Below are 55,244 nucleotides of genomic sequence, written 5' to 3'. Positions count from 1 at the left end.
CTCAAAAGTAACCAACCGGCTACCTCTCGGCGACTTCGATAAAGTTACACCCAACCCCGAAAAACACACAAATCCCCTGGTAAACACGCAAAACGCGATTACCAAGGGATCAGTCAACAGCTAAGGTGACGCTCTTAGGAAGGATCCACGACCCGTGCCCCGGCGAAGCGCTTCTTGCCCTTACGCAGCACCAGCCACGAACCGTGCAGCAGATCGTTGGAATTCGGCGACCACTCGATGTCCTCGATGCGCTGGTTATTCACGTAGGCGCCACCCTCGCCCACGGTGCGGCGCGCAGCACCCTTTGATTTTTCCAGTCCCGCCTCAACCAACAGATCCAGAATCGTGGCCGCTGGGTCGACCTCGGCAATCTCGGTTTCCTGCAATGCGGAAGACAACGTGGCCTCGTCCAAATCCTGCAGCTCTGCCTTACCAAACAACGCCTGGGAAGCCAGCTCCACTGCTTCGGTGGCCTGCTCGCCGTGCACCAAGGTGGTCATCTCCCGCGCCAATACGCGTTGCGCCTCACGTTTGTGGGGTTCCTCCTCTACCTTGCGCGCCAGCTCTGCGATCTCCTCCTGGGTGAGGAAGGTAAACCAACGCAGGTAATCGATAACCACCGCGTCGCCAGCATTGATGAAGTACTGGTACCAGGAGTACGGGCTGGTCAGCTGAGGATCCAGCCACAGTTTGCCGCCGCCGGTGGACTTGCCAAACTTATTGCCCTCGGCATCTGTCACCAACGGCACCGTCAGGCCATGGACCTTCGCACCATTCACGCGACGGTTCAGATCGACGCCGGAAACGATGTTTCCCCACTGGTCGCCACCGCCAATTTGCAGCACACAATCGTACTCTTTGTGCAGGTGCACAAAGTCGTTTGCCTGCAGCAGCATGTAGGAAAACTCGGTGTAGGAAATGCCGTCGGATTCCAGGCGGCGCTTGACCGTATCGCGGTCCAGCATGGTATTCAGCGAGAAGTTCTTACCGATATCGCGTAGGTACTCGATGACGTTGATCTGGCTAGTCCAGTCCGCATTGTTCACCATCACTGCTGGGATTGCGGACTCGCCCGCCTCAGTGAAGTCGACGAAGGCCTCAAGTTGGTCCTTGATTGCCTGCATATTCTCTGCGATCTGCTCTTCCGAGAGCATGGATCGCTCTCCGACATCGCGTGGGTCACCGATCATTCCCGTCGCGCCACCGGCCAGCGCGATGGGACGGTGACCGAATTGTTGGAAGCGCTTCAGCATAATCAGCGGCACGAGGTGGCCAGCGTGCAGCGAGCTTCCCGTCGGGTCGAAACCGCAGTACAAGCTGATCGGGCTCTCTGCGGCTTCCTTCAATGCCTCTAGATCTGTCGACTGGTTTATCAGCCCGCGCCATTGCAGTTCATCGATGATGTTCGTGGTGTTGCTCATACGTAGGTGTTCCCTTGTTGCCTATTACGTGTTTTCTTTCCAGAGCGCGTCGCTCTACTTAATGGGCCAGTCCTTGGCTTCGTCGACCAGCATGACCGGAATACCATCCTGCACCGGATAGGCCTTGTTCAGCCTTGGGTTCACCAAATAGTCGCCGTGATCCTCCAGCGGCTGCTTGTCGATGGGGCACACGAGGATCTCTAGGAGCTTCTGATCGATCATGCTGCTTAGTCTAACCCGTACCCCAGACAACCTATTTAGTGACTCCCTGATGTTGCTTGCCGATGTCCCCTCGGTCAATCCCCTAGCCCATATCTTCACCCTCGCGTGCTGTGCGTTACAGTGGAAGGCGCAACCGAACACGGGCGCTCGAGGTATCGAGCTGAGATCGCGCTGTACACCTGCGCGAGTACCGCTAGAACCTGCCTGGTTAGAACCAGCGAAGGAAGAATGAGGAGAGTCAACTATGACGGATACGTCTGCCCAGCACACCCGTACCACCATCCCGAACGACGAGTACGGTGCGGAAATCCACCCGAAGCACAGCTTCGCCCCCATCGAAAAGCAGGTGGAGTCCTTCGGCAAGACCTTCACCCTTGAGGTGCCGGAGACCGAGGTTCAGCTGGACGATTCCCCGACCGGACCGAACGCGCCGCAGAAGCTCTACCGCACCCGTGGCCCGTGGGCCGAGCCGACCGAGGGGCTAGAGGCACTGCGCAGCGAGTGGATCGAAGCTCGCGGCGATGTGGAGGCCTACGAGGGGCGTCGACGCAACCTGTTGGACGACGGTAACCGCGCCCTCAAGCGTGGCGAGGCCAGCGACGAGTGGAAGGGCATAAGCCGCGAGACGCTGCGGGCCAAAGACGGCAAGCGCGTAACCCAGATGCACTACGCACGCCAGGGTATTATCACCCCGGAAATGGAATACGTCGCACTGCGCGAACACTGCGATGTAGAAAAGGTGCGGGAGCAAGTTGCTTCCGGCAAGGCGATCATCCCGAATAACATCAACCACCCGGAATCCGAGCCGATGATCATCGGCAATGCCTTCAACACGAAAATCAACGCCAACATCGGTAACTCCGCCGTGACCTCCTCCATCCGCGAAGAGGTAGACAAGCTGCGCTGGGCTACGCGCTGGGGCGCAGATACCGTAATGGATCTATCCACGGGCAACGACATTCACACCACCCGCGAGTGGATCATGCGTAACTCTCCGGTGCCGATCGGTACCGTGCCGATCTACCAGGCCCTCGAGAAGGTCGACGGCGTGGCCGAGGATCTGACCTGGGAAATCTTCCGCGATACCGTGATCGAGCAATGCGAGCAGGGCGTGGATTACATGACGATCCACGCCGGCGTGCGCCTGCCCTTCGTGCCGCTGACCACCAAGCGCGTGACCGGCATTGTCTCCCGCGGCGGTTCCATCATGGCCGGCTGGTGCCTGGCCCACCACAAGGAATCCTTCCTGTACGAGAACTTCGACGAGCTGTGCGAGATCTTCGCCAAGTACGATGTCGCGTTCTCGCTTGGCGATGGCCTGCGCCCCGGCTCGATCGCCGATGCCAACGACGCAGCCCAGTTCGCAGAGCTAAAGACCATCGGCGAGCTGACCCACCGCGCCTGGGAGTACGACGTTCAGGTCATGGTCGAAGGCCCGGGCCACGTGCCACTGAACATGGTGCAGGTCAACAACGAAAAGGAGCAGGAATGGTGCGGCGGCGCTCCGTTCTACACCCTGGGGCCGCTGGTTACCGACATTGCCCCCGGCTACGACCACATCACCTCCGCCATCGGTGCAGCCAACATCGCCATGGGCGGTACCGCAATGCTGTGCTACGTCACCCCGAAGGAGCACCTGGGTCTGCCGAACAAGGATGACGTGAAGACCGGCGTGATCACGTACAAGGTCTCCGCGCACGCGGCGGACGTCGCCAAGGGCCACCCTGGCGCCCACGAGTGGGACGATGCGATGAGCAAGGCGCGCTTCGAATTCCGTTGGCACGACCAGTTCGCCCTGTCCCTGGACCCGGATACCGCCCAGTCCTACCACGACGAAACCCTGCCCGCGGAGCCGGCGAAGACCGCCCACTTCTGCTCGATGTGCGGACCGAAGTTCTGCTCCATGCGCATCAGCCAGGATATCCGCGACGCGTTCGGCGAGAAGATCGACGAGGCTCTGGCCACCGACCAAAAGCAATCGCTAGTCAAGGACCTCGGCTTGCCGGGCTTCGGCCGCCAGAGTGTGGACGAAGAGCACTTCACTAATGCCGAGGGCGAAGAAGAAATGGCCGAGGAGTTCCGTCGTGCAGGATCCAAGCTCTACCTAAACCGGGACGAGGCCAAGGAAGTTTCTGAGGACCTGCAGAAGGAAGCAGCGGCGTACAGTGAGCGCTAACCAGCTGGACCTGCGGTGCTACCACGTGACGGGCGCACCGCAGGAGAAGGTCGTACAGGTTGCCGCAGCGGCAGCAGCCGGTGGCGCGGGCGTGATTCAAGTTCGCAGTAAGCCCATTAGCGTGCGCGATCTGACCGCGCTTGCTATCGACGTGGCGGCGGCGGTCGAAGAGGCCAATTCAGCAACGCGGGTGCTTATCGATGACCGAGTCGACGTGGCCGCCGCGCTAATGTGTAAGCACAATATCCACGGCGTACACATCGGCCAGGACGACCTGGATCCGCGCCTGGCACGGCAGATTCTTGGCGAGGATGCGATCATCGGGTTGACCACCGGCACCCTCGAGCTCGTGCAGGGTGCTAACGAGTACGCCGATGTGATCGACTACATCGGTGCGGGTCCGTTCCGCCCCACGCCCACGAAATCCTCTGGTCGAGCCCCGCTGGGATTGGAAGGCTATCCCCCGCTCGTCGCGGCTTCGGCCGTTCCGGTGGTGGCGATTGGTGATGTGCAAGCCACCGACGCCGAAGCGCTGGCGGAAACCGGTGTGGCTGGTGTCGCGATTGTGCGCGCATTTATGGACTCCGACGATCCGGCGGCGCTGGCGACCACGGTTGTCCGAGCTTTCGACCGCGCGAATGCAGCCACAGGTTCACATGAATAATGCCGAGCACGCCATCATTGGCGCGGGAATCATCGGGCTTAGCACCGCATTCGAGCTGGTGGATGCGGGTGTCGACCCACGGGAAATCGTGGTGATCGATCCCCACCCCATTAGCGGAGCCACGTTCGTGGCCGGCGGCATGCTGGCTCCGGTGGCGGAGGTGCAATACCGGCAAGAGCCGTTGTACCCGCTGATGGTTGCTTCAGGCGAGATGTTCCCGGATTTGCTAACCAGGTTGAGTGCGAAAACGACCGCTCCGACGGGGCATCGCCGTGAATCCACCCTGGTGGTGGGCGCCGACCGCGCCGATGGCGTGCACATCCGCGAACTGCTGGCGCTACAGCAGAAACACGGCATGGATGCCCACGCGCTGCCACTTCGGCAGGCCCGAAAGCTAGAGCCTGGGCTCAGCCCCCAGCTGGCCGCCGCAGTGGAAATCCCGGGCGATCACCAGATCAACCCGCGCATGTTCAGCGCGTGCCTGTTGGAATACCTGCAGCACGCCGGGGTTCGCTTCGTGGCTACGGCGGCAACGCGCATCGACGGGCACACTGTGCTGCTTGCCGATGCCCAGCTGGTCACCGCCGACATGATCTACCTCTGCAACGGTCTGGGCGCCAAAGACGTGGATGGCTGGTTCGAGGGCGCCAATCCCCTAGCGCTACGGCCGGTGTTGGGTGACATGCTAAGGCTGCGGGTACCAGAAGAGCTAGCGCCAATCACCCGAGTGGTGCGCGCATTCGTGGAGGATCGGCCGGTGTATGTTATCCCCCGCACCGACAGCACCATCGCTATCGGTGCCACCAGCCGCGAGGACAACCGCAAGGGCCCGTCCGTGGACGGTGTGCACACGCTCCTTCGCGATGCTATCCGCGTGGTGCCGGGGCTGGAGGACTGCGAGTTCATCGAGGCTATCGTTGGAGCCCGGCCTGGCACCCCCGATGATTTGCCCTACCTGGGCAAAGTACGCGACGGGCTAGTGGTTTCCACCGGCTACTTCCGCCACGGAATCCTCCTGTCCGCCCTGGGAGCTAAGGTGGGTGCCCAGTTGGGAATGGGCACGTCCCCGAGGATGGACATCTCGGCCTGCGATCCGCTACGCCACGCCCGATAGCCTCACAAGAATAGCCTCACAAGAAAGGAATAAGCACCATGGACTACACACTTAATGGCGAGCCCCGCCACAGCGATGGGCCGATCACCGTGAGCGCCATCGTAGAAGCAGAGACTGGCGATGCCTCGCCAAAGGGCGTGGCCGTGGCCATTAATGGCGATGTGATCCCCGCCAGCAACTGGTCTCATGAGGTTACCGACGGCGACCAATTGGATGTCCTCATCGCGGTACAGGGCGGGTAGGAATCTCCTATGCTTACTATTGCAGACAAACAATTCGATTCGCACCTAGTAATAGGAACCGGCGGGGCCAGCAGCCAGGACATGCTGGAGCAATCCCTGGTTGCCAGCGGTACGCAGCTCACCACCGTCGCCATGCGTCGGCACAGCGCTAAGAGTCCCGGTGGCGAGTCCATCTTCGAGCTCTTACAGCGGTTAAACATTGACGTGCTGCCCAACACTGCGGGATGCCGCACCGCCCGCGATGCCGTAACCACCGCCAAGTTAGCCCGCGAGGCGCTGGGCACCAATTGGGTGAAGGTAGAGGTGATCGCTGATGACCGTACGCTTTTGCCCGACGTGGTGGAGCTCGTGGATGCTTGCGAGATGCTGGTTGCTGAAGGATTCGTGGTGCTGGCATACACGAGTGACGATCCGGTCATCGCCAAGCGGCTAGAAGACGTGGGCGTGGATGCGGTGATGCCTTTGGGCTCGCCGATTGGTACAGGTCTGGGCATCCTGAACCCGCACAATATTGAGCTGATTTGTTCGCGCGCCCAGGTTCCCGTGCTGCTGGATGCCGGTGTGGGCACGGCCTCCGATGCGGCGCTGGCCATGGAGCTGGGCTGCGATGGGGTACTTTTAGCCAGTGCCATTAACCGCTGCCAGGATCCCCTGGCGATGGCCTCTGCAATGAAATACGCCGTGGAAGGCGGCCGGTTGGCCCGCCAAGCTAGTCGCATTCCGAAAAGGCAGCACGCCGTGGCCTCGTCCTCGTTTGAAGGTTTGGCTAGCTGGGAAGATAAGGTCCTGTAATGAGCCAACTGCCCCACGATGAGCTGCATAGAGTGGCCCGTCAAACCCTGCTGCCCGGCTTTGGCATCGCCCAGCAGGAAGCGCTGCACGGCACCCACGTATTCGTCATCGGCGCTGGCGGATTGGGATGTCCCCTGATGCAGCAACTGGCTGCCGCCGGTGTGGGCGAGATTTCTGTTATCGACGGCGACACGGTGGATCTCACCAATATCCACCGCCAGATCCTGTTCGGCGCCGAGGATGTGGGTAGATCCAAGGTGGAGATCGCCGCCGAAAAGCTCGAACAGCTACAGCCAGGCATCGTCGTGCATGCGATTCGCGACCGGCTCACCGCGGACAATGCGTTGGACTACCTCCGTGGAGTGGACATCCTGGTGGATGGTTCCGATACGTTTGCCACCAAGTTCCTAGCCGCCGATGCTGCGGAGATCACCGGCACCCCGCTGGTATGGGGTTCGGTGCTGCGATTTCGCGGTGACTGCGCAGTGTGGTGGTCTGGACCCGGTGCCGAATCGGGCGTGGGCATGCGCGATCTCTATCCTCTGCAACCCGATCCCGATTCCGTGCCGGATTGCGCCACCGCCGGCGTGCTGGGCGTAACCACCAGCGTGGTCGCGGGCCTGATGTCCACCGAGCTGATTCAGTTCGCCACCGGCATGAACCGCGACCGGGTAGGTTTGTTGAGCATCTACGATGCCCTGAGTTCCTCCATCACTCACTTCCGCGTGCCCCACGACCCAGCACGTGAGCTAACCACACAGCTGCAAAAAGACTACGGTGACGCTGCCTGTACCGTGCTGGGGGCCGAAGTTGCCGCCGCGATGTTCGACGATCTGCGCGAAGGCGCCGCGGCTATCGACGTACGCGAAGCCGGGGAAGCTGCCATCGATGATTTCTTTTTTGACGCCACCGCGAAGCATTACCACTTACCAACGTCCGAGTGGCAGGAAGATCCAGGGATAGTGCGCTCCCTGCTCGATTCCCTGCAGTCCGAGGGGCTTAGCGACGCCTGGGTATACTGCGCCTCCGGCAAGCGATCTGCCACTTTCATCTCGGCCTTCGCCGAGGAAGCCGAACAGCGTGACATTAAGCTGCACAACGTTGCAGGCGGCATAAAGAGCCAGCCCGCAACGTCTCATGGAATCCCTTCCTCTCATTGATGAGGGCATTTTTATCTTCCAGATGAGCCAAAGGACCCCTATCGGTCGCCCTTCTAGTTCTGCGTGCGCACCGGTTCGGTAGCCCACTTGCGCGCTGCGGCGGCATGTTCGCGGACGGTTTCGCGCTGTTCAGCAACGCGGACCCCGGCGGTTCCGCCCTTAGTTGTGCGGGAAGCGACCGCACCGTCAATGGTGAGGACCTCATGCACCTCTGGGGTCAGCCGCTTGTCGACGCCCATGAGTTCCTCATCAGTGAGATCCACCAGGTCCACTCCCCGCTCTTCGGCGATGCGTACGCACGCGCCGGAAGCTTCGTGTGCTTCGCGGAAGGGCACGCCTTGGCGCACCATCCACTCGGCCAAGTCGGTGGCCAAGGTGAATCCGCGTGGCGCCAACTCGCGCATCCTGTCTTCATTAAAGGACAAGGTGGACACGAGCCCGGTCATCGATGGCAACAATAGGTTGAGCTGTGCCACCGAGTCCACGATGGGTTCTTTGTCCTCTTGCAGGTCGCGGTTATAAGCCAGCGGCTGTGCCTTGAGCGTGGACAACAACCCGGTGAGATTGCCAATCAGGCGCCCAGTCTTGCCGCGGGTAAGTTCCGGGATATCCGGGTTCTTCTTCTGCGGCATGATGGATGAGCCCGTGGACCATGCATCGTCCAAGGTGACGTAGCCGTATTCCGGGGTGCACCAGTAAATGATCTCTTCTGCCAGCCGGGACATGTCAACGGCGATCTGTGCCAAGACAAAGGCCGTCTCCGAAGCGAAATCGCGAGAAGCGGTGCCATCCAAGGAGTTCTCCGCGGCTGAATCAAAGCCGAGTTCCGCGGCGATGGCCTCTGGATCGAGCTGCAGGGAGGAACCTGCGAGTGCACCCGAACCATATGGAGATACGGCTAGCCGCTTATCCAAGTCCTGCAGTCGCTGAATATCGCGCAACAGCGGCTGAGCGTGGCCCAGCAGCTCGTGCGCAAGCAAGATGGGCTGCGCGGCTTGGGAGTGCGTTTTACCCGGCATGATGGCCTCGGGGTGCGCGGCGGCTTGATCCGCTAGGGCATCGACAAGCTCGGAGACCTGCACTGCCGTATCGCGGATGGCATCGCGCACCCACATGCGAAAGAGCGTGGCGACCTGGTCATTGCGGGAACGTCCCGCGCGCAGGCGGCCGCCCACCTCGGGACCGACGATGTCGATAAGGCCGCGCTCCATGGCGCCGTGCACGTCTTCATCGGTGGGTGCTGGGACAAATTCGCCCGAAGCTACCCTCTCCCCGAGCTCGGTGAGCCCGGAAAGCATGGTGTCGAGGTTGGCATCGGAAAGCAGCCCTGCCTTGTGCAGCACCTTGGCATGCGCCTTCGAGGCAAACACGTCGTAAGGGGCAAGCACCCAGTCAAAATGGGTGGAAACCGAGAGGGCGAACATCGCCTCGGAAGGGCCGCCGGAGAATCGGCCGCCCCAGAGCGCGCCTTCGTTAGTCTTGTGTGGTTCCATCGGTGCCTATTTCTCTGCGCTGGTGGGGAAACCACCCTCGCGGTCACGCTGGTTGGAAATCTGGGTGGACAAGCCGTGCAACTGGACAAAGCCCTTTGCAGCGGTCTGGTCGAAGGCATCGCCGGTGTCGTAGGTAGCCAAATCGAAGGAGTACAGCGACTGGCCAGAGCGGCGGCCGGTCACGGTCGCGGTACCTGCGTGCAGGCTCAGGCGGATATCGCCAGTGACATTCTCCTGGGACTCCTCGATGAAGGCGTCCAGGGAGCGCTTGAGCGGCGAGTGCCACAGGCCGTCGTAGACCTCTTCGGACCACCGTGCATCCGTCAGGCGCTTGTAGCGCGCGAGCTCGCGCTCCACGGTGACATCCTCCAGCGCCTCGTGGGCCTGGATGAGCACCATGGCACCCGGTGCCTCGTAGACCTCGCGGGACTTAATGCCCACCAACCGGTCCTCTACCATGTCTAGGCGGCCGATGCCCTGGGCGCCGGCGCGGCGGTTGACCTCTTCGATGACCTGCAGCGGGGTCAGCTTCTTGCCATCGACAGCAACCGGAACACCCTTCTCAAAGGAAATGATGATCTCATCCGGAGCATTGCCCAGGCCCGGATCTTCCGTATATGCGTAGAGATCCTTTGTCGGTGGGTTCCACAGATCCTCAAGGAAGCCGGTTTCTACCGCACGGCCCCACAGGTTCTGGTCGATGGAAAATGGCGAGGCCGCCGACTGCTCAATGGGCAGGTTAATCTCTTCTGCAAAATCGATGGCCTTATCGCGAGTCCATGCATAATCGCGTGCTGGGGCCACAATCTCTAGCGATGGATCCTGGGCGCGGAAAGAAACCTCAAAGCGCACCTGGTCATTGCCCTTACCGGTACAACCGTGGGAGACGTGCGTCCCGCCGTGCTCCTGCGCGGCCTTCACGAGGTGCTTGGTAATAAGCGGGCGGGAAATGGCAGATACCAGCGGGTACTGCTTCATATACATGCCATTCGCCTTGATGGTGGGCACGCAGTATTGCTCCGCAAACTCATCTTTGGCATCGATAACGATGGACTCCACCGCGCCGCAATCGAGTGCGCGCTGGCGTACGGACTCCATGTCCTCGCCGCCCTGGCCCAAGTCAAGGGAGACGGCAACGACATCGCCGCCGGTCATTTTTGCCAGGTATGGAATGGCTACCGAGGTATCGAGGCCACCGGAATAGGCCAAGACTACGCGTGCAGACATGCTAAGACTCCTTAATTAATTGAAAACAATTCGGTTAGTTACATAATATACGATCGGTTGCGAGAATGCCACCATTTATTAAATCCTCTGCGAGGTCAGCGTCTCCGCCAATTCTGCGCCGGTAACTCCCTCGCGCGCCAGCACAAAAATGGTGTCATCACCAGCGATGCACCCCACCACGTCGTGCAGACCCACGCGGTCGATAAAGCTGGCGAGGTATTGCGCCGCGCCCGCTGGCGTGCGCAGCATTGCAATATTCATCGAGGAATCGTGAGAGACCACCAATTCATCCAACATGCGCCGCAGCTTCTCGCGCGGTCCGCCAACCTGGTCTTCGAATTGCTCCAGCTCGCCGGCGACCATATAGTACGAGCGCCCACCGTCTCGCTTGACCTTCTTCGCTCCCAGCTCATCAAGATCCCGCGACAGCGTGGCCTGCGTAATATCGATGCCTTCTGCCAACAAAAGCTCCGATAATTGCACCTGGCTCGTGACGCGATTGCGGTCCAGGATTTCCAAAATCTTTGCCTGCCGGGCAGTTCGAGTGCTCGGAGTGCTCATGACCTAGTTGTTCTCCTTATTGATATCAAGCAACCACACCAATAGTGCCTTTTGGGCGTGCAGGCGGTTTTCCGCCTCATCAAAAACCCGGGACTGCGGTCCGTCGATAACCTCTTCGGTCACCTCATTCCCACGATAGGCCGGCAGGCAGTGCAAGAAAATCGCGTCTTGCTTTGCCTTAGCCATCACGTCTTTAGAGACCTGATATGGCAAGAACGGGGTGCGCCTGTCCTGGCCATCGTTTTCCTGTCCCATAGATACCCAGGTATCCGTTATTACCACATCAGCGCCGGAAACTTCTTCCACATCATCGGTCACCGTCACATTGCCGCGCCGCCGTGCTCGCTCGACAAATTCGGGACGGGGCTGGAACCCTTCCGGCGACACGATGGAAATATCCATGCCTGCGGTAGCAAAGCCAATCATATAAGAATTGGCCATATTATTATTGCCATCCCCAAGATAGACCGCCTTGCGGCCAGCAAGATCGCCAAAGTTCTCCCGGCAGGTTAGAAGATCAGCCAGGATTTGGCAGGGATGCAGGTCATCGGAAAGCGCATTGACCAGCGGAACCGTCGATGTCTCCGCCATCTGTTCCAGGTTGTCGTGGGCATAGGTACGCCAGACGATGGCCTCCACGTAACGGGACAGGACCGCGGCCGTATCCTGGTAGGACTCGCCCTTGCCCATCTGCGTGCCCGAAGAGTCAACGGTAATGGCGCTGCCGCCCATGTGCGCGATTCCAGTTTCAAAAGAAAAGCGGGTGCGCGTAGACGTCTTATCAAAAAGGACGGCTACCGTCTTTGGGCCTTCCAACGGGCGACGCGCGAACGGATCGGCCTTGAGTTTAACCGCGAGATCGAGGACTTCTTTTTGTTCCTCTGGGCTAAGGTCATCATCGGCTAAGAAATGGCGCAAGCTCATACTAATTCCTCCACAACGGTGCGTAGCTTTTCCAAGGCAGTATCGATTTCCTGCTGGGAAATGACCAGTGGCGGGGTAAGGCGCAGGATCTTCTCGCTCGGGGCATTGAGGATAATCCCCTGCTCAAATCCACGCTTGACGGCCTCGCGAGCCACCGGTGCATTTAATACAACACCTAGCATAAGACCGCGGCCGCGCACATTGCTGACCCCGGAAATCTTTTTGACTTGCTGCGTTAAATACTCGCCCTTTGCGGAGACATCATTCAAAAACTTCTCATCGAGGGCATCGAGTACAACATTGGCCGCCGCACACGCCACGGGGTTTCCGCCAAAGGTGGTCCCATGGGAACCTGGCTGGAATAAGTCCTTGGCGCGACCGCGGGTGATGGTGGCGCCGATGGGCAATCCGGCACCCAACCCCTTGGCCATGGTGATGACATCGGGGGAAATATCTTCGAGCTCGTGGGCAAAGAATTGCCCCGTGCGCCCAGCTCCGGCCTGAACCTCATCGACGATGAGCAAAATACCGTGTTCATCGCATAAATCAGAAACGGCGCGCATAAAACCGGCGGGAGCTGGGATGACCCCGGTCTCGCCCTGAATTGGCTCGAAGATTATGGCGGCGGTATCCGCGGCATCTTGCTCCACCAACTGGCGCAGGTAGTCGATATCGCCGTAGGGGTAAAATTCCACGCCACTAGGCAGTGGGCGGAATGCCTTTTGTTTATCGGGCTGCCCAGTCATGGCCAAAGAGCCCATCGTGCGGCCGTGAAAACCATGGTGTGCAGCAAGGATGCGCCGCTTACCGGTCAGCCGTGCGAGTTTGAATGCCGCCTCGTTTGCCTCCGATCCGGAGTTGCAGAAAAATACGCGCGCCTCGCTATCGCCCACCCGTTCAATCAGCTTTGCCCCGGCGTCTAGCACGGGTTGGGTGGCAAAAAGATTGGAGGTATGCACAAGGGCGCGGCTTTGCTTGGCAACAGCATCTGCTACCTCCGCATTGCCATAACCCAAGGAAGTAACGGCGATACCCGCCAGCAGGTCAATGTAGGTTTTCCCGTTTTCATCAGTAAGGGTGGCGCCCTCCCCGGACACCAAGCCTAGCGGTGGCTGGCCATAGGTATTGGCCAGCGTTTCTGACCACCGGCCGGTTAGTGTTTCTTGCATGCTCATGCGATATCGTCCTTCCTAAACACTGTGCCTTCGGGATAATCATGTTTTTCGTAATCATCGGGCAGGACCATCGTTCCAATGCCGCCCGGGGTTAAAAGCTCAAGGAGCACGGAATGGCCTATTCGTCCATCGATGACGTGCGCCGCGGAAACCCCGCCCTGCACGGCGTTGAGGCAGGATTCCATCTTGGGAATCATGCCGGAGCTCAGGCCGGGAAGCAGTCCGGTAAGTTCATCGCTTTCGATTTTGGACACTAGGGAATCTTTATTTGGCCAGTCGGTATAAAGGCCTTCCACGTTGGTCAAAATGACCAGGCGTTCTGCTCCCAGTGCACTCGCTAGCGCACCCGCGGCGCTATCGGCGTTGATGTTATACACCTCGCCATCAGATCCTGGCGCGATGGTAGAGACCACCGGGATGCGGCCGGCCTCGATGATGTCATTGACGGCTGCCGGGTTGACCTCCACGATATCGCCCACCATGCCGATATCGGTTGCCTCTCCTTCTACGTCCACAAAGCGCTTGGTGGCGCGGAAGAGACCTGCGTCTTCACCGCTTGTGCCCACGGCGTATGGCCCGTGCGAGTTGATGAGGTTCACCAGTCCGCGGCCGACTTGACCAAAAAGGACCATGCGCACCACGTCCATGATTTCGGGTGAGGTGACGCGGAAACCGCCCTTAAATTCTCCTTCTATGCCGAGCTTATCCAGCATGGAATTGATCTGCGGGCCACCACCGTGGACGACGACGGGCTTTGCCCCGATGGTGCGCAGAAACACCATATCCGCCGCAAAGGCTTCCTTGAGTTCCTCATCCACCATGGCGTTGCCGCCATACTTGACGACGACGATTTTATCGCGGAAGTGCTGCAGCCATGGCAGGGCTTCAGCCAGCACCGTAGCGCGTTCCTGATTATTTAATCCGGGAAACATTTCTCCTCCTAGGAGCTATACGCCGAGTTGATCTCAACGTAGGAGTAGGACAGGTCCGTAGTGTAGACGAACGCCGTTCCCTCACCGCCGGTGCCGAGATCCACGCGGACATCGATATCCGCCCCGCTCAAGTCCACATCGCGGGCTCCGGGCGCGCCCGTCGAGTGCACGCATACCGGCTGGTCATTGAAGTAGACGGAGATATTGTCCGGATCCATGTCCGCATCCGCCATGCCGACGGCGGCCAGTACCCTGCCCCAGTTGGGATCGGAACCGAACATGGCGCACTTGAATAAGTTATCCCGCCCCAGGGTGCGAGCGGCATTAAGCGCCTGCTCATCAGAGCCCGTGCCTTCGACGGTGATCTTTACGCGCTTTGTCACTCCCTCAGCATCGGCCTGGAGCTGATCCGCAATATCCGCGCAGACCTCAAGGATTGCCTGATCCAACTCCTCTTCGCTGGGCTGGACGCCGGAGGCCCCGGAAGACATGACGATCACGGTGTCATTGGTAGAGGTCGAACCGTCCACATCCAAGGTATTAAACGTCTGTGCGCAGGCCTTCTCCAGCGAGCTTTGCAGGACCGCTGCGTCAGCGACGGCATCGGTAGTAATGCAGACCAACATCGTGGCAAGCGACGGCGCCATCATGCCAACGCCCTTGCCCATAGCGCCCACGGACCAACCATCACCCGTATAAACAGATTCCTTAGGAACGGTATCCGTGGTCATAATCGCAGTGGCGGCGTCATTGCCGTGCTGTGGGGTCGTGCCCACGTGATTGACTACGTCCGCGATGCCCGCAAGCGCATTGTCCATAGGCAGCGGCTCGCCGATGAGCCCGGTAGAACAAATGGCAATATCCTTCACGGCGATATCCGTGCCATGGGATACGGCATCGACCATTGCGCGTGCATCGACGTCGCCTTGCGCGCCGTTGCACGCATTGGCATTGCCGGAGTTGATGACTACGGCGCGCAGCTGGCCATCCGCTACGGCCTCGCGGGAGACCTTAACGGGGGACGCCACCACGCGATTGCGCGTGAACACTGCCGCGGCGTCCGAGCGCGGGCCTTCATTGATAATCAATGCCAAGTCCGACTTGCCAGAGGGCTTGATTCCGGCCTTCACGGCGCCGGCGCTAAATCCGGCGGGCCCGGTTATTCCAGGTGTAGTCATAAAATTCTCCTCTAATTAGTGCGCAGCCCTACGGGGCGACTGCGGCTTGGGGCAATCCCAAAGTTTCTGTCCATCCCAGCGCAAGGTTCATGCATTGCACGGCGGCACCGGCAGTACCCTTGCATAAATTGTCGAGCGCCGCGGTGATGATGAGGCGGTGGGAATTGTCATCGACATGGGCTTGGATATGCACCATGTTCGTGCCCACCACGTTCTGGGTTTCCGGTTGTTGGCCTTCTGGCAGCACGAGGCAGAAAGGCTCATCTGCATAAAATTCTTCGAAGGCGGTGCGCACCTGCTGCTTGCCGATGCCCCCTTTCAGCTCCGCCGTAATCGTCGCCAGAATCCCTCGGGGCATGGGTGCGAGCACCGGGGTGAAACTCACGGATACCTGGTCGCGAGAAAATGGTTGCAGGTTTTGTACGATTTCCGGGGTATGGCGGTGGGTGCCGCCTGGTTTATAGGCCTTGACGTTTCCCATGGTCTCCGCGCCCAATTGCGCGACGGATGCCTTCTTTCCCGCTCCGGAGACGCCGGTAATAGCGATGACGGACAGGGCGGGCTCCACGAGCTCGCGGGCAATGGCGGGCAACGCCCCCAAGGTAATGGCCGTGGGGAAACAACCAGGCACGGCGACCCGGTTTGTACCTTTAAGGTTCGACCTATTGCCCGGGATTTCCGGGATACCGTACGGCCACTGCCCCGCATAGTCCCCGCCGTAGTAGGCTGCCCAATCGCTCTCCTCGCGCAGCCGAAAGTCGGCGGCGCAATCGATGATGGTGACCTCATCGCCTAATTGCTCCGCGAGCCGCGCCGAGTGCCCGTGCGGCAAGCCCAAGAAGACGACGTCGTGTCCGGCTAACTCTTCGGGCGTGGTGTCAGCAATGACGCGATCTGCCAGCTGCGGCAGATGCGGCATGATTTCTGCGACGCGCTGGCCCACTTGGGAATTTCCCGTCAAGGAACCGATGCGCAGGTCACCGGAGTGATAGGCAGGGTGGGATAGCAGCAGGCGCAGTGTCTCACCGCCGGCGTATCCTGTGGCCCCTGCCACTGCTACTGAAATCGTCATACGAGGAACTATAGCAAGAAATACGTTCCGCTGTATGTTATTCAGTGAATTGGGTTACTTTCCCCAGTTCAGGCGGCATGAAAATAATTAACATGTTGCATGAAAACGCAAAACGGCGAAGACCCAAGACCCGAGTGGTTTATGTTCCACCAAAGTCTGGTTCTTCGCCGTTTAATGCAAAAGGCTGGGCTTCTGGCCCGTCCTATGCTCGCATTTCTGCGCCGAATCGCTGCTTGGCCAATTCGGCGGCCGTCGTGCGGTGCTCGTTGACTTCCTCATCGGTCAAGGTACGGTCCGCAGCGCGGAATTGCAGCTGGAAGGCCAAGGACTTCTTGCCCTCACCCAATTGCTCACCGCGGAAGATATCAAACAAGTCGACCGACTCGATGAGGTCTCCCGCACCCTCTTCCACCGTGGCGCGCACCTTTTCCGCTGGGATATCCTCATCCACTACCAACGCGATGTCCTGGTGCAAGGCTGGGAATGCCGACAGTACCGGCGCTGGGAAGCGCTCGGTCAGCGGCAGCGCGGTGATATCAAGCTCCATCGCGCACGTGCGCGGTGGCAGGTTGAGGGCCTCAAGCACCTGCGGGTGCAATTCGCCGGCATAGCCCACGATGTCATCGGCTCCTGCCACCTTGATGGCGGCGCACCGGCCTGGGTGCCACGGCAGGTGGTCCGCGGCTTCGACCTCGATATCCAGGCCAGCGGCGCGGGCCACCAAACGCGCGGATTCAATCGCGTCCGCGTAAGTGTAATCGCGGCCTTCGCCCCACGGCCCCTCGTGCTCCATCTTGCCGGTTGCAACGGTTGCCACGTGCAAGGGCTGTTCAGGAAGCGTGCGCAGGAGTTCTTCTACCACTTCATCGCCAGGACGCTGCGCAACAGACGGCATGGGCGAAGATTCTGCGCGCTTGAAGGCTACTTGCTGCAGGCCATAGAGGGCTAGATCCTTGCGTCCGCGAGCTACGTTGCGACCCAAAGCCTCAAGCGTTGCGGGGAGCAAGGTCGTGGCCAAGATGGCCTTGTCAGATTCCAAGGGGTTCTGCACGGCGACGGTATTGCGGCGAGCATCGTCAGCCGCAAGGCCCCACAAATCAAAGGTGTCGTTTGCGATAAACGGCGTGGGCAAAACCTCTGCATAGCCCGCATAAGCCAAACCGTGGCCAATGGCGCGGCGGCGCTTTTGCGTTGGGGTCAAACCGCGACCGCCAGCCGGCGTGGGCAGAACGGTGGGGATATCCTCTAGGCCTTCCAGGCGCAGGACCTCCTCAATGAGGTCAACGTCCATGGAAATATCGGTACGCCACGTCGCGGGCGTAACCTGCAGAACCGAATCCGATCCTTCCTCGACCGTGCAGCCCACCTCTTTAAGGCGGGAGATAACGGTCTCGCGGGAGTATTCGACGCCGGCGTATTCGCTCGGTTTTTCGGCACGCAAGCGAATGGCTTGGGGCTCGGCTATCTCTCCGACGAGGGTACGCCCCTTTTCGACCGTTCCGCCCGCAATGGAGTGCAATAGCGCGCACGCAATATCAAGGGCCACCTCAACGAGGGCAGGATCGACGCCGCGCTCAAATCGGCGGGATGCCTCAGAGGACAGCTTGTGGCGGCGAGAGGTACGGGCCACGGTAATGGGATCCCAGATAGCGGATTCGAAGTAGACATCCGTGGTCTGATCAGAAATCTCTGAGTGCGTGCCGCCCATAACACCGGCTAACGATTGGATGCCGTTGTCATCACAGATGACCACGTCTTCACCAGAGAGCTCGCGCGTGACGTGATCGAGGGTCTCAAACTTCTCGCCCTCTTGTGCATTGCGCACCGTGAGATCGCCCGCGATTTCATTGGCATCAAAGGCATGCATCGGGGTGCCCAAAAGCAACATGACGTAGTTGGTCACGTCCGTTGCCACATTGACGCTGCGTTGGCCGCACAGCATGAGTTCGCGCTCCATCCAAAATGGCGTGCGCGCCTGCGGATCGATGCCGCTTACCTTGCGCACGCCAAATCGCTGCGCCTTTGTCTCCTCGCGTAGATCGATGTTGATAAGCGAGCCTTCTGCCTCTGGCACCGCAGAGGTATCGATTCCGGCCACCGCTGGATCATCGGCGACGTCCTTAAACTGCAGATCGAAGGAAGAGGCGATTTCGCGGCTGAGACCACGGGCGGATAGCGCGTATCCGCGGTCTGGGGTGATGTTGACGTCAAAGTCGGTATCGGACAGGCCGATAGCTGGGCGAGCATCTTCGCCAACCATATCCGCGACTTCCTCACCCAGGACGATGATGCCGTTTGCCTGCGTGCCAAGGCCCAGCTCAGCAGCGGAGCACATCATGCCATTGGAGATGTGATCGTAGGTTTCGCGCGCCGCGATTTTGAACCCACCAGGCAGCTCTGCGCCGGGCAGGGAGACTACGACGTAATCGTGCAAGCGGAAGTTACGCGCACCGCAGATAATGCCCTGCAATTCACCGGTGCCATTTGCCTGGCCAACGTTGACCTGGCAGTACCGGATGGGCTTTTTGAACTGCGTGAGCTCTTCGATTTCTACGACCTGGCCAATAACCAATGGGCCAGTAGTCTCGGGGATCGGCTCATATCCTTCGGTTTCAAAGCCCACGCGGACGAAACCGGAGTCCATATCTGCAGCGGACACGCTCCAATTCGGATTGGAGGCGCCAAGGATACGGGTAACCCAGTCTTGGGAAATAAGCATGATGTATCTATCCTTTCTGGGTTTTAAGCCTGTACGCCAAAGGGCAGGGTGAAGCGGACATCGCCTTCAACCATGTCGCGCATATCGGTTAGTCCATTGCGGAATTGCAGGGTGCGCTCAAGGCCCATGCCGAACGCGAAGCCCGTGTACTCTTCCGGGTCAACGCCTACCGCGCGCAGCACGTTGGGGTTGACCATTCCGCAACCGCCCCATTCAATCCAGCCGGCGCCGCCCTTTTTATTGGGGAACCAGACGTCCACCTCGGCGGAAGGCTCCGTGAACGGGAAGTAATTCACGCGCATGCGCGTCGTGGTTTCGGAACCGAAGAGCACCTTGGCTAGGTGCTCGAGCGTTCCGCGCAGGTGAGCCATGGTAAGTCCCTTATCCACGGCAAGGCCCTCCATCTGGTGGAAGACCGGGGTGTGGGTGGCGTCCAGTTCGTCCGTACGGAAAACGCGCCCTGGGCAGGCGATGTACAAGGGCACATCGCGCTCGAGCATCGTGCGCACCTGCACAGGCGAGGTGTGCGTGCGCAGGACCTGCTTGGAGCCTTCCTTGCCCACGTGGAACGTATCCTGCAGGGTGCGCGCTGGGTGATCCGGCTTAAAGTTCAGGGCATCGAAGTTAAAGTACTCGGCCTCAATCTCTGGGCCATCGGCGATTTCCCATCCCATGCCAACGAAAATATCGGCAATGCGCTCCGATAAGGACGTAATGGGGTGCAGCGCACCCGTTTGCGCTCGGGTCGTAGGAATGGTCACATCGACGGTTTCGGCCTTGAGCTGGGCCTCGCGGGCCTGCTGCTCCAATTCCTCCTTGACCTGCGCAAACCGCTTTTCCATCTTGCCGCGGGCCATGTTGACGGCCTTACCGGCGGCTTTGCGTTGATCCTTAGGTATTTGGCCGAGGGATTGGCGGGCTTGCGGGATATACCCGTTATCGCCTAAGTGCTCGCGGCGGGCAGCGGCGAGATCCTCTAGGGTCTCTGCTGCTTCGAAGGCTGCGATAGCCTTATCGGCCGCGGCCCCGAGGGCCTGTTCGGTCAATTCGATCTGCGGTGTATCGGACACGTACTTCGTACCTTCTTCTCGCGCGAAAACTAACGCGTGCAATCTTACTCTGTCACTAGGACACGGACAGCCCCAGGGACCCCCTTTTCATTCGCTACCGCGGAGCAACGCGATTGCGGCCTAGTTCTGGTCCTGCGCCTTGGCGGATTCGTACAAGCAGATGCTGGCCGCGGTGGCAAGGTTGAGTGACTCCGCGCTCCCCCGCAGTGGGATGCGTACCCGCATATCGGCCTCTTCAAGCAGCTCGCCCAGCCCGTGAGCCTCATTGCCGAAGAGCCAGGCGGTGGGTTGGGAGAGGTCGGCATCAGCAAGCTCTACTTCCCCATCCGCGGCTGTGGCAACGATTTGCATGCCAGACTTGCGCAGCTGACCCAATACGTCCTTGATATTTGGATCGCGCGCGACAGGGACGTGGAATAAGGAGCCGGCTGAAGCGCGGACAACCTTGCTGCCTAAGGGATCCACGGTCTCGCCTGCAAAGATCACGCCATCGGCGCCCATCGCATCCGAAGTCCTAATCAACGTACCCGCGTTTCCGGGCTCAGAGGTAAGCACCGGCACCGAAATCAACTTCGGCTTCCCATTAAGAATCTTTCCCGCAGACCACAAGACGGAAGAACTGCACAAGGCAAAAATTCCCGTCGTCGTCGCGGTATCGGCCAAGTGCTTCGCGGCCTTATCTGTAATGGGGTGAACATAAACGTCCATATACCCGCAAGCCGTAACGATGTCCGCGAAGCGCTCTGCAGCCTTTTCCGTCACGAATACATCCGTCGCCGCCCCCGTGGATACTGCGGCGTCGACAGCATTTTCGCCCTCGATGATGAACTGTTTCGCCTTCTTACGGCTAGCAGCCCGGTGCAATTTCGCCGCGTTGACGATGCGCGGAGTGCGTTCAGTAAAGGCCGAGTCAAAGTCTAAATTCATAGGCCCTACCCTACCTTGGGCACGTTTGCGCACGTTCCGAACCTTAGGTATAACAAAGCCCTGCCAGAAATCCGGCAGGCCATGGGAAAAGTATTATTTCTTTAGCGGAACTCCGCGTGCGTCTTTGTCGTAATCGCCCACGCCAAGGAGAATCATGAAGAACTCAATAAACACCCAGATTCCTAGAACGGTCCAGAAAAGGAAGCCCAACAGGAACCAGAAGGTAAACCAGCCGAGGATATTCAGCGACAACTGCACGATGGCATAAGTTGTACGGCCAGTGTAGAAGTTATGCGCTCCAACACTGCCCAAGAAGAAGCACAGAAGCAACGCAGCTACCCAGGACTTTTGGTTACCAGTCGCCGCATATTGTTGCTGAGGATAGCCCTGCTGCGGATAGCCACCAGAGTGGAATTCCTGGGAGTAATACGGCCGATCCTGGCCGGAAAATTGACTTGAACCAGGGTTGCCTTCTGGTTGCTCGCAGTTATATGGGCTCGTCATGCCGCGCCGGTCTTCTTGCAAATGCTGGTTTTATCGACTCATCAATTTAGCACATACAGCGAACAGATTATTAGCAGGCTTGAGACAGTGAGATAGAACAAAACCCACCCCTCACCGCGTCGAGCGGCGTGGAGTGGGCGAGCAGCTATGTAGCTGGAAAGGCTTACGCAGCCTTTGGTGCGTTGACGTCCTCAGGCAGGGCGGCCTTAGCGGTCTCGCACAGTGCGGAGAAAGCCTCGAAGTCGTTGACGGCAAGCTCGGCGAGGATCTTGCGGTCTACCTCGATCTCGGCCAAGCGCAGCCCGTGGATGAGGCGGTTGTAGGTGATGTCATTCATGCGGGCAGCAGCGTTGATGCGCTGGATCCACAGCTTGCGGAACTCGGACTTACGCGCGCGGCGGTCGCGGTAAGCGTAAGTCATAGAGTGCAGCCACTGCTCCTTAGCCTTACGGTACAGGCGGGAACGCTGACCGCGGTAACCCTTGGCGGACTTCAGGATCGCGCGACGCTTCTTCTTTGCGTTAACTGAGCGCTTTACTCGTGCCACAGTAATACTTCCTTAAATTCTGGTTGAGATGGTGGATGTGGGTTGATTGGGCGCTATTAAGCGCGACCGAGCAGGCGCTTGACGCGCTTGGTGTCTGGCTGGGAGACGGACTCGGTGCCCTTGAGGCGACGGGTACGCTTGGAAGGCTTGCCCTCCAGCAAGTGGCGGCGGTTTGCCTGCTCGCGGCGCAGCTTGCCGGAACCGGTCACCTTGATGCGCTTTGCGGTGCCCTTGTGGGTCTTCTGCTTCATGAGTATAAGTCCTTAAATCCTACGTGGAATATGGTTTACTTTTTGCCCTTACGAACCGGACCCAAAACCATGGTCATGTTGCGACCATCCTGCTTGGGGCGGGACTCAACTACGCCAACCTCAGCGACGTCATCGGCCAACCGCTCCAAAAGCCGGAAACCTAGCTCCGGTCGCGATTGCTCGCGGCCGCGGAACATGATGGTCACCTTAACCTTGGATCCCTTTTCCAGGAAGCGAACTACGTTACTCTTCTTGGTCTCATAATCGTGATCGTCGATCTTCGGACGGAACTTCTGTTCCTTCACCACGGTCTGCTGCTGGTTCTTACGAGATTCGCGAGCCTTTTGGGCCTGCTCATACTTGAACTTGCCGTAGTCCATGATTTTGGCAACTGGGGGCTTAGCCTTTGGAGCAACCTCGACCAAATCCAGGTCAGCTTCATAGGCAAGCTTGCGGGCATCATCGGTGCGGACGATACCCACCTGTTCACCACCGGGGCCGACAAGACGGACCTCGGGTACTCGGATACGCTCATTAATGCGAGCTTCAGCGCTGATTGTGGTTCTCCTCGATTAGGGGTTTTGGGTAATGAGTTCACCTACCGTGGACCACAAACGAATCTAACCCGGTCTGCCAAAGGCAGCCGGGAGATCTCACAGAGCCAGACGTAAATGTCTGGTTACCTTTACCGTTATCCAACGAACCTGAAGTTCGCGGCATCGGGTGGGAGAATCTCCGCTTGTGACCCAGGTTCCTAGAAAAGGTACCTTGGGCGGTAGTGGATACGACACTAGCAGCCGCTACCATTTAAGGCAAACCGCAGAATACTAGGCATCCTCGCAGGTGGAATCGGGCTCTAGTTTTTCATCCGCAATGGCTTTATCAATGGACTTGAGGACATCATCGGCAAGGTCATCGATCGCGGCGGAGCCATTTTCATAATCCTCGCCCTCGACGATGACGCTCAAGGCCACGCCTACCCTTTTACCGTCCTTTTCATGGACACCGAATTGCCGGAAGGTGTAGTCATCGCTATTTTCATCGAGCCCCCACCCGCTTTTTGCCCGGGTGCTTGTGTGTTTGGAGAGGCCAACGTTTTGCCATTCCACGATGTCATTTAATACCTCATGGACATATTCGGCTTCTTTGATGCAGGGCAATTGCGCCCCGAAATTTGCTTGCTCCTGCAATGGCCAGATGGAGTACCCAAAAGCATCGTCCTCAATGGAGGCATTCGAGCCGTGCTCGCGCAAGAGCTTTTCCACCGCCTCCGAGGCCACACCTTCTTCCCACTGCACTTGCGACCACAATGCGTAGGCGGCATCATTATCGGATTCCTTGATGGCCAAATCCACCAAGGATGGATCGGCGCCGTCCTGCAGGGCCGTAATCGCGATGGGCACTTTGATGGTGGACCATGCTGGGCCTTCGCCTTTGTCGCCCGCAGAAATTTTTTCTTCGCCGACGGAGATGGCCACGCCGACCTTAGCGTCATAGTCCTTGGACACTGCCGCAATGGCGCGGTCTAGATCTTTGGCGATTGCGGCATCGGCATTATCGCTAGCGCTTGCCGATGCCCCTTCCCCCGCCGTATCCGGCGCCTGTTCCGGCGACGAGCACGCCGCCACGGCAGCAAGCGATACCGTCGCCAGTATCGCTCCCATTCTCCGCCGCAGATTCATTCCTCACAGACTAGCCCATCTTTTAGAAAGGGGACAATTTTTCACAGAAACTATCGACTTTAGTTTTTAAGGAAGCAGTTCCTTGAGGTAGCCGCCGGTATAGGAGCCTTCCACTTGTGCAACCTTTTCCGGCGTACCCTGCGCAACCACGGTGCCGCCGCCGGCACCGCCTTCAGGGCCCATATCCACAATCCAGTCCGCTGCCTTGATGACATCGAGGTTGTGCTCAATGATGAGCACGGAATTGCCCTTATCTACCAAGCCTTGAATCACCAGCATCAACCGGCGAATATCCTCAAAGTGCAGACCGGTCGTCGGCTCATCCAAGATATAGATGGTGCGGCCATTGGTGCGCTTTTGCAGCTCCGAGGCGAGCTTCACGCGCTGAGCCTCACCGCCGGACAACGTGGTGGCGGCTTGGCCGAGGCGGACGTAGCCCAGGCCGACATCGACAAGCGTGGCCAAGTAGCGGTGGATGGAGGTAATGGGCTCGAAAAAGTCCGCGGCTTCAGAAATCGGCATGTCCAGCACTTCCGCGATGTTTTTGCCCTTGTAGTGGACCTCCAGGGTCTCGCGGTTATAGCGCGCGCCCTCGCAGACCTCACACGGGACATAAACATCCGGCAAGAAGTTCATCTCAATCTTGATGGTGCCATCGCCCTGGCAAGCCTCGCAGCGCCCGCCTTTGACGTTGAAGGAAAAGCGGCCGGCCTTGTAACCGCGCACCTTTGCTTCTTGGGTCTCCGCAAAAAGGTTGCGAATCTTATCAAAGACGCCGGTGTAGGTCGCCGGGTTGGAACGCGGGGTGCGGCCAATCGGGCTCTGATCCACCTGCACCAATTTATCCAGGTGCTCAATGCCCTCCACGCGCTTGGCGCGCCCAGGAACCTGCCGGGCGCGGTTCAAGTTATTGGCCAAGGTCTTGGCGAGGATTTCATTGACCACGGTGGACTTGCCGGAGCCGGATACGCCGGTAATGCACACCAGAACGCCGAGCGGAATCTCAACGTTGATTCCCTTGAGGTTATTTTCCCGGGCACCAACCACCTTCAGGGTGCGGTCCTTATCGATCTCGCGGCGGTGATCCGGAACGGCCAGGACCTTGGAACCGGATAGGTACTGCCCCGTTAGAGACTCCTTTACCTTCTCCACGCCGGCGGGCTCGCCTTGGTAGACCACTTCGCCGCCGTATTCGCCGGCGCGCGGGCCCACATCCACGAGCCAATCGGACGAGCGAATGGTGTCTTCATCGTGTTCGACCACGATGAGCGTATTGCCGATATCGCGCAGACGCTGCAAGGTCGAAATCAGGCGGTGATTATCGCGCTGGTGCAAACCGATGGACGGCTCGTCCAACACGTAGAGCACACCGGCAAGCCCGGATCCAATCTGCGTGGCCAGGCGGATGCGCTGGGCCTCCCCGCCAGACAGGGTCGAGGCGCCGCGGTCCAGGGTGAGGTAGTTAAGGCCCACGTCCAATAAGAAGCGCAGGCGGGCTTGGGTCTCCTTCAACACCGCCCCAGCGATGATTTCCTCGCGGTGACCCAAGACCAGCGAATCCAAAAACTCCGAGGCATCCTCGATGGACAGGGCGCTAAGCCCCGCGATGGACTGTTCGCCATGCGTGGTCGACGCCAGGCGCACGGCGAGGATTTCCGGCTTCAGGCGCGTTCCCTTACACGTGCTACACGGCACCCGGCGGGTGTATTGCAGCAGCCGATCCTTTTGGGACTGCGAATCCGTGGTATCCAATTTGCGGTGCAGGAATCCGACGGCACCCTCAAAGGGCGCGGTCCAATTGCGCTGGCGGCCATAGCGGTTCTTATAGCGCACCCGCACCTCGGTTTCGGTGCCATAAATCAACGCATCGCGCTGCTCCTTGGTCAGCTCGCTGACAGGGGTCTGCGGGTCAAAGCCCAGGGCCTTGCCCAAACCTTCCACGAGTTTGACGAAGTACCGGGAATTCGGGCTGGAATGCCACGGCTGCACGGCATCGACAGCCGGGGCATCCGGATCCGGGATGAGCAGGTCTACATCCACTTCGAGCTTCGTGCCCAAGCCATCGCAGACCGGGCAGGAGCCAAAGGGCGCGTTAAAGGAAAACGCGCGTGGCTCGTACTCCTCGATGGTGAGGGTATGGCCGTTGGGGCAGGCCGCCTTCTCGGAATAGGTATGCGTGAGTTCCTCTTTATCAACAAACTCGATGGTGACGAGGCCATCGGCAAGCCGCAAAGCCGTTTCCACGGAATCGGTGAGGCGCTGCTTCTGCGATGCCTTGACCTGCAGCCGGTCCACCACCACCTCGATGGTGTGTTTGACCTGCTTCTTTAGCTTCGGCGGATCGCTTAATTGGTGGGTCTCACCATCCACGCGCACGCGGGAGTAGCCCTGCGCCGAAAGGTCCTGGAAGAGGTCGACAAACTCACCCTTGCGCTTGCGGGCCACCGGGGCAAGCACCTGGAACTTCAGCTTTTCTTCCTGCTCCAGGACGGCATCAACGATCTGCTGCGGCGTCTGGCGCTCGATGACGGCATCGCACTTGGGGCAGTGCGGGGTGCCGGCGCGCGAGAAGAGCAAGCGGAGGTAATCGTAAATTTCCGTAATCGTGCCCACGGTAGAGCGCGGGTTGTGGTTCGTAGACTTCTGATCGATGGACACCGCCGGCGACAGGCCACCGATGTATTCCACATTGGGTTTATCCATCTGGCCCAAAAACATCCGGGCATAAGAGCTCAACGATTCCACGTAGCGGCGTTGGCCCTCCGCGAAGATGGTATCGAAGGCCAGCGAGGACTTACCAGAGCCCGAAAGCCCAGTAAAAACCACCATTTTATCGCGCGGAATATCGATATCCACGCCCTTGAGATTGTGTTCCCGTGCGCCTCGCACAATCAATCGTTCTGCCACTGCGCTCCAGCCTCCACATCATAGATTTTAATCTCCCCTTGAATGTACCCGTAGGCTGGGACGTATGACTAACGAGCTACATCTTCACCAAATCTCCGTTTCGGAAATGGACAATAACTGCTACCTGCTTACCGCCGGCGATCAAGGCTTGCTTGTCGATGCCGCCGATAACGCCCCCGCCATCCTCAACATGGCGCGCGAGGCAGGGGTTGACATCACCGCCGTTCTCACCACGCACCGCCATTGGGATCACGTGCGGGCTCTCGACGAGGTTTTGGAGGCCACCAACGCAAAGCACTACGCCTCCTTCATTGATTCGCCGGCCATTCCGGAAGACGTAGACGTTGAGCTGCGCGAGGGCGATTCCATCGAGTTTGCCGGCATGAAATTGCCCATCATCATCCTGCGCGGCCATACCCCCGGCGGCGTGGCACTCGTGGCCACCGTTGACGGGGTCACCAACCTGTTTGTGGGAGATTCCGTATTCCCCGGTGGATTGGGTCGAACGACCTCTGAAGGCGACTTCGTGCGGCTATATAAGGACGTCACCAAGCGTGTTTTCGAGGAGTTCCCGGATAACGCCATCATCCGCCCAGGGCATGGCAAGCCCACCACCTTGGGGGAAGAACGCCCCAAGTTGGGTGATTGGTGGGAGCGCCGTTGGTGATCTAGGCGGCTATTTCAGCGTATAATGGTCAATCACACGATTGGTCTAGAACAACGAGCTAAGGAGCTTAAAGGACTATGATTCGCAAGTTTGCCCGCCCCATGCTGGCATCGGTATTTGTATGGGAAGGTGTAGACGACCTGCGCAATGCCTCGGAGCACACCAAGGAAACCGAAGGCTTCCTCAAGACCCTGCGCAAGTTCGTCCCCTCCGGTTACAAGAACCTGATTCCCAATGATCCGGAACTAGCTACCCGCGCCCTCGGCGGCGCAAAGATCGGTGCAGGTACCACCTTGGCTCTGGGCAAGGCACCCCGCACCTCCGCAGCCGTGCTGGCTGCCGCTACCCTGCCTAACTTAGTGGGCAAAAATAACTTCTGGGCCGCAGATAACAAGAAGGACAAGGAAGACCGTCGCAACGGCTTCATTACCAACACCGCCCTGCTCGGCGCGCTCTTTATCACCACCCAGGACACCGAGGGCAAGCCTTCCCTGCGCTGGCGCGCACAAAAGGCCGGTGAGCGCACCAATAAGAAGATTCAGCAGGCGCTGCCTACCAAGTCTGAGTCCCAGGAAAAGCGCGAGGAGCTTTCCGCTCGCGCCAACGAGCTGTCCAACAAGGCCGGCGACTGGTTCAATGAGACCTCCCAGAAGGCTCAGGCCTATGTGGATGACAACAAGGATGACTGGCAGTCCACCGGTCGCGGCCTCCTGGATACCGCCAAGTCCTATGTCGATGACGCCAAGGACTACGTCGATGACAACAAGGATGACTGGCAGGATTCCGGTCGCGGCTTCTTGGACAACGCGAAGTCCTTCATCGAGGACTCCGTGGATAGCGCCAAGTCCTACGTCGGCGACAACAAGCAGGACTGGCTGAAGTCCGCTGAGTCCAACGCTAAGACCGCCCGCAAGGGTGCCGTCAAGGCCGCGAACAAGGCACAAAAGCGTGCCGATGACGCCGCATCGAAGCTCGACAAGGCAGACTCCAAGCGCGCTGCTAAGAAGGCTTCTAAGCACGCAGATAAGCTGCAAAAGAAGGCTAATAAGAAGATCGAAGCCGCTATCAAGAAGATTGAAAAGCGCGCTAAGTAATTCGCCTTAACCCTCGCACACGGCCCAGCCCCTACGCTGGGCCGTTGTTCTTTGTCACGGCAAGGTCTAAACTCGAACCTCCCCTACACGGCACGCGGATGCGCGCCCACCCCATATTTTCGTGTTTCATTCTGAGGAGTCTTGTGAACTCTGCACCGAAGAATTCTCCAGCCACTCATTCTCCCGCTGACGCATCTTCATCCAGCCGCGCGGATAACGCTGGAATTTCAGCCATCGAAGCCGAGCAGAACTATGTCGATGGCCTTTTTGACCGCCTAGATGACGAGGTAGCCGCGGCAAACGCGCGCCTGAATGAGGTCCAGGCCGAGGTCGATCCGGCGACCCCCGATGCCGATGCCTTAGTGCGCCGCGAAACGGAATACCACGGCTTGCAGGCCAAATTGGACCGCCTCAACGTCGCGCAGATGGGGCTCGTCTTTGGCCGTATCGATATCGATGCTCCCGGCGATAACCCGACTGAAGAAGGACTGGACCGCCGCTATATCGGCCGCATGGGTTTGGATGCGCGCGAAGAAAACTATCGCACCCTCCTTCTGGATTGGCGCGCGCCCATGGCCCGCCCCTTTTACCTCGCCACCACCGCACAACCTGAAGGCGTACACACGCGCCGCCAGATCCGCATGTCCGGCCGCACGGTCACTGATGTCAATGATGAGGCCTTAGATGGCCCAGGCGTGCGAGAGGAAGAGGCGGGCGTGGCGAGCGAGTCCGCCCTGTACTTTGCCATGCAACGCGCCCGCACGGGACACATGACGTCCATCGTGGAAACAATCCAGCGCGAGCAGGACGAGATCATTCGGGATAATACCCGCGGCGTCATGGTCGTAGAAGGCGGCCCCGGCACCGGTAAGACTGCCGTCGCGCTGCACCGCGTTGCCTACCTGCTCTATACCCACCGCGAACTGCTATCTTCCACCGGTGTACTCATCGTTGGGCCCAATACCAATTTCTTGGACTATATTTCCCGCGTGCTGCCAGAACTCGGTGAAACCGGTGTCGTGCTCTCCACCATCGGTGGGTTATTTCCCGGCATTACTCCCACCCATACCGAGGGGCTTGTGGGCCGCGAGATTAAGGGCAGTGCGGCCATGGCGGAAATCCTGAGCGCCGCCGTCAAGGATTATCAGCAGGTGCCGAATGAGCCTCGGGACATCACCGTGGATGGCCTGACCCTGACCATCACGCCGTCCATGGTGAAGAGGGCGCGCACCCGCGCCCGCCGCTCACGCAAGCCGCATAACCAGGCGCGCGAGGCGTTCATCGAGCACTTCGTAGAGGACCTGGCCCAGGAGATGGCCACCAAGGTGGGCACGGATCCCCTGGGCGGGGAAAACCTCTTAAGCCGCGCGGATGTGGACCAATTCCACGACGATCTTGCCATTGATGAGTCCGTGGTGGGCTGCATCGATGATTTTTGGCCCGAGCTTGATCCCTCTGAGGTACTCGCCGCGTTATTGTCTTCCCGCGAACGCATTGCCTCGGCTGCCCGCGGCTACGACGAGGAAACCCAGGCCGCCTTGTACCGCGCTGATGGCTACGCCTGGACTGATTCCGATGCTGCCCTTTTGGATGAGTTGGCCGTCCTCATCGGGCTGCCCAATCCGGAGGAAAAGAAGGCGGCCAAGGACGCCGAGTGGCGCGAGCAAATCGCGGATGCAGAAGGTGCGCTGGATATCCTGTCCTCCTCCGAATCGACCGATAACGACGATGACATGTTTGAGGCGGAAATTCTTTCGGCGCACGACGTGATCGACGCAGAAACCCTGGCGCAGCGCCAGGAGGTGCGGGATACGCGCACCACCGCGCAGCGCGCCCGGGAGGATCACACGTGGGCCTTTGGCCATATCATCGTGGACGAGGCGCAGGAGCTTACCCCGATGGAATGGCGGATGCTCTTCCGCCGCTGCCCGTCCCGGTGGATGACGTTGGTTGGCGATACCTCGCAGACGGGCTCCCCTGCCGGCGTGGATGACTGGGGCGAGGACCTGGAACCGTTCATCGCCCAGCGCTTCCGCCACCACCTCCTTACCGTCAATTACCGCACGCCCGAGCCCATTACCGAGCTTGCCAATGGCCTGTTGGCCTCCATCGATCCGGATGCCACCCCGGCCATTGCCATCCGCGATGGCGAGCCGGTGCGCCGGCTTGCCGATGCCGACTTCACCCCCGGCATTACCACCGAGGACGATGGCCGCCTGACCGCGGTCATTGATTCCACGAACGCCGAAGCAGTTAAGGGCCTCGAATTCGACCACGTTATCGTGCTTCACCCGCGCGAGATTGTCGATGCCTCCCCGCAGGGGCTGCAGAATCTGTACGTCTGCATCACCCGGGCCACGCAAACGCTGACCCTTGTAGGAGATACTGCCGGCGTGCTTTAGCCCGCTGGGATCACAAAACCCACCGCGCGAATCCAGAGGTGGACTCGCCGCGGTGGGTAAGGCGAAAGCCGGTCAGGCGAAAGCCTAGATTAATTGACGGTGTGAACAATCATGACGTCACAATCGGACTGACGCGCCACATCCGCTGGCACCGAGCCGAGCAGACGGCCGGTCAGGGAATTAATGCCGCGGTTACCAACGATGAGCAGGTCTGCATCATTGTCATTGACAATGGACATCAGGGCTTGCACCGGCGTGCCAGGGCGGACGGCGGTTTCTACCTTGGAAACACCGTGCTTTTCCGCTTCTTCCTTGCCTGCCTGCAGGTTGGCTTCGGCTTTCTCATCACCAAGAATAGTGACGGAATCCTGACGCAAGGTCTTCGAAGCCTGCTCTTGATTCTCGTAGTAAGCACAACCGATGATCAGCGTGGCATCGAATGCAGCGGCAATCTTGGCTGCTCGCTCCACGGCGAGGAGGGAGGACTTGGAACCGTCAGTACCGACAACAATCGTGCTGTAGTCGCTCATGATGACCTTTCTTTGTGGGTGTGTACCCTAACTATTCTAGTGTGCCAACTTGGCGTTACTGCAAGTCTAACAATGAAAAGTGATTAACGTTTTTCACTCGTGTTAACCACCACGACATCCACCTTGGATTTATGGGTAAGTTCCGTTGGCACCGAGCCAAAAACGCGCCCGCGCATGGAATTAACGCCGCGATTGCCCACGACTAGGAGCTCAACGTCGTATTTCTCCGTGACCTCGATTAAGGCGTTGACGGGGTCACCGGGGGTGGTGACCACCTCAATGTTTTCCGCCCCTTCGGACTCAGCAATCCGCTGCGCGTTCGTGAGGTAGGTATCGGCCATTTCTTCGCTGACCACCGGTAGCCTGGAGCCCTCACCGCTGGGGGCGCCGAGCATGGACCCAGAATGGTTATAGGCTGCGGAGACGATAATGAGCTTGGCATCGTATGCCCGCGCCATGGATGCCGCCGAGCGCACGGCGCGCAGGGAAGTTTCAGAGCCATCGGTACCGACGGCGATGGTGTGATACGAAAGCATGATTCTCCTTGCTGGTGAAGTACTAGGTCGGCACATTGAACCGGCTTTTAGTCGCCCCCAGTATAGTCAGGACGCCGGACCAATAAGCCGATCGTTGCAGTAGTGCGCACTTTTAGGGGGAGAGCGTTACCAGGACGGCGCGCACGCCGCTAGATTCCGGCTTCCTTCAGCCCGCGCAGTTCTTTCTTCAAATCCGCAATCTCATCGCGCAGCCGGCCGGCCAACTCGAATTTCAGTTCGCGCGCGGCAGCGCCCATCTGTGCCTGCAGGTCATTGATGAGCGCCTCAACCTCATCGGTGGCCATGCTGGACACGTCGCGCTTTTCCACCACCGCTGAAGGATCCGACTCGGCGGTCTCCTCCCCATTGTTCTCATAGACCTGGTCCAAGATATCCGCGATCTTCTTGCGCAGCGGCTGCGGATCCACACCGTGTTCCTTGTTATAGGCAATCTGCTTCTCGCGGCGGCGCTCCGTTTCATCGATGGCTTCTTGCATCGAGTCGGTGATTTTATCCGCGTACATGATGACCTCGCCCGATACGTTACGCGCGGCGCGGCCAATGGTCTGGATGAGCGACGTCGTCGAGCGCAAGAAGCCTTCCTTATCCGCATCGAGGATGGCCACGAGCGAGACCTCGGGCAAGTCCAAGCCCTCGCGCAAGAGGTTGATGCCCACGAGCACGTCGAATTCGCCCTGGCGCAATTGGCGCAGCAGCTCCACGCGCTGCAGCGTATCGATATCCGAGTGCAGGTAGCGGACCTTAATCCCCTGCTCCAAGAGGTAATCCGTCAGGTCTTCTGCCATGCGCTTGGTCAAGGTGGTGACCAATACGCGCTCCTGAGAGGCGATGCGGCCGCGGATCTCATCAATAAGGTCATCAATCTGGCCCTTTGTGGGCTTCACCGTCACCTTAGGATCGACCAGGCCGGTCGGGCGAATGACCTGCTCGACAAACTCGCCGCCGGAGGAGGTCATTTCGAAATCGCCAGGGGTGGCGGACATATAGACGGTTTGACCAACGCGCTCTTCAAACTCATCGAAGGTCAGAGGCCGGTTGTCCACCGCGGATGGCAGGCGGAAGCCAAATTCCACCAGGTTTCGCTTGCGCGACATATCGCCTTCGTACATGCCGCCTATCTGTGGCACGGTCACGTGGGACTCATCGATGATGGTAAGAAAATCCTCTGGGAAATAGTCCAAGAGCGTGGCTGGCGCGGACCCCGCCGGGCGGCCATCCACGTGGCGGGAGTAGTTCTCAATGCCGGAACAGAACCCCACCTGCTCGATCATCTCTAGGTCATATTCCGTGCGCATGCGCAGCCGCTGTGCTTCTAGGAGCTTGCCGCGGTTTTCTAGATCCTCGAGGCGCTCAGCCAACTCTTCCTTGATATCGGCCACGGCCTTTTCCATCCGCTCTGGGCCGGCCACGTAGTGCGTGGCGGGGAAAATGCGCACTTCATCGACCTGTTCGATAACGTCACCGGTTACCGGGTGGATATAGTACAGCGAGTCGATATCATCGCCGAAAAACTCAATGCGCACCGCGCGCTCCTCGTACGCCGGAATGATATCGACCGTATCGCCCTTGACGCGGAAGGTACCGCGGGTAAAGCCCACATCGTTGCGCTCATATTGGATATCCACCAAAAGCCGGAGGAAACGGTCCCTATCGAGCTCCTCGTCGACGGCGATAATGACCGAGCGATCCAAATAGGATTGCGGGGTACCCAGGCCGTAGATGCACGAGACCGAGGAGACCACCACGACATCGCGCCGCGAGAGCAATCCAGAGGTGGCCGAGTGGCGCAGGCGCTCGACGTCCTCATTGATGGAGGAGTCTTTTTCAATATAGGTATCGGTCTGCGCGATATAGGCTTCTGGCTGGTAGTAGTCGTAATAGGAGACGAAATATTCCACCGCGTTATTGGGCAATAATTGGCGCAGCTCATTGGCCAGCTGCGCGGCCAAGGTCTTATTGGGCGCCATGACGAGCGTGGGTCGCTGCTGCTTTTCAATCAACCACGCGGCCGTCGCGGACTTACCCGTACCGGTTGCGCCCATGAGCACAACGTCGCGCTCGTCACGGTTGAGGCGCTCATCAAGTTCCTTGATGGCCGCAGGCTGGTCACCTGCGGGTTCATAATCAGAAACGACCTGAAACTTGCCGGGGGTGCGTTCTACCTCGCCGACGACGCGGTGTTCAGAGTTTGGAATAAGGGGATGTTCAGCAGCAAAAGCCATGCCCGCTATTCTACTGCTTGGACGCTCCTGCTAGCCATTTCACGGCAGCGCGGCCTGGGCGGTGTGCAGCCACTGGTTCAGCTCCCCCGTTGGTTCCCAGAGCGCGTAGACCGACGAGGACTCAGAGCACATCGCTTGGTTGATGCGCCGGCGCAGCCATGCCTTAGATTGCGGGGTGTACAGGGACGTAAGATCCCGTGGGGCTACGCCGTCTGGCAGGCCATCGGCAGGCAGCTTCGTCAGTGCACCTAATGCTATGACCGCTTCGGCTTCATCGGAATCGAGCACCCCCGTGCCGCACGATCGCTGAAAGTGCCGGAGATCAAAAGAACCATCCCGCAGGCTATCGAGTACGTCTCGCGCCGCGTGATTATCGAATGGTCCAGTGCCCCAAGTTCCCACGCTCAAGTAGTGTAGGAGCCAAAAGTAAACATTAATAGGAAAATGCGTTAACGCTACCTACCAAAAAGGTTAAGGTTAAGAAGACGCCGCCTCGATCTCATCGCAGACCGCCGCTGCGTGCTCGGCCAGTTGTTCCTGCGTGCCGTTATTGTCTATGACATGGCTTGCTGCCGCGAGCCGCTTCTCATCAGAAATCTGGGCGTTAATCCTTTTGCGCGCGTCTTCCTCATCGAGTCCGCGGAAATCCACGAGGCGCCGCACCCGCTCTTCTGGGTCCACGTCCACGACGATGACAAAATCCATATCCCCGTCGAGCCCATTATCCACCAGCAGCGGCATGTCATAGACCGTAAAATCAACGCCCTCTTCGCGCGCGGCGGCAAATTGCCGCTGGGTCTCTTCTTGGATGCGCGGGTGCGTAATCGAATTGAGGAGCTCGGTATGCTCCTTGTCCACGAAGGCCCGGCGAGCGAGTTCCTTGCGGTCGAGGCTGCCGTCTTCCTGCAGGATGTCCTCGCCGAATTTCTCCGCTAGCTCGGCCAATGCCGGTTGGCCAGGCTTGACGATGTCCCTCGCTATGCGATCTGCGTCCACCACCCGCCAGCCGCGCCGGGCGCACAGCTTCGCTACCGTAGATTTCCCGCTGCCAATTCCCCCGGTTAATCCGATTAGCTTCATAAGGTACCAGGGTACGCGAAAAGGAGCCCGGCACGACTGCCTGGGCTCCTTGGTACGGAATTTACGCGTGTCTATTAGGACTCGAGTTCTTCTTCCGGCTTTGGATGAATCTGCAAGAGTTCATCGCTTGGGGTGACAGCGCCGGTAGTGCCGCTCACGGAACCAAATTTCTTGGCGTTGGTAACAACGACCGGGGTAATCAGGTTGTAGTCCTTGGACTTGATGAAGTCTGCGTCAAAGCTGATGAGCTTATCGCCAGCGGAAACGCGCTGTTTCTTTTCCACGTGGACATCAAAGCCCTCGCCGCCGAGTTCCACGGTATCCAGGCCAACGTGGATGAGCAGCTGTACGCCGTTATCCAGGTTCAGACCGATCGCGTGGCCGGACTTTTGGACGGTGAGCACGGTGCCATCGGCAGGCGCGTAGACGGTATTGCCGGTTGGCTTCACTGCAGCGCCTGGCCCAAGCTTCGCGCCGGCGAAGATGGGATCGGGTACCTCGGACAGGTCCACGGCCTCACCCTCCAGAGGAGAGTCCAGCTTGATGGTTGCCTGTTCTGCTTCCTTGGTGGCGATCCCGGTGGCGGACGCAACCCCTGCAGCCTGTGCATTGTCAGAACCGTCCGACTCATCATCGGATCCTCCGATGATGCGGGACTCGGAGCGGCTAGCGACCTCTTCCACAGTCTCGTTATTTTCGCGGGCGATGCGCTCGAGGTCGGCCTGCTTTTCCTCTGCGGTGCGGTAGCCAAACAGCAGCGTGAGGGAGAAGGAGGTGAAGAATGCCACGGCGATGCCGATGATGTAGCCCACCTGCGGGGTCATGGCTGGGGTGGTCAAGATGGAGGTGAAGACGAAGGCGTTAGCGCGGACATCGAATAGCCCCATCACTGCACCACCAATGGCACAACCCGGCAGCAGGCGGTAGTAGGTGCGGCGGAAGCGGAGCAAGATACCGTAGAGGGACGGCTCCGAAATACCGCCGAGCATGCCGGCTGCGAATGCACCGACGGAAACCTGGCGCATGGAGTTGTTCTTCTCCCTCATGGAGATGACCATCACGGCGCCGGTGACACCGAAGCAGGCAAAGTTCCACGCACCCATCGGGCCCTGGATAAAGTCGTAGCCGTAGGTCGTGATGTTTTGAATCATGATCACGTTGAGCGGCCAGTGCAGGCCCATGGGCACCAGGAATGGGTACAGCAGCGGAATGACAATGGCCAAGATGAACGGCGAGAAGTCATTGATCTGGAACAGTACCCAGGAGATGCCGTTGCCCACGCCGATGCCGAATGGGCCGAGCAAAAAGGCCGTGGCCGGAATCATGATGAGCAGCGAGAAGAATGGCACGAAGACCATGTGTACGGCGCTCGGGATGACCTTCTTCAGACCCTTTTCCACCCAGAACAGGCCGATAGCGGCCAAAATCGGGGGGAATACCTGGGAGCCGTAAGAGTTAATCACCAGCGGCAGGCCGAAGACGTTCACGGTATCGCCCTGTTCACCCAGGGACATGAATTCCGGTGTCAGCAGTGCGGCAGGAATTGCGGCCGAGACCCACATATTCGCACCTAGCTTCTGCGCGGCGGTGGCACCCACCATCACCGGCAGGAAGTAGAAGACCGATTGGAACATCGCGTGGGCCAAGCGGTAGCCCTCAGGCTGTTCTTCCAACGGCGCGCGGAAGTCTTGGATGCCAATGGTATCCGCCAGCACCAGCAGCGTGATGATGAGGGAGGCACCAAGCAGCGCCCACAGAATCGGGCGGAAGGTATCAGAGAGAAACTCGAAGCAGTAGTCGATCCAATCGTACTTACCGCGCACACCATCGTAGTTCTTCTTGGATGAGGAGCCCTCCTCATCCGGCGGGTTTACCCCAGGGTCCTTGATGATTTCGCCGTAGTAGTTGGCCACGCCGCCACCCATGACCACTTGGTAGCCATGCGTACCCTGCGTGACGGAACCGAGAACGGCCGTATCGCTTTCTAGCTTTTCCTGATCTACTTTCCCCACATCAGCGAGTTGAAAACGCAGGCGCGTCGCGCAGTGCGTGAGCGACGTGATGTTATCGGCGCCGCCCAAGCTATCGATGATGTGTGTGGAAGTGTCCTTAACAGATGCCACTTCAACTCCTTGCATAAAGACAAAACAATAGTCAGTACTCAACTGGCTATTACGTCACACTCGGATTATAAGTGAGAGACAACACAAACAAAAGCCCAATTCAGTGGCCTTTAGTGGGGGTAGTTGTCTTTTCTGGAGGCCCAGTCACTTCTCCGCAGGTCAAGAACCCGCAAACGAAAAATAACGGGCAATCGTTTGCATATACTGTCATAAAACTCACAAAGCCGCGTCCTGTCTCCCAAAAGGAGAAGGACGCGGCTAGTGCAGCTGCGTGGAGTTAGGGGTTATATCACCCCAAGTTCCAAAGGCGTCTTAGTTGCCGGCGAGCTTGTCGCGCAGTGCAGCGAGCTGCTCGTCAGAAGCCAAGGATCCACCGGACTCTGCCTGAGTCTCCGATGCCGGAGCTGCATCGGAGGAGTCAGACGAGTAGTTGGAGGATGCTTCAGCGGACTCCGCGGCCTCTGCGGCGGCAGCGCGGTTGCGTTCGATCTGAGCGGTGTGCAGGTTGAAGCGGCGCTCGGACTCTGCGTAGCGTGCTTCCCAAGCCTGACGCTGCTCGTCGAAGCCTTCCTTCCACTCGTTGGTGTCCGGGTCGAAGCCTTCTGGGAACACGTAGTTGCCCTGCTCGTCGTAGGAGTCAGCCATGCCGTACTTGGACGGATCGAACTCTTCGGAGTAGTCCTCGTCAGCCTGCTTGACGGACAAGGAGATACGACGACGCTCGAGGTCGATGTCGATGACCTTGACCATAACTTCCTGGCCAACGGTGACAACCTGGTCCGGAACCTCGACGTGGCGCTGAGCCAGCTCGGAGATGTGAACCAGGCCCTCGATGCCTTCCTCGACGCGAACGAACGCACCGAACGGAACCAGCTTGGTGACCTTGCCCGGCACAATCTGGCCCACAGCGTGGGTGCGGGCGAAGACGCGCCATGGGTCTTCCTGGGTTGCCTTCAGGGACAGGGAAACGCGCTCGCGGTCCAGATCAACGTCCAGAACCTCAACGGTTACCTCGTCACCAACGGTGACAACCTCGGATGGGTGGTCGATGTGCTTCCAGGACAGCTCGGAAACGTGAACCAGGCCGTCGACGCCGCCAAGATCGACGAAGGCGCCGAAGTTGACGATGGAAGAGACAACGCCCTTGCGGACCTGACCCTTCTGCAGCTGGTGCAGGAACTCGGAACGGACCTCGGACTGGGTCTGCTCCAGGTATGCGCGACGGGACAGGACAACGTTATTGCGCTGCTTGTCCAGCTCGATGATCTTAGCTTCCAGCTCCTGGCCAATGTAGGGTTCTAGGTCGCGGACGCGACGCATCTCAACGAGGGAAGCAGGCAGGAAGCCGCGCAGGCCGATGTCCAGGATGAGGCCGCCCTTGACAACCTCGATGACGGTACCGGTAACCGGCTCTTCCTTGGCCTGCAGCTCCTCGATGGCGCCCCAAGCACGTTCGTACTGTGCGCGCTTCTTGGACAGGATCAGGCGGCCTTCCTTGTCCTCCTTGGTCAGGACAAGCGCGTCAACCTCATCGCCGACCTCGACAACTTCGTCGGGGTTGACGTCGTGCTTGATGGACAGCTCGCGGGAAGGGATAACGCCTTCGGTCTTGTATCCGATGTCCAGCAGTACCTCGTCGTGGTCAACCTTGACGACGGTACCCCCGACAATGTCACCATCGTTGAAGTACTTGATGGTGGCGTCTACAGCTGCGAGGAAGTCCTCTGCGGTTCCGATATCGTTGATCGCAACCTGAGGGGTAGTAGAAGATGGCATATTGTAAAAATGCTCCGAATAAATGTAGGAAATCGTTCGTGGACAACTGCGTGTCTCTCGAATTAAAAGCCCATCTGCGCTGCACAAATACAGGAGATAGAGGCCACATTCGATCCCGCCGCGTGATTGCCCCAAGCTTTCCTACAATAGCCTGCAACAACCCGTGGCATAGACATGCTTGTAAAAGCCTACATCTGTCCAGCTTATACGGCAAATATTGCACGCCAATCAGAAAGGTAACCCACCCCAGTGACTTCACCCTCTCACGCCAATCAATCCCACTGGGATGATGATGCGGTCTCTTACCATGCCGAGCACCCCGAGTACCTTTCCTCTTTTTATTGGTGCCCAGAAATGCTGCACGAGGCCGATGCGCAGCTGCTTGGCGATGTCTCCTCCGCCGCCGTCCTCGAAATCGGCTGCGGGTCTGCCGCCTGCACCCAATGGCTCAGCACCCGCGCCCGATTTGTCACCGGCTGCGATATTTCCCGCGGCATGCTCGCCCACGCAGAACCTGGTCTGGCACTCACCCAAGCCGATGCACTGGCACTTCCCTACGCCACCGATTCCTTTGACGTGGCGTTTTCCGCCTTCGGTGCATTCCCCTTCCTCGCCGATCTTGATGCCGCGCTCGCGGAAGTTGCCCGCGTTGTACACCCAGGCGGGCGCTTCGTCTTCTCCGTGACCCACCCAATGCGCTGGATCTTCCCCGACGATCCCACCAGCCTTACCGCAGAGATCAGCTACTTCGACCGCGCCTACCTGGAACACGATTCCACCGGGACGCTCACCTACGCCGAATTTCACCGCACCATCAGCGATTGGTTCCGCGCGCTTCAAGGTCGCGGCCCGTTTCTCATCGAGGACATCATAGAACCGGAATGGCCCGAAGGCTTAGAAACCACCTGGGGTCAGTGGTCCCCGCAACGCGGGGAGATTTTCCCAGGCAGCATGATTTTCATCTGCCACGCCTACAGCTAACGTGGACAACATGATTGCCGAAAGACTGGGAATTGCCCTGCGCCGTGCTGTGGCATGGTGGATCGACGCCTTTCTCGTCGCCGCCATCGTCACCGTGGTGCGGTGGCTGATTAATGCTCTTGCCAGTACCCCCTTATCCGGCCGCCCCGAAGAAATCTACGAGGCGGTCGCTCTCGCCGTGGCCTTTTATATCTACCGCGTGTGGGTGGGAGACGAAGAAGTCTACCTCGCTGGGCAAATGGTCGATGCAGTTAGAAATTATCCCGGCCCGCTCGCCGTTTGTCACCGCCTGCCTGCGCAATTCGTGGCTGCTGCTCACGCCCCTGACGCTTACCGGCTGGGGCATCGACGGCATTATCCTTGCAATTTTAGGCCTTTCGGTTTTAGCCATCGGCCAAACGCCCTTTGACCTCTTGGCCGGCTGCCTAGTGGAAAAGCGGCCTCAGCAAGATTCCACCGCGATGCGCGGCGAGAGGTAGTACACCACGGCAGCAATAGTAATGAGCGCAAATACCCACGAATATGGGAAGGCCACGGCAATGACAGTTACCGCGATCATTACACCGGCCGCCTGTATTCGGTAGCGCCACGGGTTCTCGCCTTCCCTGGCGGCGTTGCCAGCAGAAAGGAAAAACCCAAAAGTTATAACCGCATAGAATATGAAGTCGGATGTATCGCTGCTTACCGCTTCTTTTAAGCCGCTCTCAGCAATCTGTCCCGCCGGGTATGCGACCATGGCTGCCCACGTAGTCTCAAAAAAGCGCAAGGTGTAGGGGTGAGACTTCCACGTAATACGTTTTCCGAGAAACTCCATGAAATTACTTTAAAATCCTCTTCTGCCTCACGCACTTCTCAGCACTCCTTCCACTGGCGTTCCACGCGGCCTGCTGCGTAAGCGGGAATCCCCCAGTCCTCAATCCCCTGTTTATTCCACATGCCGCGCACTTGGCCGTCGATAACGATGGCGCGGCGGAAAATGCCCTGGTTCCCGGGAACGAGAGCATGGTGCATATCCGCTGACATGGCAAAAAGCCGATCTTGGTAGCCCAGGATATACTCATCAAAGGCGCCTAAAAGCAGCACCGATTTCTTCTTTTTCACCTCTGGTAGATCTAGGACCTCTGCAGAGACCAGCTCCTCGCCTTCCCTTCCTATCCGGATAAGGTCATCAGGCAACTTCTCGGCTGCGGGACGAATAAGTCTTTGGGGCAGCTTGCACCACCACGCAAAGTCCTGCACAGTCGCCGGCCCATGGGTGCGAAAATAGCGCGTCATCAATTCCGTCGTGGCGGCCACCGAGTCGCCATTAAAAAGGGCCTCCATGCCGTCTAGCTCGACCGGAGTAATGAGCTGTTCTTCGCCCGCATAACACGCATGCCCGCTTTCCATGCTAATACGTACTACGTGCCAGAAAGGCAACTCGGGCAAGGCTTGGGCGGCGCGTGATTTCAATTCTGCGCGCGTTAATGGGGCATCGATAAGCTGCAGCACGGCTTCCCGTACCGCGGCATCTCCCTTGCGAGGCTTTGCGCACAGTTCAGTTATCCAGCCCATATCCTTGACGGAGGCGGCGAACAACGTATTGCGCATCGCATAGCCGCGCACGATCTCGGAGTTATCCGATTCATTCGGTGCACGCAGTGCCAAGGACCGGCGCACCGAATGCAGGTCCTGGCCCTGCATGACGCCAAAGGCGCGCACTGCCTCTGCGGCGGTGTGCCAGCGCAGGGCCGTAAGCCCCTGGGCGGCCAAGCGCATGCGGGCGCGCTCACGCCGGTTAAGCATCATCATCGAACTAGTGGGCCGCGGCGTCCCAATCCGTGCCGGCACCAGCAGAGACCTCGAGTGGCACATTCAGCTCGATGGCAGAATCCATCTCGCGCTCAAGAATCTCGCGGACTTGATCGGCCTCACCGGGGGCGACCTCCACCACCAATTCATCGTGCACCTGGAGCAATACACGGGATTTCATATCGCGCAACGCGCGGTCCACGCGAATCATCGCGACCTTAATGATATCTGCGGCCGTTCCCTGGATTGGGGCATTGAGCGCAGCGCGTTCCGCGTTTTCGCGGGCCAGCCGGTTATCGGAGTTGAGCTCTGGCAGGTAGCGGCGGCGACCAAAGAGCGTGGCCGTATAACCATCCTTGCGGGCTTGCTCCACGACATCATCCAGGTATTTCTTCACGCCGCCAAAGCGCTCGAAGTAGCTTTCCATAATGGACTTGGCTTCGCCCGCCGGGATTCCCAGCTGCTGCGAAAGTCCAAATGCGGACAGACCGTAGACCAAGCCATAAGACATGGCCTTTACCCGGCGGCGCAGCTCAGGGGTCACCTGGTCAACGGGCACATCGAAGACCCTAGAACCAACGAAATTGTGCAAGTCCTCGCCGGCCTTGTAGGCCTCAATCAACCCGGGATCGGCAGAGAGGTGCGCCATAACGCGCATTTCAATCTGCGAGTAGTCCGCGGTCATTAGCTGCTCAAAGCCCTCTCCCACGATAAACGCCGAGCGAATTTGGCGACCGGCCTCCGTGCGCACCGGGATGTTTTGCAGGTTGGGCTCCGTCGAGGACAAACGCCCCGTCGAAGTCACCGTCTGGTTAAAAGTGGTGTGGATGCGGCCATCCGGCTGAACGGTCTTGATGAGGCCCTCGAGCGTGGTCTTCATCTTTTGGTACTCGCGGTGGGCCAAAAGGTGATCCAAGAACGGGTGCGGGTGCTTGATGGCCAGCTGCTCGATTTCCTTCGCGGCCGTGGAGTAGCCCGTCTTCGTCTTTTTCGTCTTGGGCATATCGAAGGTCTCAAAAAGTACGTTCTGCAGCTGCTTGGGCGAATTCAAGTTGAGCTTGTCATCGCCAGCAAGCTCGCGCGCGGAGCGTTCTTGTTCCGCGACCTGCTCCACAAAGGCATCCTTTTGGGTTTCCAAAATGTCTACATCGACCGCGATACCCGTAGCCTCCATGCGCGCCAGGATGGTCACCAGCGGCAGTTCCAGGTCGGTGTACAACTCGAAAGAGTCGATGTCCTGCAGTTCCGTAGTAAGTTTTTCCGCCAGCTCCATGATCGCTGCTGCCTGATCTACCAGAGAGGAGTTATCCAGCAGCGACATCTGATCCGAGGCGGCGCCGAGGGACTTTTGAAGGTGGCGCTGGTAGACATCGGAAAGCTCGTAGGTGCGCTGGCCTGGGCGCAGGATATACGCCGCCAAGGCCGTATCGTGTGCAAGCCCGTTAAGCTCGATGCCGCGCCCTGCCAACATGTGGAACGCGGCCTTCGCGGCGTGGAAATACTTGGGGGCCGGCGATTCTAGCCATTGGACCAAGGCCTTTTCCTCATCGGCGGATAGGTCCCCGAGTTCCACCTGCAGGCCGTGGTGCTCACGGTCCACCAAAGCGATGGCAGAGGCATCACCCTGACCCGGGGTGCCCGCGCCCTGCACATACACGGCTACGTGCTCGCGACCAGGTAACCATTCGCTCAGCGAGGCGTCATCGATGGTGAGCTCGACATCTGGGGCATCCGCGGATTGCTCAGCAGCCTCTGCGCCATCGTTGGGAATGGCCGCTAAGACACGATCGCGCAGGTTGGTGCCGAACTCCAGCTCATCGAACTTCGCGGCAACATCGGCAACCTTGGCTTCTCTGAATGCCAGATCGTCTGGGCCGACGTCTAAGTCCATATCTGTAATCATCTGGGTGAGCTTCCGGTTCATCTGCACCTGCTCGATGCGTTCGCGGAAGTTATTTCCCACCACGCCATTGATTTCCTCGGCGTGCTCTACCAGCGAAGCCAAGTCTCCATACTTGACTATCCACTTGGTGGCGGTCTTTTCTCCCACCTTGGGAATGCCGGGAAGGTTATCGGAAGGATCGCCGCGCAAGGCAGCAAAGTCGGGATACTGTGCGGGGGTCAGCCCGTATTTATCCTCGACGGCTTCCGGCGTAAACCGGTGCAGCGTGGATACGCCCTTCATGGGATAGAGCACCGTGGTCGAATCCGTAACCAACTGCAGGTAATCGCGGTCACCGGTGACAATCAGCGTCTCGTAGCCCTGCGCTTGGGTTGCCAGGGTGGCCAAAATATCGTCGGCCTCGTAATTTTCACGCGAGAGCGTCGTAATGCCCAAGGTCTCCAAGGTATCGCGAATGATGTCTACTTGGCCCTTAAATTCTTCCGGCGCGGCCTCTCGCTGCGCCTTATATTCCGGGAACATCTCCGTACGGAAAGTCTTCCGGCCGACGTCAAAGGCCACCGCGATAGCATCCGGCCTTTCCTCAGAGACGATATTGGACAGCATGGATAAAAAGCCATACACGGCGTTGGTGTGCTGGCCGCCGGAGGTAGAAAAGTTTTCCACCGGCAGGGCATAAAAGGCACGAAATGCCATCGAATGGCCGTCAATGAGCAAAAGGCGGGTCTTATTGGAAGTCACCTGCCCCATATTAGGCAACACAATGGACACGGCGATACCCCGCCCAACCCCACCGTCTTGAGCAGGCCTTTTCACCGGAAAGGGACCCCAATTAGGAATTGCGCCAACCCCTGCGCTAGTATTTCCAACAGTCAAAGGCGCTCGCTTTTGATTGCCCCTGTAGCCCAATTGGCAGAGGCAACGGATTCAAAACCCGTCCAGTGTGAGTTCGAGTCTCACCAGGGGCACTTTTCGTAACAACCCTCTGACCGGGAACCTCCTGGTAGAGGGTTGTTTTTTCTTGTTACGAAACAGCAGTCATTGCGATCATAACGATCATTGCGATCAGAAAATGTTGTCAGATGTTGTCACGGAATCAGGCCCACAAATCAGACATTTTCGCAGACACAGACCCTAAATCATCGTCAAAGAGGTCAGCATAAGTATTTAGTGTCATAGCCGCGTCCTCGTGCCCCAACTGACGGCTCACCACCAAAACGGTTGCCCCCGCACTAATCAGTAGAGACGCCGCGGTGTGCCGGAGTCCATGTGGGGTGATGTGTGGGAACGACGGGTCTTCGGCCTGTAGACGCGCCACAGCCTCCGTGAACCATGATCCTGAGCTCGGAAGACGCATGGGAGTAGTCGGGTCTCCAGGGCTGTGGAAAAGATACTCCCCTGGTCCCACAGCTGCTACACGTGCCCTAAGATCGTCGGCCACCACATCAGAAAACGCCACAGCACGGGTTTTGCGTGTTTTTGGTGGACCGACGACGATTTTCCCACCCACGGTAGTGGCAGAACGCCGGACAACCAGCCTGCGAGTATTAAAACTGACGTCCTCAGGGGTAAGGCCAGCCAGCTCACCGAAACGCAGCCCTGTGGTGGCTAATACTCGAACCGCATCCCCGTGCCGAGAACACTCGTCAGCGAGCCGTTTAACCTGGGAAACGGTCAAATACACTTTTCGGGGAGGGTTTTTCTTGGGCAGCACAATCCCCTGGCAGGGTGATTTGGGGATATACCCTTCTTGAACGGCGTACTCCAGGATCGCGGAAAATAGTCCATAAATAATCCGTACAGTTTTTCCGGATAACCCGTCCTCCGCATACAGGGAATTCACCCACTCCTGCACACCTGACCTGCTGATTTTCCCCACAGCCGAGTTCCCCCACCGCGGGGTGATCCGGTGTCGGATGTACGTGCCGTTGCTACGAGCAGAAGACTCAGCCCAAGATAAGGACTTGGCCTCGTGCCACGCAGCAATGATGGTAGACATAGGAGTCCTGCCCCTCTGCGGGTCCACCCACGAGCCTTCCACCTGGTCAACAAGCATTTTCGCGGCCCACACTTGTGCGGATCGTGCGCTAGAAAAACCCCGCTTTGTACGCTGTTTCTGACTCTCCGGATCACGCCACAACACGCGGTACCGGAGTCCATTTTTGGTTTTGTATTCGCTGATAGAAGCCAATTGTCGCCCTTAGAACGGTTCGTCAAAATGGTCAGCGTCGGGGTCCAAGCCACGCAAAACATTGGAGAGTTTCACCGCGGCGGTAGTGATTTTTGAGGCGTAGGCATCGGCCAGACGAATATCTACCCCCTGTTCGGGGGTACGTTTCCTCTTAGCATACCCGCTGACCTGCTCTTCTGTAATAAAGCCAAAAGACACAAGGTGTGATACCGGGTCCGACTCGGTCACCTCTGCAAGCTCAATGACCTCTCCCGCAGTGAACCCTGAGCGGAGTCGATTAATGAGCTGTGCCCTGGATATGTGCAGGTCAGAAGCTATATCTTCTTGGGTAACAGCTCGATAGGGGTAACAGAATTGTCTGATGTGTAACAGCGTGACCTCGCGGCTTCCGTTTACCAGACGGCGTGAGTTTCCGACGTGTTTTTCCATGAGTTATTTGTGATACTCCTCACATATGGCGATACTTTATTTGTGTAAAAATCAACCCTTACCGGGCGACACATTAATTGAGTGTACACATACTGAAAAATAAAGGTCAACATTTTGTGATTCTGGTATTGCACTACGACAAATATTTGGTACTATGGAGTCATACCGATCAGGAAGGAAACATTCCAGAATCGGTACACCACACATCCACCACTGCTCAGAAAGGAAAAGGAAAATGAGCAACACCACCTACTACGGATCTCTTGAAGAAATCGCAGGGTCCACCCGCGAGGGCCTCGGAGAATGGGCAGACGAATACGACGTGGACGCAATCGTCGCAGAGGCCTACGAATGGGAGTGCGTCACAGACGACCGCGACGGAGATCGCTGGATTGTGAAAGAGGGCTTCCGCATGAAAGACAAGTACGCCGACGAGGACACCGGCTTCGACGCTTACTGGGCCATGGTCGAGGAGCACCACATCGACACCCAGGACGAGGACGAAGAAGACTCCGACCCGCAGGACGATCCCGCCCCGCAGCTCCAGAACCCGTTCCTGGATATGCTCCAAGCCGAGGTCCTGCCGGGACAAAAGCAAAGGAAAAACAATGGCAGTATCACAGCTAATGCAGCAAAAATACCCAGATTCAGTTTTGCTCACCACAGCCCAGATCTCCGCCGCCACCGGAATCTCCACCACCACCATCCGCCGCGCAGTACGAGAAGGAAAACTCCCGGCCTTCGAAGCTGGGAAAATCATCCTCGTAGAACCGCACGCAGTAGACGAGTGGATCACACCCTTGGGGGACGCAGCATGACGATCGAGTCAGACGCCAGGGCGTGGAGGGCCAGGGCCCAGAAAGTCGGCCTCCGCCCCGTGCAGCTCCACTATGACTACCACAACTGCATCACAGGCCTAACGCTAAATCCGGGCCTCGTCCTGCAGGTACACGTCAAAGTGTATCCGCGGATCAAAATGGGAAAACCCGGCTGGAAGAACCAGCTAGAGAAGGTTTTCAAGGAACAACTAGGTCTCAGGCCCATCAGCTGGCCGCAGTCTCCAAAATCAAAATTGGTCGGGGCCGTGCCTACCACCGTCAGCATGGTTGACGAGCTTGGAGAACTAGAGGCACGAGGCGACGCCGCCGCCTTCCAGCCCCTGGTCGATAGCTTCGGCACCCCCATCTTCTAAATCACACCACACCACATAGGAAGGATCATAATGTCTACACCTATAAAATTCACTCGGTTGAGTGATATTCCAGACCCGAACGCCACACCAATCCCACAATTCGACACAATTGACGACGTTTTCAAGGCCGTCACGCCGTTTATGCGCCACCAGATGCATGAGTGTCTGCAAGACGCACTGACTCACGCCCGCGAGTTTCGTCAAAAATCCGTCACCCAATCGAACACATTGACAAGACTGTTCGAACGTGAGGAGGCCGCAATCAAGGCCCTGGGGCGAGCTCTGTACCCGTACGTGCAGGACGACGAAGACGCAGGCAGGCCTATGTACCCGATCGCTGAGTATCACGAAGCTCAGGCCAAGAAGGGCGGTGCCCACCGTGGCTAAGGTAATCGTAAAGGACGTTCCAGCAGGTAACTACGTAAAAATCCACAACTCTGTGGCCCAGGATGGATTCTTGACCCCCGGTGAAAAAGCAGTTTTCCTGTACTTAACCAGCCTCCCCTCTGGGGCTAGTGCTAGTCACGACGATATTGCTAATGCGCTGCAGGTCAGCCGCAATACTGTTCGCAGCTACGCTAATGCCATGAGAGAAAAGGGGGTCATTCGGTACGCGCATTCTGGTGGGAAATCCGGTCATGCGTACATCTCCGTATACACGGTGGAGGCTGATCCTGATAAGTGGATGCGTGCAGATTCTGAACGTGCAGATTCTGAACGTGCAGATTTTGTACGCACAGATTCTGACCGTAACTACGATCAAAATTTGCACGCACCTACGGTCAAAAATTGCGCGCAAATGGGGTCAAATTCTGTGCATGTATATAAAGACTATAAGACTAAGTTAAAGACTAATAAAGACCAGTCTTCTTCTTCGTCTTCTGAAAATTCTGGAACTTCGGAATCCTCTCGACCTGACACCACCTCCGACGAGAATTTTCACACCGCATGGGACTCCCTATCGGATTATCCCCGCATTGACAAGCTCTCTACCTGCAAAGAGATTTATTCTCAGCTGGTCAGCGAGGGTAACGACCCAGAGAAAATCGCGAAAGGCGTGGCTGCAGTGGCCGAGAACTTCGAGGGTGATGAGAAATTCCGGCCTGGCTTGGAACGTGTTTTGAAAACAGGTCAGTGGGAGAAAGAGCTGGTCAAGGCTAAGAAAAAGGAGGCTAAGGATCAGGAAATGGTTGATCTTATGGCCGGTATCGAGCGGGCGATTCGTCGTCAGGCAGGAAAGGAAGACTAATGTCGAAATTTAAGAAGAGCAAGGAAGAGTCTGAGCTGCTAGTGGCCCTTATTGCGCAGGTTATTGAGACCCAGTGGGGCAGGCAAATTCTTCCCGAGGGCGATGGTCCTGCGGAGAAGCTGCAGCGCGAGGCTTTGGTGGAGGCTGTGTGGCGTGATACGAACCCGGTGTGGGCATGGCAGGAGGCTTTGAAGGCCCTGGTGGTGGAGGGTACTGGGTCTGGTAAGCCGCCGCGTTTTGGGGACGTTCGTGAGCGTGTGAAGAGCTTTTTGAGTGATCCGAAGTACCGGCGTCGTCAGGAATTGCTCCAGTGGCACCGGGATCGTAAGTCGGAGCAACTCGGCTACAGAGTCTAAAATCAACCCCTAGCGTCCCGCCTGACGGAGTTTCAGGACTCTTGTGGACACGGGTACCAGAGAAGGGGGTTAAATCAATCAGAATGGAGAATAAACCATGCTATCAGCGTCTCAGCTGCGTATGGCACGTAAACATATCGTGGAGGGAAAAGGTTTCTACGCCATGGCCCTCCAACCGGGAAAATGCACCGCCCCCTGGGATTTTGAACACACAGCCGGGGATAAATACCGGACCGCAGAGTGGCACTTGCAGTTGGATTCAGGCCAGTGGATGACGGGGTTCTTGGTTTTCGAAAACGACGAGGACCTGCAGAAACGCTTGTGGATCATCCAGAAAAAGTGTCTACTTCGCCCCGTGCGACTCTACATCGACGACACATGGGAAGAGGAGTACGAGCCGACAATCCCAGCGTTCCTGGGTTGCAATGCGACACGCGGTCTGATCAGCCCAAAGCGCGGTTTCTATGACCACCACTGGCCTGACGGCGGAGCCCCAACGTGGCAGCAAATGGTTCAGCCACTGAGCCTAGCAATCCCGGTCGATAAGAGTAGAACAGATTTTCTAACACTGGCTTATCGACACCGAGCCACCATCACTGCCGTGGACGTTTGGGAGGACGGGGAATGGAGACCCGTGTGGTCCTCACTCCCCCACCGCGCCGGGTTCGATCTAGCGCCACCGAATGAATATTATGCACAGGGGTATGCGGAGAAGAACGACGGTTTTTGGGACGATCCATACGACTGCGGGGATCGTGAGATGTTCGGACTGATCGGAGACCAGATTTTGTCACAGTGACGCTATAATCACCACCAGTAACACCACTAAATTTTTTCACCACCCCCATTTTTAAGGAGATTCACACCATGTCCAATCGTCTATCAGCAGCATTCACCGGATTCCTAATCAAAGATCCGGAGCTGATCACGACCAAAAAAGAGAATGACGATCGTCCGCTCGCCAAAGTAACTCTTTTCTACACGGAAAACTCCCCGGTCAGGGACCAGAACGGAAACACCACAGCCTGGGAAGAAACGGCGTCGGTCGCAGTAACAGCCTTTGCTCGCGGTAACTGGGCGAACAATATCGTCAACGCCTTGCGAAAAGGTGACCTCGTGACAGTGTCCGGATCGTGGCACTTTGACCAATGGACTGACGAAAAAACACCGGAGCAGTACAGGGTCCCACGCACGTCTATCACCGTTAATGCCGACGACGTCAGCGTTAGTCTCAAGAACCCTGCGGTCAGCGTCGTGAACGCGTCTATGGTCAAGGCCTCCAAAGAACAAGGGAAGCCACTGCCCGCGGTTGAGACTCGCCCGAAGACGGAGGCCACCACGACCTCAAAGTCGGAGTCTCTGTACACCACTACTACCAGTGATCCGAAGACCACCGCCACCAGCATCGATCCGTCCACACCACCGGAGGGGATCGAACCGCATGATAATGATCCGTGGGATCAGGCCCAGAAGGAGAAGAATTCTGATAACGGGAAGGACGAACCAGAAAAGAATCCTTGGGCTTAATTGAATTGTTGGAGTCGTAGCCGGGTCACACCACACAACCGTTTTGGCTACGGCTCCATCATATGACACCAGCATTAAAAATGCAACATTGAATTGGAGAATTAAAATGGAAGACTTCTACGACGCATGGGACACCCCCACCGAAGACTTTTTTGACACCTACTCCGATTCCCTATACACCACCACTACCCTAAAAAAATCCGGACCAGAAACCAGCAGCACCACCACAGCCGAAACGCGACTCCTCGGAGCAGCACTCACCTCGCCTGATTGTCTCGACACACTCGTCGAAGAACTCGAACCGTGGATGTTATCTCCTGGGTTGCACCGCCATATCTACGCCACCGTACAAAAACTACACGCCGATGGTGTAACGCCCAGCCCCGAAATCGTAGAAGACCAAGTAATCAGGCTCTACGGCGACGTCCACGCACACCTACCCGCCCACCTACGGGATTACGCGTCGCAGGCCACTGACCTCGGAACGTTACAGTCTTTGTGTGACATCGTAGCCAACGAGGGGAAACGCCGACGCTACGCAAAAACCTTCGAACAAGCACGCGAAGACCTACTAGACCCCACTCGCGAAGTGGACGACACACTCGCCACCCTCCTCTCCGACGTCGAAGAAACAGAAGCTGACCAGCAGAAAACTGGCTACAACGCCTCGCAGGCCATGGACGCGTGGGAAGCGTCATATGAGGACGATACACGTGGCCTTAAGTTCCACATCCCCCCACTGGACGAACTGTTTTTTGGTGGCCTCAAACCAGGTAATCTTGTTGTCATAGGTGCCGCGCCGGGTGCCGGTAAGACGACGCTCGCCATGGACTTTATGCGACGCAATGCCGCTAGGTCCGTGCCTGGGTGCTTCTTCTCGTATGAAATGGATGTAACGGAACTAACGGAAAAGCTGATTTCCGCGACCGGCAATATCCCATACGCAAAACTGCGAAAAAAGCAGCTTAGCCTGCAGGAACGAGAGGGGGCAAAGAGCGTAGCCCAGAAGTTGTCCCAACAACCGTTCTGGGTCTTTGACGAAACGCTGACACTGGAGCAGGTCATGGCCGTTTCCCGTATCTACCAGCGCAAAGAGAAAATCAAGTACATCGTCGTAGATTATGCAGGCCTTGTGCCAGTAACCAACGGGTCGCGGCTCACTGAGCTGGAGGCTCTAAGTCGTGTGACGCGTGAGCTCAAGAAACTCGCCAAAAGCCTGGGAATCGTTGTGATTCTTCTCTCACAGATGAACCGTGACACTAACAAGTCCGGAACCCCATCGATTTTCGGTTTCCGCGGGTCAGCCTCCCTAGAGCAAGATGCCAATGCCGCGTTGTTGTGCTGGCGATCTCGTGATCCGGAAGACTCCGACACTAGCTTGCATATCAAAGTTGGAAAAAACCGCGGTGGTGTCGAGGGCGAAGTGGCAGTGGACGCACAGCTTGGATACTCCCGTTTCGGCGTTGGTGGATTTCCTGGTCAAAACATCGACGAGTCCATGGTCGACGCGTGGGCTGAGGGTCGAGACCTGTGGCTCGGGGCTGCTGACGATGAGGCTAAAGAGGCCGCTCGCCAGAAGATCCTCGACCGCTTTGGCCCTCAGCAGTTGCAGTGGCTAGAGGGTGGAGAGAAGCTGGAGGCTATGGAGGATATGGGGGCTGATCTTGATGAGCAGTAGCCATATCCGCCCAGGTAAACCCTATATTTACACCAGCCCCGTGCCCAGTATTCTCGAAGACCAGCACACCGGATGGCTGTACCGCTACTACGACGCCACGGGAGATCTGCTGTACATAGGGTCACGATACAGGGCGACGGAGGCCGCGATAGGTGGCACCATCACTGGGCGGCTCGAAAAACGCAGGAACCGTAGGCGGTTGATGTGACCACGGTCATGATCGTCCCAACATTTGGGGAGAAGCCGTCAGTTCTTGAAAAATCCGCAATCATGGCAGAAAACCCATTGTGCAATAAAAATGTGCCGGTTGAGGCCAAGTCATACCGGTACGAGCACCGTGATAGGTACAAGAATTTAGGCTTGCGTTCCTTCCTGATCAGCGCATACACGTATGGTCTCGACTGGCTACCTGGCTGGCTCGGATCAGTACCGGAGTCCCATTATTATGACGATCCGTGGATAACAGACCCTGACGCTAATAGGAGGTGGAACCCTTTTGCCGTTAGGGCGGGCGGAAGGTTTGTGAACGAGTTTAGTCCGACAAATCTACATGTCAGCGCTCATGCAGCCACGTGAGGTCGAGGTACGTCAAGGTATCTGCGCCCTGGCAATGTAGAGCTCGCTTGCGCATAGAAGTAACCCGCTAGGTCACACCGGCCTAGGGGGTTAGTAAAGAAAACTGGAGAGTTATGCTGCAATGTCATCAATACTGCTGCAAGACCCAGTATATCACACTGATAGGCGGCCACAATAAGAACTTTAGTTGTTTTCACGATCGGGATGTGGGATCATAACATCCGACCCTCTCAACAACCAAAAACTAGGAGCAAAATGTTCGACCTTTTCGCCAAAACCCGCACCGACGCAGTAGACGATTTGCTCACAGTATCCAAGCGTTTCACAGAGGTGGCAGTGCGTTATATCCGTGATCTACTAGCACTAGAAGGCCACGACGTACCCGATTCCGTGCGAATATGGCAGCTGGAGATCATCATTGAGCAGGCTGTACTCACCACCGGAAGACACACGGATGGCCACAGCCAGGTCGTGTACCTCGCCATGGACGATGGTGATGAGATCGGCTGCATGGTGAGTGTGGCTTCGGACGAGAAGTATGACAGCTATGGGCACCAGATCTACCTTGACGAGGACAGGATCCTGGCCCATATCAAAGCTGGTGACCTCGCAGTCAGCGGGTTACACCTATTGCAGTGATATACTGCACCTATGAGTAATGAACGTGAAACCCAACTAAGCAAGCACACGAAAACTCCAGCCCAGCTACGCCACTCCCACTACTGAAGAAAGAAAGTCGCACGCGAGCGGCGCAGAATTACTGTAACTCCGAGCTTGGTGGCATGGAGAATTACAGGCGAACAACCTATTATAATGCTACTTGCTGGGAGCAATGCTGAAGCCCGTTAGCTCTAGACCCGTAATTGGCATTCTATTTTGCCTATCACAGAACAATAACAAACGGATTTACTGTGGTGCCTTAAACGATTATCCGCAGGTCAAACCGTTTTTACACGATAAAAAACTAAAAATGGGGTGGTGTATTCCTATATAGTTTGTCGACCTCGCAGGTGGATTAGCTGGGGTTTACCCTGTTGGCTGTTTCGTTTTTGGTGTTTAAGCTGCTACGCCTTCCTACGGCAGGATGGGGTTGAAATGCCCCGGATTTTGCTCCTAGACATTTGCCTTAAATTCTATTATTCCCTGTAGCAGGTTCTGCTTCCACAATTCGGTTTCCACCTCGGCCGAGGTTCGATATTCCAAGCTCTGACGGAGCCTAGTCTAGTTCCACCAGAGAGTGTCTGATCGTTTGTGTGCGGGTTCCTAACCTGCATGAGGAGATGGACCAGGATGACTACTGTGGCGAGACGAGATCCGGCTGATAAGGCCAAGATTGATGCGATTGAAAAGAAGCTGCTTGCTAACCCTGACATCGCGAAACTGATTGATGACCTCGGTACGTCCACCACGGAAGCTATTGACCTAGTTCGAGGCATGCTGCAGGCGTCGATTACCAGGGGACTTAACGCTGAAATGGATGCCCACCTAGGCTATGAGCCTGGCGACAGGAGTGCTAAAGCTGCTGCTAGAACAGACAATCGCCTTAACGGATCGTATCCAAAGAACGCGGATTTTGACTACGGGCCAGCCATCGTCGATGTCCCTAGAGATCGGTTCGGAACATTCTTACCGACCATGGTTCCTAAAGGTTCTAGGCGTTTGACTGACGTTGATGACATGATCGTCAGCTTGTATGCCGGCGGGATGACAATTGTGGACATCCAGCACCATATGGCAACTGCGATGCGGGTTGATAATTCCCATGAGACGATTTCCGCAGTCACCGATGCCGTCCTCGATGAGGTCGCGGTTTGACAAAACCGCCAGTTAGACGAGTTCTACCCGGTCATTTTTCTCGATGCGTTGCGCATTAAAGTCCGCGACTGACGCGGGCTTGTTTTAGGGACCGGTAAGGCGGTACCAGGTACCGGGGTGGCGGTAGCCGCCCGGTAGCCGGTTT

The 55,244-nt window shown here is 57.9% G+C and carries 50 protein-coding genes, 1 tRNA gene and 1 pseudogene; 21 read left to right on the top strand and 31 right to left on the bottom strand.

The genetic code is table 11. The annotated features are described in order from the left end of the window. Positions 1-134: 134 nt before the first annotated feature. Positions 135-1,421, bottom strand: coding sequence for a tyrosine--tRNA ligase (gene tyrS, locus QP970_RS09960; protein WP_284772183.1), 1,287 nt, complete (start codon positions 1,419-1,421; stop codon positions 135-137). A 54-nt stretch (positions 1,422-1,475) separates the two neighbouring features. Then, the gene (locus tag QP970_RS09955; RefSeq protein WP_023017904.1) at positions 1,476-1,643 is read right to left on the bottom strand and encodes a Trm112 family protein; all 168 of its coding nucleotides are present in this window, start codon (positions 1,641-1,643) and stop codon (positions 1,476-1,478) included. Between the two features lie 244 nt (positions 1,644-1,887). On the opposite strand from QP970_RS09955, the gene thiC reads away from it, so the two are divergent. The 6 genes from thiC to QP970_RS09925 are packed head-to-tail and all read left to right on the top strand — an operon-like array spanning position 1,888 to position 7,791. Further along, complete coding sequence (thiC, locus tag QP970_RS09950) at positions 1,888-3,819, top strand: phosphomethylpyrimidine synthase ThiC (protein WP_284772184.1); 1,932 nt, start codon at positions 1,888-1,890, stop codon at positions 3,817-3,819. Then, positions 3,809-4,483, top strand: a complete 675-nt coding sequence (locus QP970_RS09945) for a thiamine phosphate synthase (protein ID WP_284772185.1) — start codon at positions 3,809-3,811, stop codon at positions 4,481-4,483. Before thiC ends, QP970_RS09945 begins: the two co-directional genes overlap by 11 nt. Then, positions 4,476-5,597, top strand: coding sequence for a glycine oxidase ThiO (gene thiO, locus QP970_RS09940; RefSeq protein ID WP_284772186.1), 1,122 nt, complete (start codon positions 4,476-4,478; stop codon positions 5,595-5,597). Before QP970_RS09945 ends, thiO begins: the two co-directional genes overlap by 8 nt. Positions 5,598-5,635: 38 nt before the next feature. Continuing rightward, positions 5,636-5,839: a sulfur carrier protein ThiS gene (gene thiS / locus QP970_RS09935; protein ID WP_284772187.1), complete on the top strand. Its 204-nt coding sequence runs from the start codon at positions 5,636-5,638 to the stop codon at positions 5,837-5,839. 9 nt (positions 5,840-5,848) lie between these two features. After that, a complete protein-coding gene (locus QP970_RS09930; RefSeq protein ID WP_284869901.1) occupies positions 5,849-6,631 on the top strand; it encodes a thiazole synthase in 783 nt (260 codons plus the stop codon). Next, positions 6,631-7,791 carry a ThiF family adenylyltransferase gene (locus QP970_RS09925; protein WP_284849749.1) on the top strand — a complete coding sequence of 387 codons (1,161 nt, stop codon included), beginning with the start codon at positions 6,631-6,633 and terminating at the stop codon, positions 7,789-7,791. Before QP970_RS09930 ends, QP970_RS09925 begins: the two co-directional genes overlap by 1 nt. Before the next feature lie 53 nt (positions 7,792-7,844). Here the strand turns inward: QP970_RS09925 and argH are convergent, their stop codons facing one another. The 17 genes from argH to uvrA all read right to left on the bottom strand — a co-directional run bounded on the left by argH (position 7,845) and on the right by uvrA (position 26,960). Further along, positions 7,845-9,284, bottom strand: coding sequence for an argininosuccinate lyase (argH, locus tag QP970_RS09920; RefSeq protein ID WP_284869900.1), 1,440 nt, complete (start codon positions 9,282-9,284; stop codon positions 7,845-7,847). A 6-nt stretch (positions 9,285-9,290) separates the two neighbouring features. Then, positions 9,291-10,511, bottom strand: coding sequence for an argininosuccinate synthase (locus QP970_RS09915; protein WP_284772191.1), 1,221 nt, complete (start codon positions 10,509-10,511; stop codon positions 9,291-9,293). A gap of 78 nt (positions 10,512-10,589) precedes the next feature. Next, entirely contained in the window at positions 10,590-11,072 is a 483-nt protein-coding gene (locus tag QP970_RS09910; protein ID WP_005282729.1) for an arginine repressor, read from the bottom strand. A 3-nt stretch (positions 11,073-11,075) separates the two neighbouring features. Then, positions 11,076-11,996 carry an ornithine carbamoyltransferase gene (argF, locus tag QP970_RS09905; protein WP_284772192.1) on the bottom strand — a complete coding sequence of 307 codons (921 nt, stop codon included), beginning with the start codon at positions 11,994-11,996 and terminating at the stop codon, positions 11,076-11,078. After that, on the bottom strand, positions 11,993-13,171 hold the full coding sequence (locus tag QP970_RS09900; RefSeq protein ID WP_284772193.1) for an acetylornithine transaminase: 1,179 nt from the start codon (positions 13,169-13,171) through the stop codon (positions 11,993-11,995). The genes argF and QP970_RS09900 overlap by 4 nt, the downstream gene beginning before the upstream one ends. After that, positions 13,168-14,103 (bottom strand): acetylglutamate kinase, encoded by a 936-nt coding sequence (argB, locus tag QP970_RS09895; RefSeq protein WP_284772194.1) that lies wholly within the window; start codon positions 14,101-14,103, stop codon positions 13,168-13,170. The genes QP970_RS09900 and argB overlap by 4 nt, the downstream gene beginning before the upstream one ends. Before the next feature lie 8 nt (positions 14,104-14,111). After that, positions 14,112-15,281 carry a bifunctional glutamate N-acetyltransferase/amino-acid acetyltransferase ArgJ gene (argJ, locus tag QP970_RS09890; RefSeq protein WP_284849750.1) on the bottom strand — a complete coding sequence of 390 codons (1,170 nt, stop codon included), beginning with the start codon at positions 15,279-15,281 and terminating at the stop codon, positions 14,112-14,114. A gap of 28 nt (positions 15,282-15,309) precedes the next feature. Beyond that, positions 15,310-16,353 carry an N-acetyl-gamma-glutamyl-phosphate reductase gene (gene argC, locus QP970_RS09885; protein ID WP_284772196.1) on the bottom strand — a complete coding sequence of 348 codons (1,044 nt, stop codon included), beginning with the start codon at positions 16,351-16,353 and terminating at the stop codon, positions 15,310-15,312. Between the two features lie 202 nt (positions 16,354-16,555). Next, entirely contained in the window at positions 16,556-19,072 is a 2,517-nt protein-coding gene (gene pheT, locus QP970_RS09880; RefSeq protein WP_284772197.1) for a phenylalanine--tRNA ligase subunit beta, read from the bottom strand. A 23-nt stretch (positions 19,073-19,095) separates the two neighbouring features. Next, positions 19,096-20,142: a phenylalanine--tRNA ligase subunit alpha gene (gene pheS, locus QP970_RS09875; protein WP_239269862.1), complete on the bottom strand. Its 1,047-nt coding sequence runs from the start codon at positions 20,140-20,142 to the stop codon at positions 19,096-19,098. 120 nt (positions 20,143-20,262) lie between these two features. Continuing rightward, positions 20,263-21,069: a TrmH family RNA methyltransferase gene (locus QP970_RS09870; RefSeq protein ID WP_239269863.1), complete on the bottom strand. Its 807-nt coding sequence runs from the start codon at positions 21,067-21,069 to the stop codon at positions 20,263-20,265. Positions 21,070-21,162: 93 nt separating this feature from the next. Next, complete coding sequence (locus QP970_RS09865; protein ID WP_239275777.1) at positions 21,163-21,573, bottom strand: TM2 domain-containing protein; 411 nt, start codon at positions 21,571-21,573, stop codon at positions 21,163-21,165. 163 nt (positions 21,574-21,736) lie between these two features. Further along, positions 21,737-22,120 (bottom strand): 50S ribosomal protein L20, encoded by a 384-nt coding sequence (gene rplT, locus QP970_RS09860; protein WP_023017886.1) that lies wholly within the window; start codon positions 22,118-22,120, stop codon positions 21,737-21,739. A gap of 56 nt (positions 22,121-22,176) precedes the next feature. Beyond that, positions 22,177-22,371 (bottom strand): 50S ribosomal protein L35, encoded by a 195-nt coding sequence (rpmI, locus tag QP970_RS09855; RefSeq protein ID WP_239269865.1) that lies wholly within the window; start codon positions 22,369-22,371, stop codon positions 22,177-22,179. 35 nt (positions 22,372-22,406) lie between these two features. Further along, positions 22,407-22,928: a translation initiation factor IF-3 gene (gene infC, locus QP970_RS09850; protein WP_081443661.1), complete on the bottom strand. Its 522-nt coding sequence runs from the start codon at positions 22,926-22,928 to the stop codon at positions 22,407-22,409. Positions 22,929-23,198: 270 nt separating this feature from the next. Beyond that, positions 23,199-24,035: a serine hydrolase gene (locus QP970_RS09845; RefSeq protein ID WP_239269866.1), complete on the bottom strand. Its 837-nt coding sequence runs from the start codon at positions 24,033-24,035 to the stop codon at positions 23,199-23,201. An 84-nt stretch (positions 24,036-24,119) separates the two neighbouring features. Continuing rightward, positions 24,120-26,960 carry an excinuclease ABC subunit UvrA gene (gene uvrA / locus QP970_RS09840; RefSeq protein ID WP_239269867.1) on the bottom strand — a complete coding sequence of 947 codons (2,841 nt, stop codon included), beginning with the start codon at positions 26,958-26,960 and terminating at the stop codon, positions 24,120-24,122. A 64-nt stretch (positions 26,961-27,024) separates the two neighbouring features. On the opposite strand from uvrA, the gene QP970_RS09835 reads away from it, so the two are divergent. The 3 genes from QP970_RS09835 (at position 27,025) to QP970_RS09825 (ending at position 31,123) form a co-directional block, all read left to right on the top strand. Further along, entirely contained in the window at positions 27,025-27,627 is a 603-nt protein-coding gene (locus QP970_RS09835) for an MBL fold metallo-hydrolase (RefSeq protein ID WP_239269868.1), read from the top strand. Positions 27,628-27,704: 77 nt separating this feature from the next. Continuing rightward, entirely contained in the window at positions 27,705-28,721 is a 1,017-nt protein-coding gene (locus tag QP970_RS09830) for a DoxX family protein (RefSeq protein WP_239269869.1), read from the top strand. A gap of 143 nt (positions 28,722-28,864) precedes the next feature. Continuing rightward, complete coding sequence (locus tag QP970_RS09825) at positions 28,865-31,123, top strand: HelD family protein (RefSeq protein ID WP_502870065.1); 2,259 nt, start codon at positions 28,865-28,867, stop codon at positions 31,121-31,123. A gap of 89 nt (positions 31,124-31,212) precedes the next feature. Here the strand turns inward: QP970_RS09825 and QP970_RS09820 are convergent, their stop codons facing one another. The 7 genes from QP970_RS09820 to rpsA all read right to left on the bottom strand — a co-directional run bounded on the left by QP970_RS09820 (position 31,213) and on the right by rpsA (position 39,411). Further along, complete coding sequence (locus QP970_RS09820; protein ID WP_005282685.1) at positions 31,213-31,653, bottom strand: universal stress protein; 441 nt, start codon at positions 31,651-31,653, stop codon at positions 31,213-31,215. Between the two features lie 83 nt (positions 31,654-31,736). Next, positions 31,737-32,189 (bottom strand): universal stress protein, encoded by a 453-nt coding sequence (locus QP970_RS09815; protein WP_239269871.1) that lies wholly within the window; start codon positions 32,187-32,189, stop codon positions 31,737-31,739. Between the two features lie 149 nt (positions 32,190-32,338). Further along, entirely contained in the window at positions 32,339-34,432 is a 2,094-nt protein-coding gene (uvrB, locus tag QP970_RS09810; RefSeq protein ID WP_239269872.1) for an excinuclease ABC subunit UvrB, read from the bottom strand. Between the two features lie 39 nt (positions 34,433-34,471). Beyond that, on the bottom strand, positions 34,472-34,834 hold the full coding sequence (locus QP970_RS09805) for a DUF4259 domain-containing protein (RefSeq protein WP_239275779.1): 363 nt from the start codon (positions 34,832-34,834) through the stop codon (positions 34,472-34,474). Between the two features lie 75 nt (positions 34,835-34,909). Next, positions 34,910-35,512 (bottom strand): dephospho-CoA kinase, encoded by a 603-nt coding sequence (gene coaE / locus QP970_RS09800; RefSeq protein WP_239269874.1) that lies wholly within the window; start codon positions 35,510-35,512, stop codon positions 34,910-34,912. Positions 35,513-35,586: 74 nt separating this feature from the next. Continuing rightward, complete coding sequence (locus tag QP970_RS09795) at positions 35,587-37,650, bottom strand: glucose PTS transporter subunit IIA (RefSeq protein ID WP_239269875.1); 2,064 nt, start codon at positions 37,648-37,650, stop codon at positions 35,587-35,589. A gap of 297 nt (positions 37,651-37,947) precedes the next feature. After that, complete coding sequence (gene rpsA / locus QP970_RS09790) at positions 37,948-39,411, bottom strand: 30S ribosomal protein S1 (RefSeq protein WP_239269876.1); 1,464 nt, start codon at positions 39,409-39,411, stop codon at positions 37,948-37,950. 249 nt (positions 39,412-39,660) lie between these two features. Between rpsA and QP970_RS09785 the strand changes: the two genes are divergently transcribed. Next, positions 39,661-40,392: a class I SAM-dependent methyltransferase gene (locus QP970_RS09785; protein WP_239269877.1), complete on the top strand. Its 732-nt coding sequence runs from the start codon at positions 39,661-39,663 to the stop codon at positions 40,390-40,392. 245 nt (positions 40,393-40,637) lie between these two features. After that, entirely contained in the window at positions 40,638-40,871 is a 234-nt protein-coding gene (locus tag QP970_RS09780; RefSeq protein WP_284869899.1) for a hypothetical protein, read from the top strand. On the opposite strand, the gene QP970_RS09775 is transcribed toward QP970_RS09780, so the two are convergent. The 3 genes from QP970_RS09775 to polA are packed head-to-tail and all read right to left on the bottom strand — an operon-like array spanning position 40,835 to position 44,836. Then, positions 40,835-41,206 (bottom strand): hypothetical protein, encoded by a 372-nt coding sequence (locus tag QP970_RS09775; RefSeq protein ID WP_239275783.1) that lies wholly within the window; start codon positions 41,204-41,206, stop codon positions 40,835-40,837. The genes QP970_RS09780 and QP970_RS09775 overlap by 37 nt on opposite strands. Before the next feature lie 38 nt (positions 41,207-41,244). Continuing rightward, positions 41,245-42,183: a DNA glycosylase AlkZ-like family protein gene (locus QP970_RS09770; protein WP_284869898.1), complete on the bottom strand. Its 939-nt coding sequence runs from the start codon at positions 42,181-42,183 to the stop codon at positions 41,245-41,247. Between the two features lie 4 nt (positions 42,184-42,187). Continuing rightward, positions 42,188-44,836: a DNA polymerase I gene (gene polA, locus QP970_RS09765; RefSeq protein ID WP_239269881.1), complete on the bottom strand. Its 2,649-nt coding sequence runs from the start codon at positions 44,834-44,836 to the stop codon at positions 42,188-42,190. A gap of 144 nt (positions 44,837-44,980) precedes the next feature. Between polA and QP970_RS09760 the strand changes: the two genes are divergently transcribed. Next, positions 44,981-45,054: transfer RNA gene (locus tag QP970_RS09760), tRNA-Leu, on the top strand. Between the two features lie 128 nt (positions 45,055-45,182). Here QP970_RS09760 and QP970_RS11720 read toward each other — a convergent pair. Both QP970_RS11720 and QP970_RS09755 read right to left on the bottom strand, forming a co-directional pair. Continuing rightward, positions 45,183-46,085: a tyrosine-type recombinase/integrase gene (locus QP970_RS11720; RefSeq protein WP_350309412.1), complete on the bottom strand. Its 903-nt coding sequence runs from the start codon at positions 46,083-46,085 to the stop codon at positions 45,183-45,185. Positions 46,086-46,286: 201 nt separating this feature from the next. Continuing rightward, entirely contained in the window at positions 46,287-46,706 is a 420-nt protein-coding gene (locus QP970_RS09755) for a hypothetical protein (protein WP_284869897.1), read from the bottom strand. Positions 46,707-46,941: 235 nt separating this feature from the next. Between QP970_RS09755 and QP970_RS11780 the strand changes: the two genes are divergently transcribed. The 9 genes and pseudogenes from QP970_RS11780 to QP970_RS09710 all read left to right on the top strand — a co-directional run. Then, positions 46,942-47,898: a hypothetical protein gene (locus tag QP970_RS11780; RefSeq protein ID WP_284869896.1), complete on the top strand. Its 957-nt coding sequence runs from the start codon at positions 46,942-46,944 to the stop codon at positions 47,896-47,898. Between the two features lie 57 nt (positions 47,899-47,955). After that, positions 47,956-48,285, top strand: a complete 330-nt coding sequence (locus QP970_RS09745) for a hypothetical protein (protein WP_284869895.1) — start codon at positions 47,956-47,958, stop codon at positions 48,283-48,285. Then, positions 48,278-49,147 carry a helix-turn-helix domain-containing protein gene (locus tag QP970_RS09740; protein ID WP_284869894.1) on the top strand — a complete coding sequence of 290 codons (870 nt, stop codon included), beginning with the start codon at positions 48,278-48,280 and terminating at the stop codon, positions 49,145-49,147. Before QP970_RS09745 ends, QP970_RS09740 begins: the two co-directional genes overlap by 8 nt. Next, entirely contained in the window at positions 49,147-49,503 is a 357-nt protein-coding gene (locus tag QP970_RS09735) for a hypothetical protein (RefSeq protein ID WP_239208576.1), read from the top strand. Before QP970_RS09740 ends, QP970_RS09735 begins: the two co-directional genes overlap by 1 nt. 121 nt (positions 49,504-49,624) lie before the next feature. Further along, positions 49,625-50,302: a hypothetical protein gene (locus tag QP970_RS09730; protein WP_284869893.1), complete on the top strand. Its 678-nt coding sequence runs from the start codon at positions 49,625-49,627 to the stop codon at positions 50,300-50,302. 68 nt (positions 50,303-50,370) lie between these two features. Further along, positions 50,371-51,030: a single-stranded DNA-binding protein gene (locus tag QP970_RS09725; protein WP_284869892.1), complete on the top strand. Its 660-nt coding sequence runs from the start codon at positions 50,371-50,373 to the stop codon at positions 51,028-51,030. Between the two features lie 106 nt (positions 51,031-51,136). Continuing rightward, positions 51,137-52,708 (top strand): replicative DNA helicase, encoded by a 1,572-nt coding sequence (locus QP970_RS09720; protein ID WP_284869891.1) that lies wholly within the window; start codon positions 51,137-51,139, stop codon positions 52,706-52,708. 912 nt (positions 52,709-53,620) lie between these two features. Continuing rightward, entirely contained in the window at positions 53,621-53,923 is a 303-nt protein-coding gene (locus QP970_RS09715; RefSeq protein ID WP_284869890.1) for a hypothetical protein, read from the top strand. A gap of 651 nt (positions 53,924-54,574) precedes the next feature. Beyond that, positions 54,575-55,168: pseudogene (locus tag QP970_RS09710) on the top strand (transposase); the annotation flags it as partial. Between the last annotated feature and the right edge of the window lie 76 nt (positions 55,169-55,244).

Source organism: Corynebacterium sp. MSK073, from assembly GCF_030232085.1.
Taxonomy (GTDB): Bacteria; Actinomycetota; Actinomycetes; order Mycobacteriales; family Mycobacteriaceae; genus Corynebacterium.
Note: the sequence above shows the minus strand (reverse complement) of the source record. Positions and strands in the feature narration are given on the sequence as shown.

Bases quoted from the DNA above. Each gene is read 5' to 3' on its own strand.
- tyrS (WP_284772183.1), bottom strand. From the start codon at position 1,421: ATGAGCAACACCACGAACATCATCGATGAACTGCAATGGCGCGGGCTG.
- QP970_RS09955 (WP_023017904.1), bottom strand. From the start codon at position 1,643: ATGATCGATCAGAAGCTCCTAGAGATCCTCGTGTGCCCCATCGACAAG.
- thiC (WP_284772184.1), top strand. From the start codon at position 1,888: ATGACGGATACGTCTGCCCAGCACACCCGTACCACCATCCCGAACGAC.
- thiO (WP_284772186.1), top strand. From the start codon at position 4,476: ATGAATAATGCCGAGCACGCCATCATTGGCGCGGGAATCATCGGGCTT.
- thiS (WP_284772187.1), top strand. From the start codon at position 5,636: ATGGACTACACACTTAATGGCGAGCCCCGCCACAGCGATGGGCCGATC.
- QP970_RS09930 (WP_284869901.1), top strand. From the start codon at position 5,849: ATGCTTACTATTGCAGACAAACAATTCGATTCGCACCTAGTAATAGGA.
- QP970_RS09925 (WP_284849749.1), top strand. From the start codon at position 6,631: ATGAGCCAACTGCCCCACGATGAGCTGCATAGAGTGGCCCGTCAAACC.
- argH (WP_284869900.1), bottom strand. From the start codon at position 9,284: ATGGAACCACACAAGACTAACGAAGGCGCGCTCTGGGGCGGCCGATTC.
- QP970_RS09915 (WP_284772191.1), bottom strand. From the start codon at position 10,511: ATGTCTGCACGCGTAGTCTTGGCCTATTCCGGTGGCCTCGATACCTCG.
- QP970_RS09910 (WP_005282729.1), bottom strand. From the start codon at position 11,072: ATGAGCACTCCGAGCACTCGAACTGCCCGGCAGGCAAAGATTTTGGAA.
- argF (WP_284772192.1), bottom strand. From the start codon at position 11,996: ATGAGCTTGCGCCATTTCTTAGCCGATGATGACCTTAGCCCAGAGGAA.
- QP970_RS09900 (WP_284772193.1), bottom strand. From the start codon at position 13,171: ATGAGCATGCAAGAAACACTAACCGGCCGGTGGTCAGAAACGCTGGCC.
- argB (WP_284772194.1), bottom strand. From the start codon at position 14,103: ATGTTTCCCGGATTAAATAATCAGGAACGCGCTACGGTGCTGGCTGAA.
- argJ (WP_284849750.1), bottom strand. From the start codon at position 15,281: ATGACTACACCTGGAATAACCGGGCCCGCCGGATTTAGCGCCGGCGCC.
- argC (WP_284772196.1), bottom strand. From the start codon at position 16,353: ATGACGATTTCAGTAGCAGTGGCAGGGGCCACAGGATACGCCGGCGGT.
- pheT (WP_284772197.1), bottom strand. From the start codon at position 19,072: ATGCTTATTTCCCAAGACTGGGTTACCCGTATCCTTGGCGCCTCCAAT.
- QP970_RS09870 (WP_239269863.1), bottom strand. From the start codon at position 21,069: ATGAATTTAGACTTTGACTCGGCCTTTACTGAACGCACTCCGCGCATC.
- QP970_RS09865 (WP_239275777.1), bottom strand. From the start codon at position 21,573: ATGACGAGCCCATATAACTGCGAGCAACCAGAAGGCAACCCTGGTTCA.
- rpmI (WP_239269865.1), bottom strand. From the start codon at position 22,371: ATGAAGCAGAAGACCCACAAGGGCACCGCAAAGCGCATCAAGGTGACC.
- QP970_RS09845 (WP_239269866.1), bottom strand. From the start codon at position 24,035: ATGGGAGCGATACTGGCGACGGTATCGCTTGCTGCCGTGGCGGCGTGC.
- QP970_RS09835 (WP_239269868.1), top strand. From the start codon at position 27,025: ATGACTAACGAGCTACATCTTCACCAAATCTCCGTTTCGGAAATGGAC.
- QP970_RS09830 (WP_239269869.1), top strand. From the start codon at position 27,705: ATGATTCGCAAGTTTGCCCGCCCCATGCTGGCATCGGTATTTGTATGG.
- QP970_RS09820 (WP_005282685.1), bottom strand. From the start codon at position 31,653: ATGAGCGACTACAGCACGATTGTTGTCGGTACTGACGGTTCCAAGTCC.
- QP970_RS09815 (WP_239269871.1), bottom strand. From the start codon at position 32,189: ATGCTTTCGTATCACACCATCGCCGTCGGTACCGATGGCTCTGAAACT.
- uvrB (WP_239269872.1), bottom strand. From the start codon at position 34,432: ATGGCTTTTGCTGCTGAACATCCCCTTATTCCAAACTCTGAACACCGC.
- coaE (WP_239269874.1), bottom strand. From the start codon at position 35,512: ATGAAGCTAATCGGATTAACCGGGGGAATTGGCAGCGGGAAATCTACG.
- QP970_RS09795 (WP_239269875.1), bottom strand. From the start codon at position 37,650: ATGCAAGGAGTTGAAGTGGCATCTGTTAAGGACACTTCCACACACATC.
- rpsA (WP_239269876.1), bottom strand. From the start codon at position 39,411: ATGCCATCTTCTACTACCCCTCAGGTTGCGATCAACGATATCGGAACC.
- QP970_RS09780 (WP_284869899.1), top strand. From the start codon at position 40,638: ATGCAGTTAGAAATTATCCCGGCCCGCTCGCCGTTTGTCACCGCCTGC.
- QP970_RS09775 (WP_239275783.1), bottom strand. From the start codon at position 41,206: ATGGAGTTTCTCGGAAAACGTATTACGTGGAAGTCTCACCCCTACACC.
- QP970_RS09770 (WP_284869898.1), bottom strand. From the start codon at position 42,183: ATGATGATGCTTAACCGGCGTGAGCGCGCCCGCATGCGCTTGGCCGCC.
- polA (WP_239269881.1), bottom strand. From the start codon at position 44,836: ATGGGGCAGGTGACTTCCAATAAGACCCGCCTTTTGCTCATTGACGGC.
- QP970_RS11720 (WP_350309412.1), bottom strand. From the start codon at position 46,085: ATGTCTACCATCATTGCTGCGTGGCACGAGGCCAAGTCCTTATCTTGG.
- QP970_RS09755 (WP_284869897.1), bottom strand. From the start codon at position 46,706: ATGGAAAAACACGTCGGAAACTCACGCCGTCTGGTAAACGGAAGCCGC.
- QP970_RS11780 (WP_284869896.1), top strand. From the start codon at position 46,942: ATGAGCAACACCACCTACTACGGATCTCTTGAAGAAATCGCAGGGTCC.
- QP970_RS09735 (WP_239208576.1), top strand. From the start codon at position 49,147: ATGTCGAAATTTAAGAAGAGCAAGGAAGAGTCTGAGCTGCTAGTGGCC.
- QP970_RS09730 (WP_284869893.1), top strand. From the start codon at position 49,625: ATGGCACGTAAACATATCGTGGAGGGAAAAGGTTTCTACGCCATGGCC.
- QP970_RS09725 (WP_284869892.1), top strand. From the start codon at position 50,371: ATGTCCAATCGTCTATCAGCAGCATTCACCGGATTCCTAATCAAAGAT.
- QP970_RS09720 (WP_284869891.1), top strand. From the start codon at position 51,137: ATGGAAGACTTCTACGACGCATGGGACACCCCCACCGAAGACTTTTTT.